At 59.6% G+C, this 57,097-nt stretch carries 53 protein-coding genes and 1 pseudogene (1 of these 54 cut by a window edge); 34 read left to right on the top strand and 20 right to left on the bottom strand.

The annotated features are described in order from the left end of the window. The first annotated feature begins 274 nt into the window (after positions 1-274). Together rhtA and ACIPY9_RS22230 are read left to right on the top strand one after the other, a co-directional pair. The gene (gene rhtA / locus ACIPY9_RS22225) at positions 275-1,159 is read left to right on the top strand and encodes a threonine/homoserine exporter RhtA (protein ID WP_400706599.1); all 885 of its coding nucleotides are present in this window, start codon (positions 275-277) and stop codon (positions 1,157-1,159) included. A gap of 194 nt (positions 1,160-1,353) precedes the next feature. Next, positions 1,354-1,668, top strand: coding sequence for a hypothetical protein (locus tag ACIPY9_RS22230; RefSeq protein ID WP_400706602.1), 315 nt, complete (start codon positions 1,354-1,356; stop codon positions 1,666-1,668). Between the two features lie 23 nt (positions 1,669-1,691). Here the strand turns inward: ACIPY9_RS22230 and ACIPY9_RS22235 are convergent, their stop codons facing one another. Then, entirely contained in the window at positions 1,692-3,500 is a 1,809-nt protein-coding gene (locus ACIPY9_RS22235; protein ID WP_400706605.1) for an aminopeptidase P family protein, read from the bottom strand. 59 nt (positions 3,501-3,559) lie between these two features. After that, positions 3,560-4,738 (bottom strand): cysteine desulfurase family protein, encoded by a 1,179-nt coding sequence (locus ACIPY9_RS22240; protein WP_400706608.1) that lies wholly within the window; start codon positions 4,736-4,738, stop codon positions 3,560-3,562. Positions 4,739-5,496: 758 nt separating this feature from the next. Between ACIPY9_RS22240 and ACIPY9_RS22245 the strand changes: the two genes are divergently transcribed. The 16 genes from ACIPY9_RS22245 (at position 5,497) to ssuE (ending at position 23,546) form a co-directional block, all read left to right on the top strand. Next, complete coding sequence (locus ACIPY9_RS22245; RefSeq protein ID WP_400706611.1) at positions 5,497-6,282, top strand: hypothetical protein; 786 nt, start codon at positions 5,497-5,499, stop codon at positions 6,280-6,282. A gap of 49 nt (positions 6,283-6,331) precedes the next feature. Further along, complete coding sequence (locus tag ACIPY9_RS22250) at positions 6,332-7,453, top strand: DegT/DnrJ/EryC1/StrS family aminotransferase (RefSeq protein WP_400706614.1); 1,122 nt, start codon at positions 6,332-6,334, stop codon at positions 7,451-7,453. 5 nt (positions 7,454-7,458) lie between these two features. Next, a complete protein-coding gene (locus ACIPY9_RS22255; protein WP_400706617.1) occupies positions 7,459-8,973 on the top strand; it encodes a lipopolysaccharide biosynthesis protein in 1,515 nt (504 codons plus the stop codon). A gap of 3 nt (positions 8,974-8,976) precedes the next feature. Further along, complete coding sequence (locus tag ACIPY9_RS22260; RefSeq protein ID WP_400706620.1) at positions 8,977-9,909, top strand: glycosyltransferase family 2 protein; 933 nt, start codon at positions 8,977-8,979, stop codon at positions 9,907-9,909. After that, entirely contained in the window at positions 9,899-10,351 is a 453-nt protein-coding gene (locus ACIPY9_RS22265) for a low molecular weight protein-tyrosine-phosphatase (protein WP_400706623.1), read from the top strand. The genes ACIPY9_RS22260 and ACIPY9_RS22265 overlap by 11 nt, the downstream gene beginning before the upstream one ends. Beyond that, on the top strand, positions 10,352-12,568 hold the full coding sequence (locus ACIPY9_RS22270) for a polysaccharide biosynthesis tyrosine autokinase (protein WP_400706626.1): 2,217 nt from the start codon (positions 10,352-10,354) through the stop codon (positions 12,566-12,568). 43 nt (positions 12,569-12,611) lie between these two features. Beyond that, positions 12,612-13,400, top strand: a complete 789-nt coding sequence (locus ACIPY9_RS22275) for a WbqC family protein (RefSeq protein ID WP_400706629.1) — start codon at positions 12,612-12,614, stop codon at positions 13,398-13,400. A 4-nt stretch (positions 13,401-13,404) separates the two neighbouring features. Continuing rightward, positions 13,405-13,905 (top strand): transcription/translation regulatory transformer protein RfaH, encoded by a 501-nt coding sequence (gene rfaH, locus ACIPY9_RS22280; RefSeq protein WP_400706632.1) that lies wholly within the window; start codon positions 13,405-13,407, stop codon positions 13,903-13,905. A 52-nt stretch (positions 13,906-13,957) separates the two neighbouring features. Further along, positions 13,958-14,959, top strand: a complete 1,002-nt coding sequence (locus tag ACIPY9_RS22285) for a glycosyltransferase (RefSeq protein WP_400706635.1) — start codon at positions 13,958-13,960, stop codon at positions 14,957-14,959. Next, on the top strand, positions 14,956-16,191 hold the full coding sequence (locus tag ACIPY9_RS22290; RefSeq protein WP_400706637.1) for a glycosyltransferase family 4 protein: 1,236 nt from the start codon (positions 14,956-14,958) through the stop codon (positions 16,189-16,191). Before ACIPY9_RS22285 ends, ACIPY9_RS22290 begins: the two co-directional genes overlap by 4 nt. A gap of 117 nt (positions 16,192-16,308) precedes the next feature. Then, complete coding sequence (locus ACIPY9_RS22295) at positions 16,309-17,595, top strand: hypothetical protein (RefSeq protein WP_400706640.1); 1,287 nt, start codon at positions 16,309-16,311, stop codon at positions 17,593-17,595. Between the two features lie 73 nt (positions 17,596-17,668). Continuing rightward, positions 17,669-18,781 (top strand): glycosyltransferase family 4 protein, encoded by a 1,113-nt coding sequence (locus ACIPY9_RS22300; protein WP_400706643.1) that lies wholly within the window; start codon positions 17,669-17,671, stop codon positions 18,779-18,781. 69 nt (positions 18,782-18,850) lie between these two features. Further along, positions 18,851-20,068: a glycosyltransferase family 4 protein gene (locus ACIPY9_RS22305; RefSeq protein ID WP_400706646.1), complete on the top strand. Its 1,218-nt coding sequence runs from the start codon at positions 18,851-18,853 to the stop codon at positions 20,066-20,068. 13 nt (positions 20,069-20,081) lie between these two features. After that, positions 20,082-21,485, top strand: coding sequence for an undecaprenyl-phosphate glucose phosphotransferase (locus tag ACIPY9_RS22310; RefSeq protein WP_400706649.1), 1,404 nt, complete (start codon positions 20,082-20,084; stop codon positions 21,483-21,485). Positions 21,486-21,644: 159 nt separating this feature from the next. Then, entirely contained in the window at positions 21,645-22,733 is a 1,089-nt protein-coding gene (locus ACIPY9_RS22315) for a polysaccharide biosynthesis/export family protein (protein ID WP_400706652.1), read from the top strand. Between the two features lie 231 nt (positions 22,734-22,964). After that, entirely contained in the window at positions 22,965-23,546 is a 582-nt protein-coding gene (gene ssuE / locus ACIPY9_RS22320; protein ID WP_400706655.1) for an NADPH-dependent FMN reductase, read from the top strand. Positions 23,547-23,550: 4 nt separating this feature from the next. Here the strand turns inward: ssuE and ACIPY9_RS22325 are convergent, their stop codons facing one another. The 3 genes from ACIPY9_RS22325 to ACIPY9_RS22335 form a co-directional block, all read right to left on the bottom strand. After that, complete coding sequence (locus ACIPY9_RS22325; protein WP_400706657.1) at positions 23,551-24,159, bottom strand: LysE family translocator; 609 nt, start codon at positions 24,157-24,159, stop codon at positions 23,551-23,553. 135 nt (positions 24,160-24,294) lie between these two features. Beyond that, on the bottom strand, positions 24,295-24,576 hold the full coding sequence (locus ACIPY9_RS22330) for a hypothetical protein (protein WP_400706659.1): 282 nt from the start codon (positions 24,574-24,576) through the stop codon (positions 24,295-24,297). Positions 24,577-24,644: 68 nt separating this feature from the next. Further along, the gene (locus tag ACIPY9_RS22335) at positions 24,645-25,553 is read right to left on the bottom strand and encodes a LysR family transcriptional regulator (RefSeq protein WP_400706661.1); all 909 of its coding nucleotides are present in this window, start codon (positions 25,551-25,553) and stop codon (positions 24,645-24,647) included. Between the two features lie 115 nt (positions 25,554-25,668). Between ACIPY9_RS22335 and ACIPY9_RS22340 the strand changes: the two genes are divergently transcribed. From ACIPY9_RS22340 to ACIPY9_RS22350, 3 genes are all read left to right on the top strand, one after another. Then, a complete protein-coding gene (locus ACIPY9_RS22340; RefSeq protein ID WP_400706663.1) occupies positions 25,669-26,370 on the top strand; it encodes a CoA transferase subunit A in 702 nt (233 codons plus the stop codon). Between the two features lie 67 nt (positions 26,371-26,437). After that, positions 26,438-27,094 (top strand): CoA transferase subunit B, encoded by a 657-nt coding sequence (locus ACIPY9_RS22345; protein ID WP_400706666.1) that lies wholly within the window; start codon positions 26,438-26,440, stop codon positions 27,092-27,094. Positions 27,095-27,303: 209 nt separating this feature from the next. Next, positions 27,304-28,722, top strand: coding sequence for a short-chain fatty acid transporter (locus ACIPY9_RS22350; RefSeq protein ID WP_400706669.1), 1,419 nt, complete (start codon positions 27,304-27,306; stop codon positions 28,720-28,722). 4 nt (positions 28,723-28,726) lie between these two features. Here the strand turns inward: ACIPY9_RS22350 and ACIPY9_RS22355 are convergent, their stop codons facing one another. From ACIPY9_RS22355 to ACIPY9_RS22375, 5 genes are all read right to left on the bottom strand, one after another. After that, positions 28,727-29,230, bottom strand: coding sequence for a MarR family winged helix-turn-helix transcriptional regulator (locus tag ACIPY9_RS22355; RefSeq protein ID WP_400706672.1), 504 nt, complete (start codon positions 29,228-29,230; stop codon positions 28,727-28,729). Between the two features lie 112 nt (positions 29,231-29,342). Beyond that, a complete protein-coding gene (locus ACIPY9_RS22360) occupies positions 29,343-29,666 on the bottom strand; it encodes an antibiotic biosynthesis monooxygenase family protein (protein WP_400706675.1) in 324 nt (107 codons plus the stop codon). Further along, positions 29,663-30,370, bottom strand: coding sequence for a CTP synthase (locus ACIPY9_RS22365; protein ID WP_400706678.1), 708 nt, complete (start codon positions 30,368-30,370; stop codon positions 29,663-29,665). The genes ACIPY9_RS22360 and ACIPY9_RS22365 overlap by 4 nt, the downstream gene beginning before the upstream one ends. A gap of 115 nt (positions 30,371-30,485) precedes the next feature. Further along, positions 30,486-31,418, bottom strand: a complete 933-nt coding sequence (locus tag ACIPY9_RS22370) for a 2-hydroxyacid dehydrogenase (RefSeq protein WP_400706680.1) — start codon at positions 31,416-31,418, stop codon at positions 30,486-30,488. A gap of 74 nt (positions 31,419-31,492) precedes the next feature. After that, positions 31,493-32,815, bottom strand: coding sequence for a diguanylate cyclase domain-containing protein (locus tag ACIPY9_RS22375; RefSeq protein WP_400706682.1), 1,323 nt, complete (start codon positions 32,813-32,815; stop codon positions 31,493-31,495). A 237-nt stretch (positions 32,816-33,052) separates the two neighbouring features. On the opposite strand from ACIPY9_RS22375, the gene ACIPY9_RS22380 reads away from it, so the two are divergent. Beyond that, the gene (locus ACIPY9_RS22380) at positions 33,053-34,192 is read left to right on the top strand and encodes a glycerophosphodiester phosphodiesterase (RefSeq protein ID WP_400706685.1); all 1,140 of its coding nucleotides are present in this window, start codon (positions 33,053-33,055) and stop codon (positions 34,190-34,192) included. Between the two features lie 45 nt (positions 34,193-34,237). Here the strand turns inward: ACIPY9_RS22380 and ACIPY9_RS22385 are convergent, their stop codons facing one another. Beyond that, a complete protein-coding gene (locus tag ACIPY9_RS22385) occupies positions 34,238-36,427 on the bottom strand; it encodes a TonB-dependent receptor (protein WP_400706688.1) in 2,190 nt (729 codons plus the stop codon). A gap of 291 nt (positions 36,428-36,718) precedes the next feature. Here ACIPY9_RS22385 and pssA point away from each other — a divergent pair, with 291 nt between their 5' ends. Next, on the top strand, positions 36,719-38,062 hold the full coding sequence (gene pssA, locus ACIPY9_RS22390; RefSeq protein WP_400706691.1) for a CDP-diacylglycerol--serine O-phosphatidyltransferase: 1,344 nt from the start codon (positions 36,719-36,721) through the stop codon (positions 38,060-38,062). 120 nt (positions 38,063-38,182) lie between these two features. On the opposite strand, the gene ACIPY9_RS22395 is transcribed toward pssA, so the two are convergent. Beyond that, positions 38,183-39,103 (bottom strand): aldo/keto reductase, encoded by a 921-nt coding sequence (locus ACIPY9_RS22395; RefSeq protein WP_400706770.1) that lies wholly within the window; start codon positions 39,101-39,103, stop codon positions 38,183-38,185. Here ACIPY9_RS22395 and ACIPY9_RS22400 point away from each other — a divergent pair. Further along, positions 39,000-39,239: a hypothetical protein gene (locus tag ACIPY9_RS22400; RefSeq protein ID WP_400706779.1), complete on the top strand. Its 240-nt coding sequence runs from the start codon at positions 39,000-39,002 to the stop codon at positions 39,237-39,239. The two genes, ACIPY9_RS22395 and ACIPY9_RS22400, sit on opposite strands and share 104 nt — an antisense overlap. 30 nt (positions 39,240-39,269) lie before the next feature. On the opposite strand, the pseudogene ACIPY9_RS22405 reads toward ACIPY9_RS22400, so the two are convergent. Beyond that, positions 39,270-39,728, bottom strand: a pseudogene (locus tag ACIPY9_RS22405) (DNA polymerase ligase N-terminal domain-containing protein); the annotation flags it as partial. Between the two features lie 265 nt (positions 39,729-39,993). Here ACIPY9_RS22405 and ssuD point away from each other — a divergent pair. Both ssuD and ACIPY9_RS22415 read left to right on the top strand, forming a co-directional pair. Continuing rightward, positions 39,994-41,133 carry an FMNH2-dependent alkanesulfonate monooxygenase gene (gene ssuD, locus ACIPY9_RS22410; RefSeq protein ID WP_400706694.1) on the top strand — a complete coding sequence of 380 codons (1,140 nt, stop codon included), beginning with the start codon at positions 39,994-39,996 and terminating at the stop codon, positions 41,131-41,133. Continuing rightward, a complete protein-coding gene (locus ACIPY9_RS22415; protein ID WP_400706697.1) occupies positions 41,133-42,239 on the top strand; it encodes a sigma-54 interaction domain-containing protein in 1,107 nt (368 codons plus the stop codon). The genes ssuD and ACIPY9_RS22415 overlap by 1 nt, the downstream gene beginning before the upstream one ends. A 4-nt stretch (positions 42,240-42,243) precedes the next feature. Here the strand turns inward: ACIPY9_RS22415 and ACIPY9_RS22420 are convergent, their stop codons facing one another. Then, a complete protein-coding gene (locus ACIPY9_RS22420; RefSeq protein WP_400706700.1) occupies positions 42,244-43,662 on the bottom strand; it encodes an FAD/NAD(P)-binding protein in 1,419 nt (472 codons plus the stop codon). Between the two features lie 39 nt (positions 43,663-43,701). Then, the gene (locus tag ACIPY9_RS22425) at positions 43,702-44,268 is read right to left on the bottom strand and encodes a helix-turn-helix domain-containing protein (protein ID WP_400706703.1); all 567 of its coding nucleotides are present in this window, start codon (positions 44,266-44,268) and stop codon (positions 43,702-43,704) included. A gap of 107 nt (positions 44,269-44,375) precedes the next feature. On the opposite strand from ACIPY9_RS22425, the gene ACIPY9_RS22430 reads away from it, so the two are divergent. From ACIPY9_RS22430 to ACIPY9_RS22460, 7 genes are all read left to right on the top strand, one after another. Next, positions 44,376-45,302: a DMT family transporter gene (locus tag ACIPY9_RS22430; protein ID WP_400706706.1), complete on the top strand. Its 927-nt coding sequence runs from the start codon at positions 44,376-44,378 to the stop codon at positions 45,300-45,302. A 109-nt stretch (positions 45,303-45,411) separates the two neighbouring features. Further along, on the top strand, positions 45,412-48,354 hold the full coding sequence (locus tag ACIPY9_RS22435; protein WP_400706709.1) for a monovalent cation/H+ antiporter subunit A: 2,943 nt from the start codon (positions 45,412-45,414) through the stop codon (positions 48,352-48,354). Next, positions 48,354-48,698: a Na+/H+ antiporter subunit C gene (locus ACIPY9_RS22440; protein ID WP_007251310.1), complete on the top strand. Its 345-nt coding sequence runs from the start codon at positions 48,354-48,356 to the stop codon at positions 48,696-48,698. Before ACIPY9_RS22435 ends, ACIPY9_RS22440 begins: the two co-directional genes overlap by 1 nt. Next, a complete protein-coding gene (locus ACIPY9_RS22445) occupies positions 48,695-50,380 on the top strand; it encodes a monovalent cation/H+ antiporter subunit D (RefSeq protein ID WP_400706713.1) in 1,686 nt (561 codons plus the stop codon). The genes ACIPY9_RS22440 and ACIPY9_RS22445 overlap by 4 nt, the downstream gene beginning before the upstream one ends. Further along, on the top strand, positions 50,380-50,868 hold the full coding sequence (locus ACIPY9_RS22450) for a Na+/H+ antiporter subunit E (RefSeq protein WP_400706773.1): 489 nt from the start codon (positions 50,380-50,382) through the stop codon (positions 50,866-50,868). The genes ACIPY9_RS22445 and ACIPY9_RS22450 overlap by 1 nt, the downstream gene beginning before the upstream one ends. Beyond that, positions 50,865-51,143: a K+/H+ antiporter subunit F gene (locus tag ACIPY9_RS22455; protein WP_400706715.1), complete on the top strand. Its 279-nt coding sequence runs from the start codon at positions 50,865-50,867 to the stop codon at positions 51,141-51,143. Before ACIPY9_RS22450 ends, ACIPY9_RS22455 begins: the two co-directional genes overlap by 4 nt. After that, on the top strand, positions 51,140-51,517 hold the full coding sequence (locus ACIPY9_RS22460; protein WP_400706718.1) for a Na+/H+ antiporter subunit G: 378 nt from the start codon (positions 51,140-51,142) through the stop codon (positions 51,515-51,517). Before ACIPY9_RS22455 ends, ACIPY9_RS22460 begins: the two co-directional genes overlap by 4 nt. Before the next feature lie 108 nt (positions 51,518-51,625). Here ACIPY9_RS22460 and ACIPY9_RS22465 read toward each other — a convergent pair whose 3' ends face one another. Continuing rightward, positions 51,626-52,093 (bottom strand): hypothetical protein, encoded by a 468-nt coding sequence (locus ACIPY9_RS22465; RefSeq protein WP_400706721.1) that lies wholly within the window; start codon positions 52,091-52,093, stop codon positions 51,626-51,628. Positions 52,094-52,669: 576 nt separating this feature from the next. On the opposite strand from ACIPY9_RS22465, the gene ACIPY9_RS22470 reads away from it, so the two are divergent. Continuing rightward, positions 52,670-52,906, top strand: coding sequence for a DUF2789 domain-containing protein (locus ACIPY9_RS22470; RefSeq protein ID WP_400706724.1), 237 nt, complete (start codon positions 52,670-52,672; stop codon positions 52,904-52,906). Between the two features lie 11 nt (positions 52,907-52,917). Here the strand turns inward: ACIPY9_RS22470 and ACIPY9_RS22475 are convergent, their stop codons facing one another. The 4 genes from ACIPY9_RS22475 to ACIPY9_RS22490 all read right to left on the bottom strand — a co-directional run. Then, complete coding sequence (locus ACIPY9_RS22475) at positions 52,918-54,393, bottom strand: T6SS phospholipase effector Tle1-like catalytic domain-containing protein (RefSeq protein ID WP_400706776.1); 1,476 nt, start codon at positions 54,391-54,393, stop codon at positions 52,918-52,920. Positions 54,394-54,814: 421 nt separating this feature from the next. After that, positions 54,815-55,219: a TraR/DksA family transcriptional regulator gene (locus ACIPY9_RS22480; RefSeq protein WP_400706727.1), complete on the bottom strand. Its 405-nt coding sequence runs from the start codon at positions 55,217-55,219 to the stop codon at positions 54,815-54,817. A gap of 292 nt (positions 55,220-55,511) precedes the next feature. Beyond that, positions 55,512-56,537 carry an ABC transporter permease gene (locus tag ACIPY9_RS22485; protein ID WP_400706730.1) on the bottom strand — a complete coding sequence of 342 codons (1,026 nt, stop codon included), beginning with the start codon at positions 56,535-56,537 and terminating at the stop codon, positions 55,512-55,514. Positions 56,538-56,585: 48 nt separating this feature from the next. Continuing rightward, a protein-coding gene (locus tag ACIPY9_RS22490) for a sugar ABC transporter ATP-binding protein (RefSeq protein ID WP_400706733.1) crosses the window boundary here: on the bottom strand, positions 56,586-57,097 show its 3' end. 1,060 nt of this gene lie beyond the right edge of the window; 512 of the gene's 1,572 nt are visible here — the last part of the coding sequence; its start codon lies beyond the right edge, outside the window; its stop codon occupies positions 56,586-56,588.

Genomic DNA, 57,097 nt, shown 5'->3' on the forward strand with positions numbered 1-57,097 from the left:
CGCGACCGAAGCTCTTCTGCGAAGCCTGTCGTCAAAAACACTTATAAATCATTGATTTACAAGGCTTTTTCAGATCCGTCTGCGCCAGAAGTGGGCGCGAATTATAGAGACATTAAATCGCCCGTCAACACTTAATTTACCTTAAGGCGAAAAGACACGCCGAATACCTCTTATCTATAAGAAAAAGGACTTGAATGCGCAATATATTGCTCAGACCATGTTTATTAAGCATGATATCGCACCCTGCCTTGATGATTCTGGACGCACAACGAAAATGACCGACAAACCTCGCCTCGCCTCCATCATCTTTCCTTTGGGACTGCTGATGATTGCGATGGCTTCCATTCAAAGCGGTGCTTCGCTGGCCAAGAGTCTTTTCCCTGCCGTGGGTGCTCAGGGCACGACAACGCTCAGGCTTGTATTCGCCAGCCTGATTCTTCTGGTGATTCTGCGGCCCTGGCGAGCACGCCTCACTGCCAGATCGTTACGGACAGTCGTCATTTATGGCATTGCCCTGGGCGGGATGAACTTTCTCTTCTATATGTCCCTGCAAAGCATTCCACTGGGCATTGCCGTGGCCCTGGAATTTACCGGCCCATTGGCCGTTGCCCTGCTCTCTTCTCGCAAACCCGTCGATTTTCTATGGGTAGTGCTGGCCGTCATCGGCCTGATCCTGCTCATACCGGCAGGCCAGTCGAATGCCAGCCTTGATGTGACCGGGGTCGCCTATGCATTGGGTGCCGGAGCCTGCTGGGCTCTTTATATTCTGTTCGGTCAGAAAGCCGGAGCAGACAATGGCATCCAGACCGCAGCACTGGGCGTCATCATTGCGGCCATATTCATCGCCCCGATCGGCGTGGTGCATGCCGGTTCGGCCCTGCTCGATGCCTCACTCATCCCCGCCGCTCTGGGTGTCGCCATTCTCTCGACAGCACTGCCTTATAGTCTGGAAATGGTCGCGCTGACCCGCATGCCTGCAAAAACGTTCGGCATGCTGGCAAGCCTTGAGCCGGTTTTCGCAGCGTTCTCGGGCATGCTCTTCCTTCACGAGCACCTGTCTCTGATGCAGTGGCTGGCCATTGCGGCCATCATTTCAGCATCCATCGGCGCAACACTGACATCAACGCCCGGCAATTCCCAACTGGTACCCGCCGATTGAGCCTATATAGAGGATGAACCCGCTTTTGTATGACGCAGCACTAGCATTTGTAACGCAGTTGAGCCATGTTACCTACCTGATTGATTCCCGTTCCGGAGATACAACGTCCCGGGCATCACTTTACGACGTCATTATGTAACTGCATCACTCAAGGCCAGCCACTGGCCTTGCATAATGGCCAGTTAAGGAAAGGCATGAAATACATCTGTATCGTACTGGCGCTACTCGCTGTAGCCGGGTGTGCGGCAACATCCAACCCCGTCAAGCAAGGAAAGCGTGGCATCCATATCAACTGCTCGGGGCTGTCTTCATCCTGGGAAAAATGCTACGAACTGGCGACCAACGCTTGTGAGTCCAGAACCTACAGGGTGATCGCCAAATCCGGAGATGCCGTGGAAGACCCGGGCGATTATCCCTTCGGACTCAATCCTGCCGGCTATACCAGTCGCAGCATGATCATTGTCTGCAAGAAAGGCTCCCCCATCAGCGAATCCGCGTCGAAGCCTTGAGGCTTCGACACTCGGAACAGCCATCAGACGGCTACCGTACGCTCCTGCAACCACTGAAGCGCCACACCGTCCAACAACGGACTCAGGCGCTTGTTGACCTGCGCATGGTAGTCATTAAGCCACTTGCGCTCATCTTCCCTCAGCAGTGAAACGTCCAGGCAGCGCGTGTCGATCGGGCACAAGGTGAGTGTCTCGAACCTGAGGAACTCACCAAACTCGGTCTTGCCCGCTTCCTGGTTGATGACCAGGTTCTCGATTCGCACACCCCAGCGGCCTGGCCGATACGTCCCCGGCTCGATGGAGGTGATCATCCCCGGCTGCATCGCCGTCTGCGGCGTCGCCGCCGCCTGATAGGCAATGACCTGCGGCCCTTCATGCACATTCAGGAAATAACCGACTCCATGGCCTGTGCCATGACCATAATTGACGCCCTCTTCCCATAAGGGAGCGCGGGCAATGGCATCCAGCAAGGGCGACAGGATGCCCTTTGGAAAGTGGGCACGCGACAAGGCAATCACACCCTTGAGCACGCGAGTACAGTCCTGCTTCTGTTCGGCACTCGGCGTTCCCACAGGAACCATGCGCGTAATGTCGGTCGTGCCTCCGAGGTATTGCCCGCCGGAATCGATCAGCAGCAGGCCATCGCCTTCGATCTGTGCATGCTCCGCTTCACTGGCGCGGTAATGCGGCATTGCACCGTTGCCATTGAAACCGGCAATGGTGGCGAAACTGGGGGAAATATAGCCAGGGCGTCGCTGACGAGCCTGAGTCAGTTTTTCATCAATGGTCAGCTCACTGACAGGGTAGCGACCCAGCGAGGCCTCCAGCCAGGCGAAAAACTCACACAACGCGGCGCCGTCCTGCTCCATGACATTCCGGATATGCCAGGCATCGGCGTCGGTTTTCTGGGATTTGAACAGGGTCGAGGGGTTCAACCCTTCGACCAGCGTCAGTTCGCTGTCCAGATAATCGAGCAAGCCGCAGGTAACACGCGCGGGATCGACCAGTAGCCGTGCATCCTTGGGTACTTCACGCAACGCAGCGCCGATCTGCGTGTACTCCAGCAGATTGATGGCATCGCGAGCCAGGCTGCGGCGCACCTCGTCCCCTACCTTGCCCGAATCCACGAAGAGCGTGACGCTCTGAGGCCCGATCAGCGCAAAAGAAATGAAGACCGGATTATAGGAAACATCGGTGCCACGCAAATTGAATAGCCAGGCGATGTCATCCAGGGTCGCGATGAAATGCCAGTCGGCCCCACGTTCCGCCATGGTCTGACGCACTCGGTTCAGCTTTTCGGAACGGGTAACCGTGGCGTGCGGCGGCAGATGCTCGAAGACCGGGTTGGCTGGCAAGGCAGGACGGTCATGCCAGAGTTCATTGAGCAGATCCATGTCCGTGCGCAGTCGCGCACCACGTGCATACAGTTTGCTTGCCAGGCTGCGCGAGGACGCCACGGCCAGTACGGCTCCATCCACTGCGACGACACTTTCCGCCTCGGCCTGATCAGCCAGCCACTCCAGAGGGCCTTGCTGGCCGGGAAGCAGTTTGACCAGTTCGATCCCCGTATCGGCCAGTTCCTTGGTGGCCTGCTCCCAGTAACGGCTATCGGCCCAGAGCCCCGCGAAATCCTGCGTAACGATCAGCGTGCCCACAGAGCCATGAAAGCCGGAAAGCCATTGACGCCCCTGCCAGTAGCCCGGGAGGTATTCAGAGAGGTGCGGATCCGCCGACGGCACCAGATAGGCATCGATCCGTTCCCGCTTCATCAAGGCGCGTGTCTGCGCCAAACGTTCTGCCACCTCGGCACTGGCTTTGGATTGCGTGCTCATTGACTCTCCCTGCTGACCCGAAAATTACAGTTATAGCGGGTCAGATAATGGAGCACCCATCAAGACTGAGCAACCGCCCAGAATGCAGGCTGTATCAATGAGGCCTGAATCAGCTCGGCAGCGCGGTCGATATCCTCTTCACGGGTGAAGCGTCCCAGGCTCAGGCGGATGGTCTGGCTCGCGGCCTGAGCGCTATGCCCCAGCGCCAGCAGTACGTGCGAAGGTGTGTTTTTGGCCGAGTTGCAGGCAGAGGTCGACGAGAACGCCAGGCCATGGCCCAGCGCCGCAATGTTCAGGTCGCCCTTGTCGAAGGTCAGGCTCAGGGTGTGTGCGATTCGCTGATCGGAGCTGCCATTGACCCGCAGTCCGGCGATACCGGCCAGACGCTCCCGCAATCGCCGATTCAGGCGTTCGATATGAGCGGTTTCCTCTTTGAAAGCCTCCCCCGCCAGCGCGAAGGCGGCCCCCATCCCGGCAATCTGATGAGTCGCCAGGGTTCCGGAGCGCAGACCGCATTCATGACCGCCCCCATGAATCTGGGCCAGTACACGCTGCTCGGCACGTGGGCCGACGTACAAGGCACCAATGCCTTTGGGACCATAGATCTTGTGGGCTGAAAACGACATCAGGTCCACGGCCAGATCGCCAAGGTCAATGGCGGCCTTGCCCGCACCCTGAGCCGCATCGACATGAAACAACGCTCCTTGCGCCCTGACTCGCCTGCCGATTTCGGCAATGTCGTTGACCGTTCCCAATTCGTTGTTGACCAGCATCAGCGACACCAGAAAGGTATCGTCGCGCAAGGCGGCACTGACCGCTTCAGGCGTGATCAGGCCATCGGCATCGGGCGCCAGAAAGGTCACCTCGAAACCGGCCGCTTGCAATTGCTGGGCAGTATCCAGAATGGCCTTGTGTTCGATCTGACTGGTGATGATATGCCCGCCGGTACGCCCCGACCGCAATGCGTGCTCCTGTGCGACACCCTTGAGGGCCAGATTGTTCGACTCGGTCGCACCGGACGTCCAGATAATCTGCCCGGCCTGAGCCCCTACAAGGTCTGCAACCTGCTTGCGAGCCTGCTCGACGGTCAGGCGCGCCTGCTGGCCATACGCATGGGAACTGGAAGCGGGATTACCAAAATTGCCCGATACCCCCAGACACTTGACCATCACCTGGATCACGCGCTCATCCACTGGCGTGGTCGCCGCATAATCGAAATACAGTACAGAATCTTGCATGAACAGCCCTCTGAATTGCCCAGCCCGGCCTGCCGAACTGCTGACATGATCAATACATCCGTGCGGCCCGATCCGCGCCAGATCACAGGAGCGATAATGCACGAAACCACATAGAACAAAAAGGAATCGATTATTATTTATTTATTCATTTAGGATATATACGGTTTTGCTGTACACCAGACTTCTGTCTAGCTACACCTCACGAGAGATGCAATCGGCAAGCCACATGCCACATGCCACATGCCCTTGATGCATGGATATCAAGCGTACCTCTCATACTTGCACGCCCCGGCATGAAAACAGGGCGTGTAAAACCGCCCAGAAAATGTCACCGCCCTCGCCTCTCGTTCATGCCGTTTTTTTGACTGCCTTTTAAATCAATCACTTGGTTTTTTCATGAAACAACTTATCAAAAACTTAACATAAACTTGACGAAATAATTTGACAGAATCGTGGACGCTACCAATATATAGAACTGTCAGACGCACCCTGAGCTGTCCGTAAATGCCACAGAGCAATACGCAGGGTGTGTTCACGTCCTGGCCGTTCCTGCTGTTGTCTTGTTGTCCACGATGTTAGTCGTTTCCATGGAGCCGTGTTCCCGCTCCAGTGGATGTCTGTTGACTCATGCGCCCTTTGAAATGACCGAATACGTTCGGTGTGGCGGTAGCATTGTCTGAAAAAATCAATCAACCCGGCAGTTTCACAAACAAGGCCAGCAGTCCGCTTTTGGTTCTTCTACCCAGAGGTGTCACTGAATGCCCACTCTTCCGGCGCTCGATGCACAGCACGTTAAAACCCTGGCCCACGATATGGACACCCAGGGTTTCACCCGACTCGATCATGTCTTGAGTGAAACCGAGCTGGAGCAATTACAGGCCTTTACGGACAGTCGGGCCTTGAAACACCCGGGCGAGTATTTCGCTTATCACGGTGAAAGCGCACTGAACGAAAGCCTGCTGGCCAGCCTGTGGTCAGACCCGGTCGTCAAGCAACTGCTGGAAAAGCTCTACCTTCACGCGGCCCGGCAACCCAGCCCCAGTCAGCAGATCTTCCCTGTATTGCGGTGCATACAAGGCTCTCGAGGCGTGCGCGAATCCAATTGTTTTCACTTCGACGCCAGTCTGGTCACGGCCTTGATCCCTATCTACATCCCGACCGAGGGTCAGGAATGCGGCGATCTGCTGCTTTTCCCCAACGCACGCAAACTGCGCAGCAATGTGGTGCGTAACGTCGTCGAGAAAGCACTGTTACAAAACCGCTTCAGCCGCTGGCTCACCTGTGTCGCGATCAATCAGGGCTGGCTCCATCCCAAGGTATTGAAGCTGGTACCGGGGCATATCTATCTGTTCTGGGGCTATCGCTCCCTGCACGCCAACCAGCCATGCAGCCCGGGTCTGAAGCGCGCCACAGCCATCCTCCATTTCGGCGACCCGCACAGCGGCAGCATGGCCACCCGCATGATTCTGGGCATCAATCAGCGACGGGCCGCCCGTGCCAGCGCCAAGAGCCGTATTGCACCTCCGGAAACCCCAGCACTTTGAATGCAATACCGGCCAGACCACCGACCCCGCGACAGACATGGAGGTTTCGATGATCAATGTAACCAAGACGTATCTGGGGAATATCGACAAGTTCAAGACGTATGTCGAAGGGATCTATGCACGAGGCTGGCTGACCAATCATGGCCCCCTGGCAGACGAACTGGAAAACCGGCTCAAGGACTACCTGGGTGTCAGGCATATCATCCTGACCAACAATGGCACCCTGGCCTTGCAGGTGGCCTATCGTGCCCTGGGCCTGAGCGGCAGCGCCGTGACCACCCCCTTCAGTTTTGTCGCGACCAGCAGCTCGCTGCAATGGGAAGGCATCCGGCCCATATTCGCCGACATCGATCCCCATACCTGGAACATCTCGGCACAGCACATCGAACGGTGCATTGCCGAAGATACGACAGCCATCGTGGGCACCCATGTCTTCGGTAACCCATGCGCCGTCGAGGCGATCGAGCAAATCGCACACAGGAACCGGCTCAAGGTGATCTATGACGGCGCCCATGCATTCGCCGTGCGTCATGCCGGCCAGTCAGTGCTCAACCGGGGCGATATCAGCACGTTGAGTTTCCATGCCACCAAGCTGTTTCACACCATCGAAGGCGGCGCAATCATTACCAACGATGACGAGCTGGCAAGGCGCGCATTCCTGCTGTGCAACTTCGGCATTGCCGACGTGGACAAGATCGACGGGATTGGCATCAATGCCAAACTCAATGAGTTTTCGGCCGCCATGGGGCTGTGCATTCTGGACAGCATCGAAGACATTCTCGAAGAGCGGGCCGAAATCGCCTTTCGCTACCGCTCACGCCTGGAAAGTTACCTGGACCTGCAACAACCCGAACCCGACAGCGTGCTGAACAACAGCTATTTCCCGGTGGGCCTGCAGGATGAACCGCAACTGCTCCGGGTCCGCAAGGCACTCAACGCGCGAGACATCAATCCGCGCCGGTATTTTTATCCATCGCTGGATACCCTTGAATACCTGCAGCCACAGCCAGGACAACCCGTATCACGAGCGTTGAGCGAGCGCGTCTTGTGCCTGCCGATCTATCCCGGTCTGTCGGCCGAGGATCAAGACAAAGTCATTGAGACCCTGATCGAAGAGTGCAGCCCGAGCCACATGAGCATGCCGGGCCCGGCCATCGCCCAGGCGTTGTAATGAGCATGTCCAGCAAGCGTTCCGTCATCCGCAATACGGCCTGGAATTACGCCGGGCAGGCTTATGTGCTGCTGGTGGGCATTCTGATCATGCCCTTCTACCTCGGCCACCTTGGCGCGGAAGCCTACGGGTTGATCGGCTTCTTTACCGTCATGCAAGCCTGGCTGCAATTGCTGGATGCCGGGTTGTCCCCGAGCCTGGTACGGGCCGTGGCTCATCAACGGGGAATCCCCGGCGGACAGAACGTTCAGGGAAGGACGCTGCGGGCGTTCGAGATCATGTTTCTGCCCCTGGCGCTCCTCAGTTGTATCGCAGTCCATGCCGCCAGCCCCTGGATTGCGGTGAAGTGGCTCAATGCACAAGCCTTGCCTGTCGAGACACTGATCAACTGCATCGGACTGATGGGGGTGATCATCGCCTTGCGCCTGTATTCGACCCTGTACAAAAGCGGTATCCAGGGACTCGAGCAGCACGCCTGGCTCAACGCGGCCAACATCATCATCGCCACGCTGCGCTATTTCGGCGGGTTGCTGCTGGTCAACAGCCTTTCTCAGGACCCACAGGTGTTCTTTGAATTCCAGGCCATTGTCGCCGCCATCGAGACCCTGCTGTTCGCCACCCGGGCGTGGCGTCAGATGCCCGTGACGCCCTGGTTCACAGGGATCGACTGGCAACTGGTCAAGCCGATCATCCCGTTCGCGGCCAGCATGTCGCTGAGCAACCTGCTGTGGATTGCACTGACACAACTGGACAAGGTATTGCTCTCGGAAAGACTGCCGCTGGATCAGTACGGCTATTTCTCGCTGGTGGCCTTGATCACCACCGGCATCATGATGCTGACCAACCCGCTGGTGCAGACACTATTGCCCCGGTTGACCGTTCTGATTGCCGAAGGCCGCCCTCAGGACATGCATGCCTTGTTTCTGGCGGCCAATCGTTTTGTCTGCACCTTCCTGTTTCCTCTGGCGGCCATTATCGCCCTGCATGCCGAGTCGTTGCTGTATGCCTGGACCGGTGACCACGCTGCCGCCCAGTGGGGGCGCACGATTCTGTGCTGGTATGCCCTGGGCAGCGCAATCATGGCGGCCAGCGCCTTTCAGTTCTACCTGCAATACGCCTACGGGCAGATGCGCCTGCATCTCTGGTACAGCGTCATTTCAGCCATCGTGACGGTACCGACCCTGTACCTGGCCATTCACTATCAGGGAGGCTACGGCGCCGCACTGGCCTGGTTCTTTCTTCGTGCCGTGTCCTTCGCCGTCTGGCCGATGTTCGTTCATCAGCGCCTGGCACCGGGCATTCACGGGCAATGGCTGCGTGACGTCGTGCGCATCAGTGCCATGACCGCCATCGGGCTGGCCTGCAGTGAGCCCGTGTTTCGCCTGATTGCCAGCCAAAGCCGTACAAGCCTGTTTCTCGCCCTGGCCGCCAGTGGCCTCATCACGCTGACACTGGTGGCGGCAAGCGACAAACCCTTGGCCACGAAGCTCTACATCTTGTTCAGCAAACCGAGTACATGAGCCATGGATGCCACTGCAAAAAAGACGAACACTGCCGACGCCCAACCGTTGCTGAGCATCGTCTGCCCTGCCTATAACCAGGAAGGCTTCATCACCCAGACGCTGGACGGTTTTCTGTCCCAGCAGACGAATTTCAGTTATGAAATCCTGATCCATGACGACGCCTCTACCGACGGCACCGCCCGCATCATTGCGCAATACACCGAACGCCACCCGACGATCATTCGCCCTTTCTATCAGGAAGAGAATCAGTACCGTCAGGGAAAGCCCTGCGTCCCCGAACTGTTCGCCAAGGCCCGTGGCCGCTATATCGCGTATTGCGAAGCCGACGATTACTGGACCGATCCTCGCAAGCTGCAATTGCAGGTGGATTTTCTCGAAAGCCATCCCGATTACGTCATCACTTATCACGATGCAATCGCATTCGATGAACACGGTCAGTACGGCGTCCAGCTCCAGGGCAAGCTGCGCGCCGACGCGACGGCCCTCGAACTGCAGAAAGCGCGCCGGATCTCCACCCTGACGGTCTGCTTTCGCAATGTGTTCTCCAGCATGCCACCCGAACTCAAGCCGCCGATTGCCCCCCTGAACGACCTGTGCTGGTGGTCCTTGCTGGGCGCATTCGGCAAGGGCAAGTTCATCGCCGAGATCAAGCCTGCCGCTTACCGGCTGCATCCCGGCGGGATCTTTTCCATGCGCAGCAACAAGCGAAAGATTCACATGAGCCTGCTGACCTGTTCGAGCCTGGCCAACTACTACAACCGGCTGGGCAACCAGCCGTTGTACGAGCACTTCCTGATGCAGGTGGTCAGCCTGTCGATCTCGGCTCTCGTGCCACGCAACAAGCTTCAGGCGCTGCTGATGGTGGCACGCAACGTCATCGTCAATCTGGGCAAGCGGCTGATGCCTGCAACCGGCAGGCACCATGTTCAGTAACGTGCTGGTGATCTGCGTCGGCAACATCTGCCGCAGCCCCATGGCCGAAGCCCTGTTGCGTCATCGGCTGGGCACTCCTGGGATGCTGATCCATTCGGCGGGCATCAATACGGTGCCGGGCTCCGCCATCGATCCCCTGGCCAAGAGCGTGTTGCAGGCCCATGAAGTTCCTGTGCGTCGACATGAGGCACGCCAGGTGAACCGGCAACTGCTGCGCCAGGCGCAGCTGATTCTGCTGATGGAGCGGGCACACCTGCTCAACATCCTGAAACTGGCCCCCGAAGTACGAGGCAAGACGTTTCTGATCGGCCGGTGGCAACACAAGCAGGAAGTGGCCGACCCCTATCGGAGTTCCAGGTCCGCCTTCGAGCAGGCCTATGAACACCTGTCACGGTGTGTCGACGACTGGCTTCCTTATCTTCAGTCAGGAGAAACAAGATAAATGACCGTCATGAACCGTTCTTCCCTGGATTACTACCAGGACACCCGGATCGATCTGGCAACTATCTTGCGCATGCTGTTCGATCACAAGGCCTTGATCTTCTGGATCGTGGGCCTTTTCTTCATGGTCGGGCTGGCCTACGCCATTCTGGCCACACCGGCCTATCAGGCCAATGCCATGATCCAGATCGAGCCCAGGAAAGTCGGCATCGAGGGCACACCCGAAGTCAACAACAAGCCCATGTCGGTTTCCCAGGCCATGACGGAAATCGAGTTGATCAAATCGAGGGCCTTGCTGGGCAAGGTCGTCGACGACCTGAAACTCAACCTGATCCAGAAACCCGATGTGCTTCCGGTCATCGGCCCTTACCTGTATCGCACGTTCAAACCCGAATACGAAGGTGCTCTGGCCGAGCCCATGTTCGGACTGGATCAGTACGCCTGGGGTGGCGAGAAGATCGAGGTCTTCCAGCTGGAAGTCCCCGAAGACCTGCTGGGCGAGAAACTGACCCTGGTGGCTGGCAAGTCCAACGCGTTTTCCCTCTATGACAAGGATCACAACCTGCTGCTCAGTGGCACCACCAACCGGATCGTCGAAGGTCATGGGGTCAAGATTCAGGTCGCGAATCTGCTGGCCCGCCCCGGCACCGAGTTCACGGTGTCCCGACTGCGGACCCTGAGCGCCGCCCTGATCTACCAGAAGCGCCTGAAGATCACCGAAGCCGGCAAGGACTCCGGGATCATTTACCTCTCCCTCGAGGACGAGGACCCGGAGCAGGCCAACCAGATCCTCAATGAAGTCAGCCGCCTCTATGTCAGACAGAATGTCGAGCGCAGCTCGGCCGAGGCCGCACAACGGCTGGAGTTCCTGCGCTCGCAGCTACCGATGGTGCGCAAACAGCTGGAAGAGTCGGAAGTGGCGCTGAACAACTTCCAGACCAGCGCCAAGTCGGTGGACCTGAGCATCGAAACCAAAGGTGTGCTCGACCAGGTCGTCAAACTCGACTCGATGCTGTCGGAACTCAAGCTCAAGCGTGTGGAACTCGAGCGCCTCTACACCCGTGAACACCCGACCTATCGCAGCCTGATGAACCAGATGGCCCAACTGGAGCAACAGAAACAGGGCCTGCTGAAGAAAATCGAAGCCTTGCCCCTCACTCAACAGGAATTGCTGCGGCTGAACCGGGACATGCAGGTCACCAGCCAGACCTACACCCTGATGCTCAACAAGAGTCAGGAGCAGGACATTCTGCGGGCCGGCAGCATCGGTAACGTGCGGGTGATCGACAACGCCGACACCAACGTTGAAAAACCCGTCAAGCCGATGAAAAAGCTGATCGTGCTCGTTGCCACACTGATGGGCGCACTGGTGGCCGTCATCATCATCTTCGTCCGCCAGGCCTTCTATCGAGGCGTGGAAAGTGCCGAACTCATCGAAAACATCGGCATGCCGGTCTATGCCTCGCTCCCCTACTCCCGGCAGCAGGAGCGCCTGGACAAGCACCTGCAAAGCCGCTCCGCCAGCAAGGACTCCAGGCTGCTGAGCGTCGCGGAGCCGACCGAACTGGCCATCGAGTCTCTGCGCAGCCTGCGCACCAGCCTGCATTTCGCCATGCTTGAAGCGCGCAATAACGTGCTGATGATCTCCAGCCCGTCTCCGGGTGCTGGCAAATCGTTTGTCTCCAGCAACCTGGCGGCCATCATTGCCCAGACCGGCAAGCGAGTGCTGTTGATCGATGCCGACATGCGCAAGGGCTATCTGCACAAGGTCCTGGGCCTGCACCCCAAGCACGGGCTGTCCGACACTCTGGCTGCACGCCTGCCCTGCACCGAAGTCATCAACCACACCCGGATTCGCCATCTGGACTTCATTTCATGCGGTTTCGCAGCCCCCAACCCCTCGGAGCTGCTGATGCATGACAACTTCAACAAGGTACTCACCGAGCTTTCGCCACTCTACGACCTGATCCTGATCGATACGCCCCCCATCCTGGCCGTGACCGACGCCACCCTGGTAGGACGTCAGGCAGGCACCTGCCTGCTGGTCGCCCGCTTCGGCCTGACCACGATCAAGGAAGTGGAAGCCTGCAAGCGCCGGCTTGGCCAGAACGGAATCCTGATCAAGGGCGCCATCTTCAATGCGGTGGTGCGCAAGGCCTCAAGCTCCGATTACGACTGCGTCGCCTATGGGTACAACTACAACCCGGTTCACAAATGAAGGGGCAAGCCACCCCACGTCTTCACACCAAAAGGAGCTAATCATGGCCAGGACCATAGCAATGATGCAGCCGTACCTGTTTCCCTACCTGGGTTACTTCCAACTCATCGCCGCCGCCGATGTCTTCGTCCTGGGCGACGATCTGCAATATATCCGGGCAGGCTGGATCAACCGGAACAGGATCCTGAGCAACGGCGAAGCCAGATTGCTGACCTTCCCGCTGAAAAAGGCCCACTTTGAACTGCCGATCATGCAGCGTCAGCTGGTCGACAACTTCAATGAAGAGGCCAGCCGCCTCGTCAACCTGATTGCACAGAGTTACCGCAAGGCACCGTTCTTCTCTCAGGTGATGCCCTTGATCGAACGCCTGATCCGTTTTCCGCAACAGAACCTTGCCCTGTATACCGAACATTCCATACGCGAGTTGTGCGCCTACCTGCAGATCATCACGCCGATCCTGCGCGGCTCCGACCTGAAACTGGTGTCCTGCGTGGACAAACAGGACCGGGTCATCAATATCTCGCACCTGTTCTCGGCCACGACCTTTCTGAACCCGATCGGCGGCATGGAGCTGTACGACCGTGATCATTTCGCCCGCAACGGCTTGCTGATCCGTTTTTTCAGGATGAATCAGGTGACCTACAAACAGGGGGCCCACCCCTTCGTGGCCAACCTGTCGATCATCGACGTGCTGATGTTCAACAGCCTGGAACGTATCCAGGAACTGCTGACGCACTACAACGCCGATGAAGGTCTGGCGGCGAACGATCCTTATATCCAGATGGGGGCCGAAACGGTATCGACCCTGTCCCCACAACTGGCCGTGGAGTGACATCATGCCCACTTCCCATAGTCCGACCCGCTGGTACCTGATACAGACCAAACCCCGACAGGAAGCGCGAGCCCAGGAACACCTGCAACGCCAGCACTTCGAGTGCTATCGGCCACTGGCCACCGAAAAGCGCACGAACAAGGGCGAAGAAGAGCTGTTCCCCGGCTACCTGTTCATCCGCATGAATCAGGTGCATGACAACTGGTACCCGATCCGCTCGACACGCGGTGTCGCACGCATCGTCACGTTCGGCGGGCACCCGATCCCTGTGCAGGACCATCTGATCGAACAGATCCGCCAGCGTCTGCTGGCCCCCAGACCCAAGGCGGTCTTCACGCAGGGCGAACATGTCCGGGTCACGGCTGGTGGTTTCTGCGACGTCGAGGCGATTTTCCTGACTGTCGACGGCAACGAGCGTGCGGTGATTCTGCTCAACCTGCTGCAACGCCAGCAGAAAGTCGTCCTGCCCCTCAGCAGCCTGTCGCCGATGCAGGCCAGAGCCTGAGCCGGATTGCTGCCCCACTTCATCGCTTCCACGGTCTGCCCGGAACTTCATCATGATCAACCGAACCACGCTGGTGACGCTCACCTACGGTGACCGTTTCAACTACCTGCACACGCTGGTCAGTCGTTCTCTGGAAAGCCCTCAGATAGAGCGTGTCATCATCGTCAGCAATGCTTCCGTGTCGCCGCTTCACCTGCTGGAGAAAAAATGGCCCGGCCAGGTACAGGTCATCTCTCTGGCGCACAACACCGGGTCGGCCAATGGTTATTCGGTCGGTATCAAGGCCGCGCTGGATGCCGGTGCCGAGTACATCTGGCTGATGGACGACGACAACGCCCCGACCATCAATGCCATTGCCGTCCTGCACAAATACCTGCACCAGCGGGAAAACATCGATGGCCGGGACAGGACGGCGGTATTGGGGTTTCGTCCGACGCACCAGGCAGACATTGCGTCGGGTGTGCCCAATCGTTTCGCCATCCAGCGTCGCTCGAGCTTTTTCGGCTTTCATATCGCACAACTGCCCTACAAGATCTGGCGACGCCTGCCGTGGGGGCGACCTCAAGCCTTGCAGGGCAAGCCGCCGATGGTGCAGTTGCCGTTTGCGACCTATGGCGGTCTGCTGGCCCATCGCAGCCTGTATATGAAGATCGGCCTGCCTCTGGATGCGCTGAAACTCTATGCCGACGACAGCGAGTACACTTGGCGCATCACGGCCGGTGGCGGGCGAATCTTTCTGGTCCCCGAAGCCCTGCTCGATGACCTGGAGGACTCCTGGAACATCAAGGCACGCAGCAACAATGTCTATGAAAACTACCTGCTGGGCGGCTCCGACCTGCGGGCGTATTACGGTGCCCGCAACCAGGCCTGGTTCGACAAGAATGTCTGGGCGTCCTCTTCACTGCTCTACCGGCTCAATCGCTGGATATTCTTCTGCCTGCTCAGGGTGATTGCCCGGCGCTGCGATGCCGAACAACGCCTGAGCCTGATCGAGAAAGCCATACGCGACGGGGAAGCCGGCGTATTGGGCCTGAACAGGTTGTACCCGCTATGAAAATCCTGTTCATCAGCAGCCTTTATGCACCGGATATCGGCGGCGGTGCAGAAATCATCCTGCAACGCATGGTCGAAGGCCTGCAACAGCGGGGCTATAAAGTGACCGTCCTGAGCACAACCGCCAAGGCCGGGCTGCACATGGATGCGGTCAATCAGGTCAAGGTCTATCGCGCAGGCCTGCATAACACGTACTGGCACTTCACGGCACAACGCCCGGGTCGTCTGGCCCGGCTGGGCTGGCACCTGCGCGACCGCTACAACCCCGGCATGCGGGACTATGTAAAGCGCGTCATCGAACTGGAACAGCCGGACCTGGTGATGTGCCATAACCTCACCGGCTGGTCGGTATCGGCCTGGGACGAAATCACCCAGGCCGGTCTTCCGATCGTTCAGGTCCTGCACGACATGTACCTGCTCTGCCCGAGCAGCACCATGTTCAAGAAAGGCCATAGCTGCCAGCGTCAGTGTGGGCTTTGCCTGCGTTTTCGCACCGGCCATGAGCAGCGTTCCGCGCAAGTGGACACGGTCGTCGGTGTCAGTCGCTTTCTGCTCGACAGCGTGCAGGCGCAAGGCTATTTCAGGAACGCCAGAAGCCAGGTCGTGTACAACGCCAGCCCGTTTGCGGCCATGGAAACGACAGCCGTACCGCCGCTGCCCGATGCGCCCCTGCGCTTCGGTTATATCGGCACCCTGTCGGAGACCAAGGGGGTCGGCTGGCTGATCGAGCAGTTCCAGCACTTGCCGTTCAACGCCACCCTGCAGATTGCCGGGCGCGGACAGCTCAACGACGAGCAAAGGTTCAAGGCCATGGTCACCTCGAAGAACATCAGCTTTGTCGGTTACCAGAACCCCGGCACCTTCTATGAACAGATCGATGTCGCCATCGTGCCCTCTCTGTGGAATGAGCCCTTCGGCATGGTCGCCGTGGAAGCCTGCGCCCATTCGCGTCCGGTCATTGCCAGTCGCATGGGCGGTTTGACGGAAATCATCGAGGATCAGGTCAATGGCTTGCTGTGCAGCCCCGACGACCCGGACTCACTGGGAGTGGCCATGCTCAAGCTGCATCAGCAGCCCGGCTTGCTGGCCCGTCTCGGAGCGCAGGCACGGGGCAGTGTCCGCGACTTTCTGAGCCTGGACCGGATGCTGGACCAGTATGAAAGCCTTCTGATTCAAACCCTGCAGGACAGGACGGCATCGCCCCGGCCACAGGCCTTGCCCGATACCGCGTAACGACACCGAGCAGTGACCTCCATCGGCCCGTGCCCCCACTGAGCAAGCGCTCCGGACCGTGCCTCTTCATTGAGACAACCCATGTCAAAAACCCCTGCATCCTGTTGGAGAACACTGTTGCTGGTTTTTCTGCCGTGGCTGCTTCTGATCCGCATCGCACAAAGCGAAGAGACCTTCATCATCGGTGTCGACACTCACTTGATGAATGAAAACAGCGCATCGGCCCGGGTCTTGAGACTGCTGGAGGACGCCGGAGTCAATTCGGTCAGGGACGACGCCTACTGGACCACGGTAGAACCCAGACGCGGCCTGATGCGTATCGACCCCGCCTGGCGGGAATACCTGAGCAAGGCTCAGGAACACAACCTGCGGCCCCTGCTGGTATTGGGTTATGGAAGCCCGCTCTACGAAAACTATGCAAAACCCCGTCAGCCGCCGGTCAGTCAGGCTTTTGGCAACTACACCGAGTTTGTCACCCGGGAATTGGCCGGCAGTGTCGACTTCTATGAAATCTGGAATGAGTGGGACCGGGAAAACCCGATCGATGCCTGGGCCACCAAGGACTACAGCAATCTGATCGAGGAAACCGCTGGCCGCATTCGTCGACAGAACCAGCCCGTCACGATACTGGCCGGGGCCGTGACCAGTCTGGGCATCGACCTTGGCTTCGCCGACAGGTTGATCCAGAACGGCCTCCTGAATCAGGTCGACGGGCTGTCATTGCATCCTTATGTGCATTGCCGTCATGAGGAGCGGCACACGCCCGAGCGCTGGATCGCCTGGCTGCGCTGGATCAATGCGGACCTCCGGACCCTTGCCGCCCGCCCCGTCCCGATGTACCTGACCGAAATGGGCTGGCCGACCAATACCGGCCAGTGCGGTGTCAGCGAACAGACCCAGGCCGCCTTTCTGGCCCGCAGCTTTTTCCTGGCCCGGACCCTGCCGGACATCAAGGGCCTGTGGTGGTACGGGCTGATCGACAGCGGCAAGGACAAGAGCGATCCCCGGCAGAACTTCGGCCTGCTCAATCAGGACATGACCTTGAAACCGTCCTACCGGACGCTCAAGGCCATCAGCAATACCTTGCGGGAATACCGCTATGACGCTGAAAAAAGCCGTGAGCTCGATAGCACCTACCTGCTCAGGTTCACCAGAGGCGCAGAGCAGATCCTGGTGGCCTGGACGACAGGCATTCCCAGGCTTAGCCATGTAGAAGCCAGCAGCATGCAGCACGGAAACGTGCAAATGATCGACAGTGGACAACCCGAGAAGGGGTTGTTCGAAACAGACATTGCCTGGAGTTGCAATGACGCCCGTTGCTCGGCCCAGGTGCCGATCGACGAATTCCCCAAAATCATCAATCTGGGCACGCGGCCCGCGCTATTCGCGCATGAGGCCCGCTGACTCATGGCCTTTGACAGTTCGCAGCGCATGGAAAGCGAACTCGAATAACCCACTCTCTTGCAGGATGCTCGTAATGATTTTTATCAATGCCCGGTTTCTGACCCAGGACATAGGCGGGGTTCAGCGCTTTGCAGAACAGTTATGCCTTGCGCTCAAGAAAATACGCAGCGACCTGATCTTTGTCGCCCCTCACGGAATCAAGATGCATGAAAGCGCCCAGGCACTCGACGTACGCTGCATCGGCCGCAACACCGGTCATCTCTGGGAACAGATCGACTTGCCACTCTACCTGCGTCGCCAGGGTTCTCCCCTGCTGATGTCCACCTGCAACACCGGTCCGATGCTGTACAGCAACCAGATTGCGACCCATCACGACATTACCTATGCACGCTTCCCGCAAAGCTACACATGGCTGTTCAGAACGGTGTACCGGATCATCACGCCGATCATGCTGTCGCGCATCAAGACCCTGGTGACCAGCAGCCGTTTCTCCAGAGGCGAAATTGCCCGTTTCTATGGCTTTCCCGAAAAGAAAATCCTGATACTGCCCGCTGCGGTCAGTGAGTCGTTCACACCGGACCCGCCCGCGGAAGATCCCGGAAAATACCTGCTGGCCGTGTCTTCGCCCAGTGCCCACAAGAACTTCAACCGGATGATCCAGGCGTTCATGAGCCTGCGCGGTCACGAGGATGTTCAACTGCATATCGTCGGGGGAGCGCACAGCATATTCTCGGACCCCGACCTGCAACGTCTGGCGTGCCGGGATCCGCGTATCCGCTTTCTGGGACGGCTCAGCGATGCCGAACTGATCAGGCAGTATCAGGGAGCCACGGCGTTCGTCTTTCCGTCGATGTATGAAGGCTTCGGTATTCCGCCGCTGGAAGCCCAGGCCTGTGGTTGTCCGGTCCTGGCCGCCAATGCGGCTTCGATTCCGGAAGTTCTGCAAGCCAGCGCCCTGTATTTCGACCCGCAGGATACAAGCCACATCGCCGCCGCCATGCATCGGATGCTGATCGATGCGCCCTTGCGCCAGACCCTGCGCCAGCAAGGTCTGGCCAACGTGGCCCGTTTTTCGTGGGACAGCTCGGCACAGCGTCTTTCACAACGGCTCGATGCCCTGCTGGGGATGTGCAATCAGCGGGCAGGCACCGCCGATGCGCTCACCGAGTCGTCAGGCAAACATTAAACAACTGCCACGCCAAGACGCGACAGGAGTGCGCCTGAAGTAGAGCGAGCGTATACGCAAGGAATCTCCATGAGAATTGCTATTGTTCATGACTGGCTGGTGACCTATGCCGGTGCCGAACGCGTGCTGGCTTCACTGATCAATGTCTGGCCCGAGGCCGACCTGTTTGCCGTCATCGATTTTCTGAGCGATCAGGATCGCGCTCATCTGGGCGGCAAGAAAGCCAGCACCACCTTTATCCAGAACCTGCCGGGGGCCAGGACCCGATACCAGCGCTACCTGCCCTTGATGCCGCTGGCCATCGAGCAACTGGACCTGTCGGGCTACGACCTGATCATCAGCAGCAGTCATGCCGTGGCCAAGGGCGTACTCAGCGGGCCGGATCAGTTACACATCAGTTATATCCATTCGCCGATTCGCTACGCCTGGGACTTGCAACACCAATACCTTCAGGAGTCGGGCCTGGACAAGGGCCTCAAGGGCAAGCTGGCCCGTCTGGTGCTGCACTACATACGCCTGTGGGATCAACGCACGTCAACGGGCGTCGATGAGTTCATCGCCAACTCCCGCTTCATCGGTGCCCGGATCCGCAAGGCCTATCGCCGGGAGTCCACCGTGATCTACCCGCCGGTGGACACACAGCACTTCACGGTCCGGGAAGGCCCCCGCCAGAATTACTACTTCACCGCCTCACGCATGGTGCCCTACAAACGCTTGCCCATGATTATCGAAGCCTTTGCGGCCATGCCGGACAAGCCGCTGATCGTGGTCGGCGACGGCCCGGACATGGCCAAGGCGCAAGCCATCGCCCGACAGGCCCCCAATGTGCGGCTACTGGGGTTTCAGCCTGCCGCTGTCCTGCTTGAGCACATGCGTGCAGCCAGGGCTTTCGTGTTCGCCGCCGAAGAGGATTTCGGCATCAGCCCGGTAGAGGCCCAGGCCTGTGGTACGCCGGTGATCGCCTTCGGCAAGGGCGGCGTGCTGGAAACCGTTCGCGGGCTGGACCATCCGCAACCGACCGGCGTGTTCTATCGACAGCAGAATGCCCCATCACTGATCGCGGCGATCACCGAGTTCGAGGCCGCCCAATCGAGGATCAGCGACCTGGCTTGCCGCAGCAACGCCGAACGCTTTTCGACGCGCCGCTTCGAGCAGGAAATCATGGCCTTCGTCGAGAGCCGTCTGGGCGACACGAACCTGATACAGCGCCCCACGCACTACTGGCGCAATCAGAGCCTGGTCAACAGCGAACTGCCGTCCCGAGTCGTTCCCATCGAATCCGCTTGAACGAGCACCCGACATGCGCATCCCGGCTCGCGGCATCCTGCATGCCCATCAATCGGCATTATCCGTGTTACATCGCCTGCTGGACCTGACTGTCATTGTGCTGGTCGGCTATTGGCAAAGCCTGCAACAACCGGCAGCCAGTACCGCGGAAACCTGGCTTCAGATCATTCTGGCGGTCCTGGTTTTTCACTGGATCAGCGAATTCCATCAACTCTATGGTTCATGGCGCGGCGAGCGCATCCTGCGCGAGCTGACCAAGGTCTTCAATTACTGGGCCCTGACGTTCGTCATTCTCCTGTCCGTGGATTACCTGCTGTTCAGCCGGGCCCGGATGCCCGATAACGCCCACATGACCTGGTTTGCCCTGGTGCTGGCCATCTTGTGCAGCTACCGGCTGTTGATCCGCAGGCTCCTGCACGGCTTGCGCCGTCACGGTTTCAATACCCGGCGGGTGGCGATTGTCGGGACCGGCCAGGTCGGCGCACGGCTGGCCCAGTCGATTTCCAGTGCTCCCTGGATGGGCCTGAACCTGCTGGGCTTCTATGACTCACAGCCGCAACAGATGGACCTTGGGCAGCGGGTGCCGGTCCTGGGCAATCTGGAACAGTTGATCGACGATGCCCGCGCCGGCCGGGTCGACAAGGTCTACATCACGCTGGCGTTCAGCGCCGAACCTCATCTGCGTGAACTCATCACCGGCTTGAGCGACACCACGGTGTCGGTGTACCTGATCCCGGATGTGTTCATGTTCGAGTTGCTGCATGCCCGCAGCGAAAGCATCAATGGTCTGGCCAGCATCAGCATTTTCGACTCGCCCATGGACGGCGCCTGGAGCCTGGTCAAGCGGGCCGAGGATATTCTGTTATCGAGCGTCATTCTGGTGGTGATCGCGCTGCCCATGCTGCTGATCGCCATTGCCATCAAGCTGACCTCCCGGGGGCCGATCCTGTTTCGTCAGCGTCGCTACGGCCTGGACGGACGCCCGATCATGGTCTGGAAGTTTCGCAGCATGAATGTCCAGGAAAACGGCTCCATCGTGCTACAGGCCAGCCGCAACGATAGCCGGGTCACGCCTCTGGGAGCCTTTCTGCGGCGAACATCCCTCGATGAGCTGCCGCAGTTCTTCAATGTGCTGCGCGGCGACATGTCCATCGTCGGCCCGCGTCCTCATGCCGTGGCGCACAACGAGCAATACCGCAAGCAAGTCAGTGGTTACATGCTGCGCCACAAGGTCAAGCCGGGCATTACCGGCTGGGCACAGATCAATGGCTGGCGCGGCGAAACCGACACGCTGGACAAGATGCAGAAACGGGTCGAGTTCGACCTTGAATACATCGAACACTGGTCTGTCTGGCTGGACCTCAAGATCATCCTGCTGACGTTGTTCAAAGGTTTCCTGAACAAGAACGCCTTCTGAACGATTCAACAAACCCTGCCCAAGACATCAAGGTTCCGGAACACCGCGTCCGGAGGGAGGTGCGTGCGCGCGAATACAGAGAACTCACGGATAAAGGTTGGAAAGGGATGCAATGAAATCATCGTGGTGCCAGACGCACCTTCAGTAAGGAACACTCATATGAATCGAAACCTGGTTGTTGTGCTGCTCTCCAGTCTGATATTGCATGGCTGTGCGTTTGCCCCCGGCCAACACATGACGCCCGACGATATCACCACGGACGACCCGAATGGCCCCAAGGCCCAACTGGTCGATATCACCCCCCAGAGCCTGCTGAAACAGCAGCAACGCATCGCCTCCGATACGCTGCCGCTGCCCGCCGAACTGCTGAACTACAAGACCCCGGAATACAAGGTCGGCCCGGGCGACACCTTGCTGGTGACCGTCTTCGAGCACCCGGAACTGACGGCTCCGGGCTCACAGGACCAGCTCGACGCCAACACGCGGGAAGTGCTGAGCGACGGTACGCTGTTCTTCCCTTATGTCGGCCGGATCAGGGCCGGTGGCAGAACGGTCAGCCAGATTCGCGAGCAACTGCGCATGGGGCTGGCTCCGCAATACACCGAGGTCAAGGTTGATGTGAAAGTGCTGCGCTACAACAGCCAGCGCGTGCTGCTCTCGGGCTCGTTCAAGACCCCGGGCCCACAATCGATCACCAACATCCCCCTGAGCCTGGTGCAGGCGGTCAGCACGGCCGGTATCGATCTGACCGACGCCAACCTGGCCGGCCTGACCCTCAGGCGCGATGGCCAGGACTATCTGATCGATATCGACTCGCTCAACCGCAAGGGTTCGCAACTGAGCAGGATCTACCTCAAGGACGGCGATTACCTGCACTTGAACAGCAACTCCAAGAACAAGATCTATGTGCTGGGCGAAGTGCGTAACCCGCAGGTCATTTCCTTCGGCACCACCAGCGTGACGCTGCTTGAAGCCCTGGGCAACTCCGGCGGATTGAGCCCGGAAAGCGCCGATGGCGACGCGGTGTACGTGATTCGCGGTGTCGAGAACCAGGCCAGTGCCGTCTCCACGGTCTATCACCTCAATGCCGAAAAACCCACGGCCTACCTGCTCGCCCGGCAGTTTGAACTGCAGGCTCAGGATGTGGTGTTCGTCGGCCCTGCCAATATCACCCGCTGGAGCCGCTTCATCAGTCAACTGCTGGGCTCGGCCAGCGTGGTCCAGACAGGCGCCGCCTTCAGGAATTGAAGCGCACGCCCGAAAACATCCCTGCATCGTTCCCGTGCGGGGATTTTTTTGGCCGGCAACTGTTGCCACAGCAACACCGGATCAACACCTGACTGTCGATCCAGCACCAACGATGCCTGAACAGTACAGCCACCAGAAAATAAATCCTTTAATTTCAAACAGTTAAAAAATATAAAGACTGGCATGCATGCTGCTTTGCAAGCATACGCTTATCGCTAGGAATCCCCCCGCATGCAGGTCGTTTCGCTTTCAGGCAGTCCCTCACCCACATCCCGCTCCGGTGTCGTCCTGGCACACGCCAGCCGCTGGCTTGAGCATCAGGGCGTCGAAGTCACGACGCTGCGCATCCGCGACTTCAAGGCTGAAGAGCTTCTTTTCGCCCAATTCGACAGCCCGCAGGTACAGGCCTTCATCGAAGCCGTCAGACAGGCCGACGGCCTCCTGATCGGTACACCGGTCTACAAGGCCTCGTTTTCCGGTGCCCTCAAGACCCTGCTGGATCTGCTTCCCGAGCGTGCGCTGCACGGCAAGGTGGTCCTGCCTCTGGCAACCGGTGGCAGCATCGCCCATATGCTGGCCGTGGATTACGCCCTCAAACCGGTTCTTTCGGCCTTGAAATCCCAGGAAGTCCTGCACGGTATCTTTGCCATCGACAGCCAGATCAGCTACAGCGATAACGCGCTGGGAGGCGATCTGGATGACGTGCTCACCGAACGGTTGCGTGAAGGGCTGGAGCATTTCCTGCTCGGCCTGCAACACCGGTTGCAGGCACGTAACAGACAGAACGGCGGGCATTTGCAACTGGCGCTGTAAAACCTCAGCGTTCCAGGATCAGCGGATACAGCGAGGCCACCAGCAAGATCGCCATCAGCCCGTTGAACAGCCGCAGGCGCAACGGGTCACGCAGAACGTTGCGCAGCAAACTGCCAAACCCGGCCCAGATACCGACGCTGGGCAGATTGATCAGGGCGAACACGGAAGAAATGATCAGCACATTGGTGAAATAGCCTTCCATGGGCGTATAGGTGCTGATTGCCCCGATGGCCATGACCCAGGCCTTGGGATTGACCCACTGGAACAAGGCCGCGCCGAGAAAACCCAGCGGCTCACTCCTGTTTTCATCGGTGTCGGACGCAGGTCCCGACGTCGCGATTTTCCAGGCCAGGTACAGCAGGTAGGCAGCCCCCACATAACGCAGCACGGTATAGAGCAGCGGCCAGGCCTTGAACAGACCGCCCAGACCCAGACCGACTGCCACCACCAACACGAAAAAGCCGATACTGATCCCCGCCATGTGCGGGAGGCTGCGTCTGAAACCGAAGTTCACGCCTGAAGCCAGCAGCATCATGTTGTTCGGGCCAGGGGTTACGGAGGTGACGAACGCAAACAAGGCGAACGCCAGCAGCAGGTCAAAAGAGAGGGGCATCAAGCTGTCCAGGGAAGAGTAAAATCAGGCGCTCACCCTATCGGAGCACGGCCTGTAAACACATGGACAGTGACTGAAACTTTTACCAGTACAGTTCTACAAAAAATCAACTTCAAGAATACTGTTACGTTTCATTCAACCGCGACGATCTTCCTGAAAAGAACCGCGATCCACGCTGATTTCACCGGCTTTATCGAACTCACGGACCTGTTGAATCTGCGGGTCGGCCATCAATTGCGCCTTGCGGACCTGATACTCATCGAACGACAGACCACGGCGGTTCAAGTCTTCCAGAGCCAACTGATGAGTCTCTTCAGCCGTGTAAGGGCGCAACTCGACCGCATGATGGGTGGAGCAGCCAGCCATCAGCACGACACTGAAAAACACGACAAGACCCAGCGCAAAGACATGATTCATGGGAGCCTCCAGACTGGCTCGTTTTCGGGAATGAACAAAGGTTAATCCCCGGCTCCCTCTGGCAAAAATCATCCGTCTTGATAGTGGCTATCGACTGTTCTGGAGTATTCGATCAATACATCTCGAAGCGCATGGGCCGCCGCCGACAGTTTGTGATCGGCGAGCATCATCAGACCGATGCGGCGCTCGATACGAGGCTCGACCAGAGCGATGCAGCGTGCGCCCAGCTCCTGCATCTGCTCGATACACAGCGCAGGCACCGCACTGACACCCAGGCCATTGGCGACCATACGCCCGATAGTCGCCAGTTGATGGCTCTCAAAGGCCACCGACAGCTTGCCGTGTTGCGCATGAACCGCCTGTTCCAGCAACAGACGCACGGCCGAAGGGCGTTGCAGGGCGATAAAGTCTTCCTGCAACAGCTCGCGCCAGGTCACCTGGGTGCGATCCGCCAGCGGAGAATCCACCGCAACCACAGCGACGAAACGGTCCATATAGAACGGTGTGAACAGCAGAGAACTGCTCGACTCAGGCTCGAACCCGATGCCCAGTTCGACACGACGATGGCGCACCATTTCCACAACCTGCTCGTTGATCACGTCATGCACGGCCACGTTGACCCGAGGATAGCGCCCGCGAAACACCTTCAACGCCCCCGGCAACAGATTGCCCGCGAACGAAGGCATGGCCGCCACCGAGACCTTGCCCATCTGCAGGGTGAAACGTTGCCGCAGCAGCTCTTCGGTATTGTCCCAGTCGGCCAGCAACTGACGCGCCAGGGGCAGCAGGGTTTCCCCTTCCGGCGTCAGGCTGACCGAGCGTGTGGTGCGCGTGAGCAACGGGCCACCCAGGTCTTCTTCGAGGCTCTTGATCGTCAGGCTCAAGGCCGGTTGCGAAAGATGCAGCCGCTCCCCGGCCTGGGCAAAGCTCAGGTAGTGGGCCACCGCCAGAAACGCCCGAAGCTGCTTGACGTTCATATATTTACTTTTCTTATCAATTGATCAGAAAAACAAAATTAACAAATCACTGATGCAGAGAGAAGATGCAGGCACAACGGTCCTTGTCGATCAACAATAAAAAAGGCGGTTCATCATGGCTGGACTCGACAAACGTGTCGCGACCTATGAAGAGGCCCTTGCCGGGCTGACCGATGACATGACAGTGCTGTGCGGCGGCTTTGGTCTGTGCGGCATTCCGGAAAACCTCATTGCGCAGATCAGGCGCATGGGCATCAAAGGCCTGACGGTCGTTTCCAACAACTGCGGCGTCGATGGTTTTGGTCTGGGCATCCTGCTCGAAGACCGCCAGATCCGCAAAATGATCTCCTCCTATGTCGGTGAAAACGCGCTCTTCGAGCGCCAGTTGCTCAGCGGCGAACTGGAAGTCGAACTCACCCCGCAAGGCACCCTGGCGGAAAAGCTCCGGGCAGGCGGCGCGGGCATTCCCGCGTTCTACACCGCCACCGGCTATGGCACCCCCGTGGCCGAAGGCAAGGAAACCCGCCAGTTCAACGGTCGCCATGTGATTCTGGAAGAAGCCATCACCGGCGACTTCGCCCTCGTCAAAGGCTGGAAAGCCGATCACTTCGGTAACGTGATCTATCGCCACACTGCGCAGAACTTCAATCCGGTGGTTGCCACGGCCGGGAAGATCACCGTGGTCGAAGTCGAGGAAATCGTCGAGCCCGGCGTACTGCTGCCCTCCCAGATTCACACCCCCGGCATTTATGTCGACCGGGTGATCGTGGGCACCTTCGAGAAGCGCATCGAAAAGCGCACCCTCAAGCAGTCCTGAACCGACCCTGTTTCCGGGCGCCTTCCGAAACGGACAGCGGCCTACAACAACAAAGAGATTTCAGACCATGGCACTTTCCCGCGAACAAATGGCCCAGCGTGTCGCCCGTGAACTGAAGGACGGCTACTACGTCAACCTGGGCATCGGCATTCCGACACTGGTCGCCAACTATGTCCCGGACAATATCGACGTGATGCTGCAATCGGAAAACGGCCTGTTGGGCATGGGGGAATTTCCCACCGAGGAAACCCTTGATGCCGACATGATCAATGCCGGTAAACAGACCGTGACCGCACGCATCGGCGCGTCGATCTTCGACTCGGCCGCCTCCTTCGCCATGATCCGTGGCGGTCATGTGGACCTGACCGTACTGGGGGCCTTTGAGGTGGATGTGGAAGGCAACATCGCTTCGTGGATGATCCCCGGCAAGCTGGTCAAGGGCATGGGCGGTGCGATGGATCTGGTGGCCGGAGCCGACAACATCATCGTCACCATGACCCATGCCTCCAAGGAGGGCGAGTCCAAGCTGTTGCCTCAGTGCAGCCTGCCACTGACCGGAGCGGGCTGTATCCGCCGCGTACTGACCGACCTTGCGTACCTGGAAATCGAAAACGGTGCATTCATCCTGCGTGAGCGTGCGCCGGGGGTGAGCGTGGAAGAGATCGTCGCCAAGACAGCAGGCAAGCTGATCGTGCCGGATGACGTGATCGAAATGACGTTCTGAGTATTGAGTTCGCTCTCGCGCAACAGACAAAAACAAGTGGAACCGGATCGGGCGGCGATCCGCTTATCCGGGAAGGCATTTTTCTGACAACACAGAATCTGTGACTGTGCAGCCCCTTCCCGGATAAACCCGGTCCCACAGTGCTCGCGAAAACCCGTCAATAAATCCACACCTGCCTTTCTATAAAAATAATCAGAGGTAATCCCCACGTGGCCACTCACATCGAAGAAAGCCGCTCCGCCCGCTTTGCCCTGCGCTGCGCCGCCTGGGCCGAACGCTGGTTCCCTGACTCATGGGTATTCGCCGCCCTGGCGGTGGTCATCGTCACCCTAGCGACACTGGCCATGGGCGCCAGACCGGCTGAAACCGCCAAGGCCTTTGGCGACGGTTTCTGGAGCCTGATTCCCTTCACCATGCAAATGGCGTTCGTGGTCATCGGCGGTTATGTGGTGGCCAGCTCCCCCCCTGCCGTACGCCTGATCGACAGGCTGGCCCGCATCCCTCGCAACGGTCGCTCCGCAGTGGCCTGGGTCGCCCTGATCTCCATGCTGGCGTCGCTGCTGAACTGGGGGTTGTCGTTGGTGTTCGGCGGGTTGCTGGTACGTGCCCTCGCCCGCCGCACCGATCTGCACATGGACTATCGCGCCGCGGGTGCTGCGGCCTATCTGGGTCTGGGTGCGGTCTGGGCGCTGGGGCTGTCCTCTTCCGCCGCACAGCTGCAAGCCAACCCCGGCAGCCTGCCGCCTTCGATCCTGGCAATCACCGGCGTGATCCCCTTCACTGAAACCATCTTCCTCTGGCAGTCAGGCGTCATGCTGGCGGCACTGGTGGTCATTTCCCTGATCGTCGCCTACGCCACAGCCCCCGGCCCCAACACCGCCAGGGATGCCAAGGCGTGCGGCGTGGACCCGGCGTTCAACCTGCCGCCCTTGCCGCAACGTTCCCGCCCCGGCGAATGGCTGGAATACAGCCCGCTGCTGATCATTCTGATGGTCCTGCTGGGAGCCGGCTGGCTGTTCAACGAGTTTTCGACCAAACCGGCGATCACCGCGATTTCCGGGCTGAACACCTACAACTTCCTGTTCATCATGCTCGGTGCGCTCCTGCACTGGCGTCCGCGCAGCTTTCTGGATGCCGTGGCCCGTGCCGTGCCCACCACGACCGGCGTGCTGATCCAGTTTCCGCTCTATGGCTCGATCGCCGCCTTGCTGACCACCGTCAAGGGCGGCGATGCCCAGACACTGGCCCACCATATCTCGACCTTCTTCACCAGCATCGCCACCCATGACACCTATGCCGTGCTGATGGGCATCTACTCGGCGGTGCTGGGGTTCTTCATTCCCTCGGGTGGCGGCAAATGGATCATCGAAGCCCCTTATGTGATGCAGGTGGCCAATGAACTGCAATATCACCTTGGCTGGGCCGTGCAGATCTACAACGCCGCCGAGGCCCTGCCCAATCTGATCAACCCGTTCTACATGCTGCCGCTGCTGGGCGTGCTGGGGTTGAAGGCCCGGGACCTGATCGGCTTCTCGTTCGTGCAATTGCTGGTGCATACGCCGCTGGTGCTGATTCTGCTCTGGGCGCTCGGCACGACGCTGGCCTATACCCCGCCGATGATGCCGTGACCGGTCAAACGGTGGAGGCAGGCAGACAGTCCCCGTAGTCGGCCCCTGCCACCAGGCTCAGCAACTGACGCAACTCATGAGCCCGCTCTGTCCCCAGAGCGGTTTCATAGCAGCGCTGGGCCTGTTCCCACAGCGCCTGGGACTGAAGCAGTTTATCGACACCACTCTGGGTCAGGCGTACCCGGCGACTGCGTCTGTCGTCGGGGTCCACCTCGACCGCGACAAAGCCTTCACGCTCCAGCGGCTTGAGGTTCTGGGCAAGGGCCGAACGGTCCAGCACCAGTAAAAAGGCCAGCTCGGTCATGCTCAGGGCCTGGTTACGGGCAACCTGCATGAGGATCGAACGCTGGGTCGAGCGTAAACCGCACGGCGCCATCATTGCGTCGTACAACTGACAGATACGTCGACTCGCCCGACGCAGGCTGGTCGCGTGGCACATCACCTGGGCGGGGATCTGCAAACCTTCCGGGATACGCAGCACGGCGGGCTGGGCCGTTCTTTCGTTCATAAGAGCTCCGGTGCAGGTGCACATACGCTGTGTGGCTTGAAAAAGCGTAATGCTGGCATATCCCCGCAGGTTCAGACAGGGTCAGAGCACGGAAAGTGGCGTTTTCCTGCGTTCAATCAAATGAATAGTCCCTTTCGACCTTGCAGACTCGCGTCGTAAAGGCCCGATACCAGCTGGCCCGCCCCTGTTGACGCACGTCAGCATGCTCGGCATGGTGTTTCCATGCCTGGATGGCCTGCTCATCCGACCAGTAGGAAACGGTAATCCCCAGACCGTCTTCTCCTCGGGTCGACTCCATTCCCAGAAACCCTCGCTGCTCCCTGGCCAGCTCAACCATTCTGTGCGCGGCCTGCTCGTAATCACCGGCACCTTGTGCCGTCCGCAGGGAGGTAAAGATCACGGCGTAATAAGGCGTTGCAAAGCGAGCAGCGATCATGAGCCGCAGGCCTGGACAAAGGCTGCAACCAGCGCTGGTACTCGCCCTTCCAGGGCTGCCCGCTCAGGCTGGAACAGCGTGGCGACAAAAAAGGGATGGTCTTGTAACTCGATACACCGGACATCCCCTTCCGGCCCTCGCCCACTGGCCCTCAACGTATCGCCGAATATCGCAGCTTCCAGCTCGGGCCGCAGGCCATACCGGCATCGGTAGCGCTCTGCGATTTCATGCATTCCGTAGGCTTGCGCAATCACGGAGCCTGGGACCAGATGGATGCTGTCAGTGGTTTCGACCAGCGAACAACTCAAGGGCGTAATGATGGCGTTGAGCGCATCCGGTGATGTTTCGACATGCTCGGCATCCACCCATCCCAGGCCGTTGCGCGCATATTCGATCAAGGCATGCTGGAACCCGCCACAAGTGCCCAGAAAAGGAGTCTGCTGCTCCCGGGCCCGGCGGATGGCGGTCAATGCACCCTGCATGTCCCGATAGGGGCTGGCCGGAACACACCATATGCCGTCGAAACCGGCGAGCACGCTCCCGTCCCCGATATCCGGTGTCGGCAGCCATTGAAACCGCACCTCACAGTTTGCCGTATCGGCGGCCATGTCCAGCGCCAGCGGGATCGCTCGATGCGCCGGTACATCCGCATCGAAATCCCCCACCAGAGCGATTTGCAGTGTTTTACCCTTCCCCTCGGACATTCCCGTGCACTCCCCTCAATCCCGTGTTGGCGGGACTATAGTCGTGCACGGGCACCATCAGAATTGGCACTCAGGCAAGCATTCAATGCCAATCTGCAATATTGAAAACGACCCGTCAGGCATGGACAGGCGTCAGCACCGGCTGCCCGGAGAAGAAGGCCAGCAGGTTCTTGTTGACCATCAGCACCATGTCTTCCGAGGCTTCGGGCGACAGGCCGCCGACATGAGGGGTCAGCACCACATTGTCGAGAGTCTTGAAGACGTCCGGGACTTGCGGCTCATCGTCAAAAACGTCCAGAGCCGCGCCCGCAATCTGGTTGTGTTGCAGGGCCGCGACCAGTGCTTCGGTGTCGACGACACTGGCACGGGCGATGTTCACCAGATAGCCTTGCGGCCCCAGTGCCTCTAGAACCCGGGCATCGACCAGATGGCGGGTGCCATTGCCGCCCGGTGTCGCAATGATCAGAAAGTCCGAAGATGCCGCCAGCTCGAGCGCCGTCGCGTACCACAGGTAATCCACATCATTGCGTGCCCTGCGGTTGTGATACTGGATGGACATGCCGAATGCCTCGGCACGCCTGGCGATGGCCAGACCGACCGCTCCCAGACCGATGATCCCCAGACGCTTGCCGCCAAATGACGGGCAGGTGCGCTTGCGCCATTCGCTGCGTCGCACCGAGGCATCGGCCTGGGGAATATCCCGGACGATGGCCAGCAACAAGGCCATGGTGTGATCCGCCACGGTCGGCGCATTGACCCCGGCGCCATTGGTCACGGTAATTCCACGGGCTTCGGCGGCCGGCAGGTCGACGTTTTCATAACCGGCGCCCGAGACACAGATGATTTTCAGATTCGGCAGTGCGTCCATTTCTTCGGCAAAGAAGCCCAGGGGGCCGCGAGTCAGGATCGCGTTGATTTCCTGGCCATGAGCAGCAATGGCTTCGGCACGCAAAGCAGGCGTGGGCGCACGGATCAGGCGAAAGCCGCTGCTTTCCAGAATCGGCAAATACTCGTTAACGCTCTCGACCAGCACCAGTACCGTCGTCATGCAGCCTCCCCCACCGTCATCAAAAGACCGACAATAACGCGATTGGGCCGGCTTGTGCAGCGCCTCTTGAAGGCTCAAGCCGAGACACGCTCCTTCTTGGCCTTGTACATCGCCTCGTCCGCGTATCTGAACAGCTGCGCCAGATCAGTGGCATGATCCGGGTAGTGGGCAATGCCGATGCTGGATGAGACCGGCCAGAAATCCCCCTCCAGCACCACCGGCTCGCTGAGGGCATGGCGAATCTTGTCCGCCACAAGCGTCGCGTCGTCCAGTGAAACGATACGGTCCAGCAACACGACAAATTCGTCGCCACCGATACGGGCCACCGTGTCGGAATCGCGCACGCAGGACTTGAGTCGTCGTGCCACCTCCTGCAGAAGCACATCGCCTGCGGCATGCCCCAGGGTGTCGTTGACCTGCTTGAACTTGTCCAGATCGAGGTACAGCACCGCCAGACATTCACTGTGCCGATAAGCCCGGTCAATGGCACTTTGCAGACGGTCCTGCAAGAGCATGCGATTGGGAAGGCGCGTCAGGGGATCGTACTGCGCCATGACCTGCAAACGCTCATGAAGTTGCTTGCGCTCGATGGCCGCCGCCACCTGACTGGAGACGAATTGCAACAATTCCTGATCCTGTACCGAGTAGGCCAGACTCTGTATATCGCCCTTGACCATCAGCGCTCCGATGGTGCCGCTGGGTGAGTTGAGCGGAACGCCCAGCCAGGGCAAGCCATCGGGCGTTGTCAGGCGGGCCAGTGACTCGGGCAACGCACTCCGGTTGTGGAATCCGAACAGAAGGCCCTGCCCGGTGCGGGCAATTTCCTGAGCAACCGCCTCAACGGCGGCATCATTCTGCTCATCGACATGGTAGGCAAAGGACAGCCGTTCGTGGCTCGGGTCATACAACGACACCGAAAAGTTCCGGGCCGGCAGCAGGTCGCCAATGATGTGGTGAATGTCCCGGAACAGGCAGTGCAAGTCCTCGGTGTTGTTGGCCGCTTCGGAAATCTCGAACAGCGCCAGACGCAGCGAGTCCGCCCGCTTGAGTTCGGTAATGTCACGGGCGACAGCGATACGCAACCGGTCCACTTCCGACCAGCGTGCTGACCACATGATGTGCACCACACGCCCGCTCTTGTGCAGGTAACGATTCTCGAAATGCAGTTTGGGGTTGCCGTCCATGATGTCCCGGGCAGCCGCCAGAGTGCGGGCGCGATCTTCGGGGTGGACCAGGCAAAGCATTTGCGTGCCGATCAACTCTTGGGCGGTATAACCGAAGATCCGCTCACAGGCTGCGCTGACATAGACATAGCGTCCCTCTGTGTCTACGACGCAAATAGCGTCCATGAGCATATCGACGAAACCCACCAGAGCCCTGTACGTGTTGGTTTCCATATAAAACGCCTGGAAAGAGGGACATTCACACAGTGGACTCATTTACCGGACAGACTGGGCGGTATCTGAGGCTTCATAGTGCCTAAATACATGGCTTTCAGCCATCTTTCTGTGCTGAATACGACACTTATGTGCGACATGACCGGTCACAGGGCGACAGACGGTTTGCGGCGCCTCACGAATGCTTCATGCTGTGCCTTGTCGCAACTCATCCTGCAAACAAGGAATAAGCAGATCATGCAAGGATTTTCCAAGAAGCCCCTGGCCAGCCTGCTGGCCGCTGCAATCATGGCCGGCGCGTTACTGGCGCCGGGCCTGGCACCGGCGGCCGAAGCGCCGGGCAAGGTGATCAGTGAAAAGAACGGCCTGCCCTGGCCGGCCGTCATTGCGCATCGCGGGGCGTCGTACGATGCGCCGGAAGAAACCATCCCGGCCTACACTCTGGCACGGGACCTGGGCGCGGACTATCTGGAAATGGACATTCAGCGCACCAAGGACGGGGTACTGATTGCCCTGCATGACGACACGCTCGAACGCACGACCAATATCGCGAAGGTCTATCCCAAGCGCAGCAAGGACCCGGTCAGCAGCTTCACGCTGGCCGAGCTCAAGGAGCTGGACGCCGGCACCTGGTTCAACAAGGCCTACCCTTCACGTGCCCGTGACAGCTATGTCGGCCTGCAGATTCTGACCCTGGATGAAGTGATCGACATCGCCGAAGGCGGCACGAACAAGCCGGGGCTGTATATCGAGACCAAGGTCCCCAGCCAGTTTCCGGGCATCGAAGGCGATCTCAGGAGGGCACTGGCCAAACGTGGCTGGCTCAACCCGCGCCCGGCGGCTGCGCCTGGCAATGTGAACGTCGCCCACATGCCGGGCCGTGTGGTGTTGCAGACCTTCGACAAGTCCAGCCTGATGCTGCTGCAGAAGGAAATGCCCAAGGTTCCAAAGGTGCTGTTGCTATGGATCGGTGAAGGCTCGATAGAGCCGAAATCCAGTGTTCCCTTCAAGGATTCCGGGTTCAAGGACAAGGCCAGCTATTACGCTGCACAGGAAATCAAATCCCAGGAAGAGTTCGTGGCCTGGATCGACTGGGCCAAGGCCCATGGTGCCATCGGCACCGGCCCGTCCTCGCAGCTCACCGATGGTGGCGACCAGAGCTACATGGACCTGGTCAAACCCTGGATGAACAACCTGACCCACGATAAAGGCATGCTGGTTCACCCCTACACCGTGGATGAAGCCGTGGACTTCAAGAAAATCAGCACCGACGGTGCCGATGGCTTCTTCACCAACCGGACTCCGGAACTGCTCAAGTTCTACGGTCGGCCAGCCAGGGACAGCATCGATACGATCCTGAAACGCAGCGGGTATTGATCGATACACGGGCCGCGTCAATGAACGCGGCCCGTGCCAACACCATCAGAAATCGATGGTGCCCGACAACTTGAGGGTTCGAGGCTCGCCCTGGGTCAGGTAGCCCCCGTTGGCAGACGCCCAATAGTCCTTGTTCGCCAGGTTCTCGACATTGGCACGCAAAGTGACGTCTTTCTGTGCCACGTTGAAGGTGTAACGTGCGCCCAGGTCGAAACGGTTCCAGGTCGGAATGCTCAAGGTGTTGGCCGCATCGACATATTGACCGCCCGTACGCAACATCCGGGCGTTGAGTGCCGCCCCCTGAATACCCGGGATATCCCAGTCGACACCCGCGTTGAACTGGAAAGTCGGCACGCCGATGGCTTCGTTACCGTCATTGGTCCCCCCCTGGGTTCCGCGCAGTTCGGAGTCCATCAGGGTCAGGCCAGCCAGCAGACGCAATCCGCTGACGGGTTCACCGAACACGTTCATCTCCACACCACGGTTGCGCTGTTCGCCATCACGCACATAGCGGCTGGTCGTACCGTCCGTTACCTGATAGCCATCGGCAGGTCGCTCGATCCGGTAAACACCCAGGCTGGCGCCGAAAGTGCCCATGTCCAGTTTCACACCCGCTTCGATCTGCTTGGAGCGTGCCGGCGGAAAAACCTCGCCCGGGTTGACTGTCACCGTGCTCGGCGCAGTTGGACCTTGTGCCAGACCTTCGATGCGGTTGGCATAGAAGGACACATAGCGCCAAGGCTTGAAGACCAGACCATAAACCGGCGTAGTGATCGACTCATCGTAGACCGAGGTACGGGTCCCGGTGCCGTAGGCGTAGCCCTGCACACGCAGTTCCTGACGACGCAGGCCAGCCGTCAGCAACAGACGATCGTCGAAGAAGCCCAGCGTGTCGGAGAAGGCCGCGCTGCGTATCCGGTTCTTGCCAGTGATGCCCGGATCACTCAGGTCGCCACCGGGAGTACCGTCCAGCGCAGGGCGGGTCGAGGAAGCCTGATTGTAGAGATTGCCGCTGACACTGCCGCTGCTAAACACATAGGCGCTGCGTTGTTCTGCCCAGATGCCGGCCAGGCCGAAATTGAGCTTGTGACTGACCGGACCGGTCTGAAGCTTGCCATTGATCCCGGCCATGACCGTTGTGTTGTCTTCATCATGAGGAATGAAAGAAGGCGACACCGTAGTGGTACCCGCTGCATCCGTGATCGTGGGCGAGCCATAGACGCCCACTTCGCGGGTGTGTTTGGCACCGGCCGCGGCATAGAGCGTCCAGTCTTCATTGAGGTCATATTCGGCACGGGTCATGCCGAAAGTGTCCTCGGTTTCGGTGTAGGTCCAGCTTGGCGCGTAGTTGGTATCGGCATCCGGAGCATGGGGAACGCTGGTCAGACCGCTGCCGACAAATACGGTGTTGCGACTGCGGTTGACCCGTTGTTTCTGGTAGGCGAAGTCACCCGAAATACGGAAATCGTCACCCCGGTAATCCAGCCCGAGGGAGAACAGCTTGCTGCGATGTTCTTCGTCCTCAACACCGGTTTCGCCTTCGCGCTGAGCCAGATTCAGACGCGCACCAAAGCGGTTGTCTTCCCCGAAACGCTGACCGATATCCAGATGCTGACCGATTCGGCCATCGGAACTGATATCCGTGGTAAAGCGCCGGGTCGGAGTATCCTGTGCCCGCTTGGGTTGCAGGTTGACCCCTCCTCCGATGCCCGAGCCTGAAGGCGTCACGCCATTGATAAAGGCATTAGGGCCCTTGAACACTTCCACCCGCTCCAGTGCATCCGTGGAAATGATCTGCCTGGGCAGGACGCCATACAGGCCATTGTAGGAAATGTCATCACTGTTCAACGGCAAGCCACGGATCACAAAAATCTGCGAGGCATTGGCATACCCTGACGACTGACGTACCGACGCATCATTAAGCAATACGTCGCCGATATCTTCCGCCTGCTGGTCTTCAATCAACTGTTCGGTGTAGCTGGTCATGCTGAACGGCACATCCATGATGTCCGCATTGCCCAGCACGCCAAGCTGACCGCCCCTGGCGACCTGGCCGCCGGCATAAGCGGGAGGCAGAGCATCGGGATCGGCCTTCTCCGCATTGATGGCGGTTTCGCCCAGCACGACGGTGTCATCCTGCGTTGAGGTGGCCGTATCGGCAGCCCATACGGGAATGCTCAAGGAGCAAGCCAGTGCCAGCAAAGTAAGGCGATAGGGAAACGGAGTCGCGTTCATTGAAGTGTCCTGCAGACAAGAGAAATGAAGTCAGTGCCTCCCTCATGGATGTGACCGACCATAATATGCCGAATGAAATACTATCAGACGCATTTAGCAATGATTATCAATTAATTGTACAAAACCCGACAAAGTTCCATCTTTACGACGAAATGCCATCACGGAGGAGAGTGTCGCGAACAGCAAGCAGCGAAATGACAGGGCTGGACAGACACTGAAAGACTTCACCGGCGACCTTGTGTCGACTCTCGTGTAAGCTCGTGCGCTGTTGGTTACCCCATCGAGAGGCTTATGCAGTCCAACTTCCGACGCTCGACTCTGGCAACACTGCGTGGTTTCGCTCTTTCGGGCGATGCGCTGACCATTGTTCCTTCTGCCGCTGACTATCGGCGTTGTCTGCTGGAAATGATCGCTTCTGCCACCCGGCGCATCTACATCATCGCCCTGTACCTGCAACAGGACGAAGCCGGTCAGGAAATTCTCGACGCCCTGTATGCCGCCAAGGCTGCGCGTCCCGAGCTGGACGTCGTGGTGCTGGTGGACTGGTTTCGCGCCCAGAGAGGGCTGATCGGAGCCGGTCGCCAGGCGGGAAACTCGGCCTGGTATCAGGCGCAGAATCTGGAATACGAGCACGAAGTGCCGATCCATGGCGTGCCGGTACAGACTCGCGAGCTGTTCGGCGTGCTGCACCTCAAGGGCAGCGTGATCGACGACTGTGTGATCTACAGCGGCGCCAGCATCAATAACGTCTATCTGCACAAGCTCGACAAGTACCGTCTGGACCGTTATCACCTGATCCGGAACGCGCCGCTGGCGGATGCGTTCACAGGCATGGTGCAACGTGAAATCCTGCCCTCTGCGGCCGTACACCGCCTGGACCTGCAATCACCGCCCTCCTCCCGCAGCCTGCGCGGCGAGATCCGGGCCTTTCGCAGCCACCTCAAACGTTCAGCCTATGACACCTCGTCCGGTGACAGGGAAAACGGCGAGCTGCGTATTGTCCCGTTGCTGGGCGTCGGCCCGCGCAACCCGCTCAACCGCACCATTTGCGAGTTGATCGCCGCCAGCAAGACGCAACTGACGATCTGCACCCCCTATTTCAACCTGCCGATGGCTGTGAAACGGGAAATCAATCGCGCCCTCAAGCGCGGTGTGACCGTCGACATCATCATCGGCGACAAGACCGCCAACGACTTCTTCATTCCTCCCGAAGAGCCGTTCAAGGTCATCTCGGCACTGCCCTACCTGTATGAAATCAGCCTGCGTCGCTTCGCCCAGAAGCACAGGAAGGCCATCGCCCAGCAGCGCCTGAACCTTCACCTGTGGAAGCACGGCGACAACACCTTCCACCTCAAGGGGGTCTGGGTCGATGAGCGCTATACCTTGCTGACCGGCAATAACCTGAACCCGCGCGCCTTCAACCTGGACCTGGAAAACGGCCTGCTGATCGATGACCCCAAGGCTCAATGGAGTGCACCGCGACAGGCCGAAATCGAGCAGTTGATGCGCAATACCCGAAGGGTCGGCCAGTACGATGAACTGGACACCCTGGCCGACTACCCCGAAGGCGTCAGCAAGTTTCTGCGCCGGGTCAGCCGGGTCAAGGTCGAACGGTTGCTGTATCGGATATTGTGAGACGGGTACGACTGTAGGAGCCAATTCATTCGCGAGACGTCATTGAAGCCTATAGGGTTTCTTCAGCTTCACGGGCCTTTCGCGAATGAATTCGCTCCTACAGTTTGTTGCGCGACAGGCTTACCCTGCCAAGGCAATCAACTGCTGACGCTGTGCATCGGTCAGCATCGGGCCGAATCCCGCGCCGGCGTTTTCCGCCATGTAGCGTGGGTTGCCAGTCCCCGGAATCACACAGGTCACTGCCGGGTTGGCCAGCAGAAACTTGAGCGCCAGCTGCGGCCAGCTGTTCACTTCTACCTGCGAGGTCCAGGCGGGCAAAGGTTTGTCCTTGAGCCGTGAAAGCAGGCCGCCACCGCCGAAGGGCCGGTTGCAGATCACCGCCACACCACGCTCCCGGCACAGCGGCAGCAGTCGCTTCTCGGCGTCCCGATCATCCAACGCATAATTGATCTGCAGAAAATCCAGCGGCTCGGCCTTGAGCACCGCCTCGACATCGTCATAAGCGGATGACGTGTAATGGCTGATGCCGATGTAACGAATGCGGCCCTGCTCCTTCCACTCCCGCAGGGTCGGCAGGTGCGCTTTCCAGTCCACCAGATTATGGATCTGCATCAGGTCGATGCGCTCGGTCTGCAACAGTCTGAAGGACTCCTCCATCTGTGCAATGCCCTCCTTGCGCCCGCGGGTCCAGACCTTGGTCGCCAGAAAGGCAGGCGAACGCGGCTCATGAATGGACAGCAACTCACCGGTGGTCTGCTCGGCCCGCCCATACATGGGGGAACTGTCGATGACACTGCCACCCGCCTCGAACAAGGCATCGAGCACCGCCCGCAACTGTTTGTATGCCGGGCTTGAGGTCGCCACATCAAAACCGCGATAGGTGCCCAACCCGACCACGGGCAAGGGTTCATTGCTGGAAGGAATGGCTCGGGTCAGCATGGTCCTGCCTCCGTGCGTCAGTTTCGGGGGGAGTGCCGAGGGCGATGTGGGTGAAAGAATCGTCGGCGGCCTTTCGTTCCCCGCCGCGCTGTCGAAGGCCAGGGCCGCCGTGACCCCGGCCGCCAGGGTGAGCAGTTTTCGACGTGTCAAACCGATGGATGAGGTCATGAAGTTCTCCTCGTCATCCGGCAAGCCCGGGCCATGGTCCGGCATGCTGGCCCGTGTCCTTGCCGGTTAAACCCCAAAGCCTAGTCGATGCTCGTCAGCCCGCATGACTGATGACACTGTGCGGCTGCTCCCGAAGGATGTCGTACTCGGCAGCAGGGCGGGCATGGGCATCCCGGCTCTTGATCAACAGCCATTGTTGCTGATCGCCACGGCCCTTGAGACGGGTACGCAACAAGGTCCAGCCGCCCGTCAGTTTCTCCCCCTGCAATGAGAATTCGAGCCTGCCCTGCCGAAACGCTTCATGGGGATCGCTGTGAGGTAGCCAGACGCCACGGTCCCAGACGATCACATCTCCGGCCCCATACTGCCCCTCGGGAATACGACCTTCAAACCCGGCGTAGTCCAGCGAGTGATCCGCCACTTCAATAGCCAGCCGTTTTTGCGCAGGGTCCAGGCTTGGCCCCCTGGGCACCGCCCAGCTCTTGAGCACACCGTCGAGTTCCAGCCGGAAATCGTAATGCAGGGTGCGGGCAGCGTGTTTCTGGATGACGAAGTTCAAGGTCTGATTCTCTTGGCATACGCCATGGTCTCCGTAAAAAACGACAGGCCCGGGAAAGCAAAGTTTCGACATCGGGACAAACGCACTCAGACGGCTTCAGCCCTTATATTCAATTCAGATATAAAAATATGGATTTACGTTCTTTTACGGAATAAATCAGAGTCTTTATAAAGTCCTGCACCCGAGCACTGTTCGTCAGCTGTCTGCAAGGCAACAGTTGGCGCTGTCAGTTTTCAACACTGCCTGATCTTTCCAAGGACTTGTCATGAACGTTTTCTGGTTTCTTCCGACCCACGGCGATGGTCATTTTCTGGGTACGACCAAGGGTGCCCGTCCAGTCACGCTCAATTACCTGAAGCAAGTGGCGCAGGCAGCCGACGATCTGGGTTATCACGGTGTGTTGATCCCGACCGGTCGCTCCTGCGAAGACTCCTGGGTCATCGCATCGGCACTGGTGCCGCTGACCGAACGCCTGAAGTTTCTGGTGGCCATTCGTCCGGGCATCATTTCTCCGACCGTGTCGGCGCGTATGGCCGCCACGCTGGACCGTCTCTCCGGCGGCCGTCTGCTGATCAACGTGGTCACCGGTGGCGACCCGGACGAGAACCGTGGCGATGGCAGCTTCCTGGACCACAGCGAGCGTTATGAAGTCAGCGACGAGTTCCTGCAGATCTGGCGTCGTGTGCTGCAAGGCGAGGCCGTGGATTTCGAGGGCAAGCATCTGCGTGTGCAGAACGCCAAGGCGCTGTATCCGCCGATCCAGAAACCCTACCCGCCGCTGTATTTTGGTGGTTCTTCCGACGCCGCCCACGATCTGGCCGCCGAGCAGGTGGATGTCTACCTGACCTGGGGCGAACCACCGGCCGCCGTGGCCCAGAAGCTGGCCGATGTCCGCGAGCGTGCAGCGCGCAAGGGTCGTACCGTGAAGTTCGGGATTCGCCTGCATGTGATCGTACGCGAAACCAGCGAAGAAGCCTGGCAGGCCGCCAACACCTTGATCGAGCATATCAGCGACGAAACCATCGCCACAGCCCAGAAGTCCTTCGCCCGCTTCGACTCCGAAGGCCAGCGTCGCATGGCAGCCCTGCATGACGGGCGTCGCGACAACCTGGAAATCGCGCCCAACCTGTGGGCCGGTGTCGGTCTGGTGCGTGGCGGTGCCGGTACTGCACTGGTGGGCAATCCGCAGGAAGTGGCGGCCCGCATCAAGGAGTACGCAGACCTGGGCATCGAGAGCTTCATTTTCTCCGGCTACCCCCACCTGGAAGAAGCCTATCGCTTCGCCGAACTGGTCTTCCCGTTGCTGCCCGAACCTTATGCCAGCCTGGCCGGTCGCGGCATTACCAACCTCACTGGCCCGTTTGGCGAAATGATTGCCAACGATCTGCCACCGCAGGCCAAGTGATGGCCGTGCAACTGCTGACCTTGCCGCCATCACCGGCACTGGCGACCTCGATCCGGGCGACCGCCCAGGTGTTCGAGGACCCGAAATCCAGGGATCTGCTCGCCCATGTGCAGCAGGTCGCCCCCAGCGATGCCAGTGTGCTGGTCGTTGGGGAAACCGGCACTGGCAAGGAACTGGTTGCACGTCACATCCACGCACTCAGTACCCGCCGCGACAAACCCTTCGTGGCGGTCAACTGCGGGGCTCTCTCCGAATCCCTGATCGAGGCCGAACTGTTCGGCCACGAGAAAGGTGCCTTTACCGGTGCCCTCACAGCCAGGGCCGGATGGTTCGAGGAAGCCAATGGCGGCACGCTGTTTCTGGATGAAATCGGCGACCTGTCCATGCCGTTGCAGGTCAAGCTGCTGCGGGTACTGCAAGAGCGGGAGATTGTGCGGCTCGGATCACGCAAGAGCACGCCCGTCGACGTGCGGGTACTGGCCGCCACCAATGTCCATCTGGAAAAGGCCATCAATGCCGGGTATTTCCGTGAGGATCTGTATTACCGGCTGAATGTGGTCACGCTGGACTTGAGCCCGCTGCGAGAACGAACGGGCGATATCCTGCCTCTGGCGCGGCATTTCATCGAGGTCTACAGCCAGCGTTTGCAGCATGGTCCGATCCAGATCAGCCCCGAGGCCGAACTCAAGCTCAAGAGCTACACCTGGCCGGGCAATATTCGCGAGCTGGAAAACGTCATCCACCACACCTTGCTGGTTTGCCGTAACGGCATCATTCAGCACGAAGACCTGCGCCTGTCGAACCTGAAGATCGAGCGTCAGGTGGAAGCGCCGAAAGGTGGCGAGTCGGCCGAAGAGCTGCTGGAGCATGCCTTTCAAAAGCTGTTCGAGGAGCAGGCCGGAGCCCTGCATGAAAAGGTCGAGGATGCACTGTTCAGGGCGGCCTATCGCTTCTGCCACCACAATCAGGTGCACACTGCCAACCTGCTCGGGCTGACCCGCAATGTCACCCGCGCCCACTTGATCAGGATAGGCGCGCTGGCCGTCAACAAGCGTCGGCCTGGCGAAAGCCTGCAAGGCGACAGGATGCTGCACCTGTCGGTCTAGGCATTCAAAACAAGGTCGACAATCGCAGGGCCAGAGCCTTGGCCTGACTCGCCACGTCCGTGACTGACGTACTTTCCCACCACAAGCCTCGCAATGGCGGCCCCATGGCAAACAGACGCGACGAGCAGTGCCCGTGAGCATCCTGCACGGCACCGCCGGTGTCGGCGGCAATCCCCAGCGCCAATGGCCCCGGCCGGATCAGGCCCCGTGCCAGCAATTGCCTTGGCAAGGCCCGGTCGACCCGGCGCCAGTCATATTCGATGCCCGTGGAATTGATCAAGGCATCGCCCGGCACCAGCGATGAGTGACTCTGGCCCCGGTGCCGGATCTGAATCTGGACCTGCCCCGAAGCCAGGGGTTGTACACCTTGCAGGGACGCTGCCTGGATGGTCAGACGCCCTTCCTGCACCAGATCAGCCAGCAACGCGGCACTCGGCGGTGGCGAGCGGTGATGATGGCTTTCCCACCAGGGCCGCACATGCCTGACGAACTGCCGCCGCTGACGGTCGGATGCCTGACTCCACAGCCGACCGATATTGGCCCGCACCGTGTCCAGCGGTGCCTGCCAGTCAATACCGCTCTCGATCGCCAGCTCACACTGCTCGCGCACTTTGCGAACCAGCTGGCGGGTGCTGCGAATACTGTGATCCTGCTCGAGAAAATCCGCCCACTCCGGCGGCTGGCGACGCACATGAGGCAGCAGACCATGGCGGGAAAACACCCGGATCGGCCCTCGGTGCCCGGCTTGCTGCAAGGACACCACCGCATCGACCATGGTCAGGCCTGAACCGATGATCAACACCGTGGAGCGAGGATCGAGACGACGCATGACCTCGACATCCCACGGGTCGAGCGCCGCTGCATTGAGGCCGTTGGAATGATGCTGCGGGGTGCGGGAAGCCGCGAACATGCCTGTGGCCAGGACTGCCAGACGGCTCTGCAACTCACGCCCGTCGGACAGGGTGGCCGTTACGCCTGAATCGCCGGTCGACAGATCGACCACTTCGGCCCGGACATGCTCGACGCTGGAGCCGTGAACCTCTCCGACAGCCTGAGCCTCCCGCAACCGTTGTTGCACATAGAGCCCGAAAATACCGCGCGGCGGAAACAGTCCGGACACCGGGGCCGATTGTTCCTGCGACTCGGGCCAGCCACCCTCGGCCAGATAATCGGTCAGCCACTGGGTCAAGTCATCGGTGTTGTCCGGATCGACACTCATGCGCGCAGCGTTGCCATTGAGGGTATGCCCCGGCTCGGTCGCGCTGTAGGCCTCTCCCCTGCCCAGTTCGGACCGGGGCTCAACGATCAGGATCCGCCGCATGCCGGGCAGACGCAGCAACTGGACGGCCAGCATGCTGCCACTCAGGCCACCGCCGATAATCAGCACATCGGCTGCGTCAGGCCGGATCTTGTCGTCGAACATCGCATATCGCCTCGGGCTGGTGGTTATGAAAATCCTTGTCTACAGCACCACATTGCGTACAAAACGCAAGGTAACGTCACCTTCATTACGATAACTGTGCGGCTGGTTGCTGGGGAACATGAAAAATTCACCCGGACCGACCAGACGCGGCGGCTCATCTCCGGCAAAGGCGACGGTCAGTTCCCCCTCCACAACGTAGACCTGCTCGCTCCAGCCTTCGGGATCGGCCTCGGACGCGTAGACATCACCCGGCTCAAGGCTGAACTCCCACAGTTCGACTTCACGTCTGGCAAGCGCCTTGGCCAGCAGCACCGCCTTGCTGCCGGGCATGCCAGCCCAGGCCAGTTCGTTGATGCGGCTGTGATCGGCCAGTTCAGGGGCCTGGATCAGGTCACTGAAAGCGACCTCCAGTGCCTCGGCCACCCGGTCCAGGGTCGCGAGGCTGACATTCTTCTCGCCAGCCTCGATCGCCACCAGCATGCGGCGGCTGACGCCGGACTTTTCCGCTAGCGCCGTCTGGCTCAGGCCTGCCGAGTTGCGCAAGCGCCGGACGTTTTGGCTGACATGTTGCAGCACTGGCGCACGCTGGGCATTTTCTTTGTGCATGATATTGCTCACTCGAACCCTTTGCGCATTATACTGCCCACCTTTGGCGACGCATTGTGTGGCGTGCGCCCCTTGCATGCAAGGCTTTAAACAGCCCGGAAACCCTCATGACTTCCATTCGCCGGATGCCCCGCGTCAGTAAAGCAGAAGCGATCCTGATCCTGATCACTGTCCTGTGGGGCGGCACATTCCTGCTGGTCCAGCACGCACTGACCGTCAGCGGCCCGATGTTCTTCGTAGGGCTGCGCTTTGCGGCGGCGGCCGCCATCGTCACGCTGTTCTCCATGAACATCATGCGCGACCTGACCCTGCTCGAATTCAAGGCCGGTGTGTTCATCGGCACCTCGATCATGCTCGGCTACGGCTTGCAGACCATCGGCCTGCAAACCATTCCCAGCAGCCAGTCGGCGTTCATCACCGCCTTGTATGTCCCCTGCGTGCCATTGCTGCAATGGCTGGTGCTGGGCCGTCGTCCCGGCCTGATGCCCAGCCTGGGCATTGCCCTGGCCTTCACCGGACTCATCTTGCTGTCCGGTCCCGAAGGTGCATCGTTGCAGTTCAGTCCGGGCGAGATCGCGACCATCATCAGCGCCGTGGCGATTTCGGCCGAAATCATTCTGATCAGTGCCTACGCCGGCAAGGTCAACGTGCGCCGGGTCACGGTGGTCCAGCTGGCAACGGCCTCGTTCCTGGCTTTCCTGATGATCGTCCCCACCGGCGAAAGCCTGCCGGGCTTCTCCTGGCTGTTGGTGGGCAGCGCCGTGGGACTGGGCGCAATGAGCGCCGTGATCCAGGTCGCCATGAACTGGGCACAGAAAAGCGTCTCACCCACTCGTGCAACCGTGATCTATGCCGGTGAACCGGTGTGGGCCGGGATTGCCGGACGGCTGGCGGGCGAACGCTTGCCGGGCATTGCCCTGTTGGGAGCGGCGCTGATTGTGGTCGGCGTGATCGTCAGCGAGATCAAGACACGCACCCGATCAGAGATCAAAGCTCAGGATTCGGAAGAGGACGTCCTGCAAAAAATGGACTGAGCCAGAGGCTTCGCGGACATTTTTTGTAGGAAATTTCAGCGACCATGCGTTTGGTAATGCGACGTCTGGCACGTATGATGCTTGACATTTCCCCGCAGATTAGAAGCCTATGTCCCTGATAGTTCTACTGCTTCTGCCTTTCATCGGCAGCTGTCTGGCGGCATTGTTGCCCCACAATGCACGTAACGCTGAATCCCTGCTCGCAGGCATGATCGCCCTGATCGGTGCCGTGCAGGTTGCGTTGTGGTTCCCGCAGATCGCCCACGGCGGCGTGATTCGCGAAGAGTATTCCTGGCTGCCCAGCCTGGGGCTGAACTTCGTCCTGCGCATGGACGGCTTTGCCTGGATGTTTTCGATGATGGTCCTGGGCATCGGCACGCTGGTGTCGCTGTACGCCCGCTATTACATGTCGCCGGACGATCCGGTCCCGCGTTTTTTTGCATTCTTCCTGGCCTTCATGGGGGCCATGCTCGGGCTGGTGATCTCCGGCAACCTGATTCAGATCGTCTTTTTCTGGGAACTGACCAGCCTGTTCTCATTCTTACTGATCGGCTACTGGCACCACCGCTCCGATGCCCGCCGGGGTGCCTATATGGCGCTGATGGTCACGGGCGCAGGCGGACTGGCGTTGCTGGTCGGCGTCCTGCTGCTGGGCCATGTGGTGGGCAGCTATGACCTGGACCGTGTACTGGCCTCGGGCGAAGCCATCCGCTCACACGCCCTGTATCCCGTGCTGCTGACCCTGATCCTGATCGGCGCGCTGAGCAAAAGCGCACAGTTTCCGTTTCAGTTCTGGCTGCCCCATGCCATGGCAGCGCCCACACCGGTTTCGGCCTATCTGCACTCGGCCACCATGGTCAAGGCCGGGGTCTTTCTGTTGGCCCGCCTGTGGCCGGCCCTGTCCGGCACCGAGCAATGGTTCTGGATCGTCAGCGGTGCCGGGGCCTGCACCCTGATACTCGGTGCCTATTCCGCCATTTTCCAGAATGACCTCAAGGGCCTGCTGGCGTACTCGACCATCAGTCACCTGGGGCTGATTACCCTGCTGCTGGGCCTGAACAGCCCGCTGGCGGCTGTCGCGGCGGTGTTCCATATCCTCAACCACGCCACGTTCAAGGCCTCATTGTTCATGGCCGCCGGGATCATCGACCATGAAAGCGGCACCCGCGACATCCGGCGCCTGAGCGGGCTGGTCAGGCTGATCCCTTACACCGCGACCCTGGCGATGGTGGCCAGTGCGTCCATGGCCGGGGTGCCGTTGCTCAACGGCTTCCTGTCCAAGGAAATGTTCTTCGCCGAGACGGTGTTCATTTCTGCCACGGCCTGGGTGGAGCTGGCACTGCCCATCATCGCCACACTCGCCGGTGCCTTCAGCGTGGCCTATTCGCTGCGTTTTACCGTGGATGTCTTTTTCGGCCCGACGGCCAAGGACCTGCCCCTGCTGCCCCATGAACCGCCGCGCTGGATGCGGGCACCGGTGGAACTGCTGGTCATGACCTGCCTGGTGGTCGGCGTGTTCCCCGCGCAATCGGTCGCGCCCCTGCTGGCCGCCGCGGCCCAGCCGGTGGTGGGGGGCACCTTGCCCGAATACAGCCTTGCGATCTGGCATGGCTGGAACACCCCGATGGTCATGAGCCTGGTTGCACTGGCCGGGGGTACGCTCTTGTACCTGCTGCTGCGCAAGTCGTTACGGCAGGAGCGTTTTGTCGGTCCACCGCTGGTGTCGCGACTGAACGGCAAGCACCTGTTCGATCGCTGTCTGGTGGTGCTCATGCACTGGGCTCGCCGCTTTGAACGGCAGGTCAGCACCCGTCGCTTGCAACCGCAGTTATTCCTGCTGGTCCTGGCAGCCGCCCTGCTGGGTTTCATTCCGATGTATTTCAGCGGCCTGACCTGGGGCGACCGGCCGAAGATTCCAGGTTCGGGCGTGTTCGTCACCCTGTGGCTGATTGCGATTGCCTGCGCCCTTGGGGCCGCCTGGCAAGGCAAGTATCACCGCCTGGCCGCGCTGATCATGGTCAGCGTGTGCGGCCTGATGACCTGTATCACCTTTGTCTGGTTCTCGGCTCCGGATCTGGCGCTGACCCAGCTGGTGGTGGAAGTGGTGACCACCGTGCTGATCCTGCTGGGGCTGCGCTGGCTGCCGCGACGCAACGAGGATGTCGCCCCGCTGGAAAGCACCCGTTTCAGTGCCCGCACCCGCCGCATTCGTGACTTGTCGCTGTCCGTCCTGGTCGGCGCGGGCATGGCCTTGCTGTCCTATGCCATGCTGACCCGCCAGACACCCAACGCGATTTCCTCGTTCTACCTGAGCCGGGCCTTGCCCGAGGGCGGCGGAACCAACGTGGTCAACGTGATGCTGGTGGACTTCCGGGGCTTCGATACGTTCGGCGAGATCACGGTCCTGGCCGCGGTGGCCCTGACGGTATTCGCCCTGCTGCGACGCTTCCGTCCGCCCAAGGAAAGTATCGCCCTGCCCGCCCAGCAGCGCCTGCTGGCAAGCGATGTGGTCACCGACCTGATCAACCCGCGCAGCGCGAGCGACACTGCCCTGGGCTTCATGATGGTGCCTGCAGTGCTGGTGCGCCTGCTGTTGCCTGTCGCCTTCGTGGTGTCGATGTACCTGTTCATGCGCGGCCACAACCAGCCGGGAGGCGGATTCGTCGCCGGGCTGGTGATGTCGGTGGCGTTCATCCTGCAATACATGGTGGCCGGCACTCAGTGGGTCGAAGCCCAGATGAGCCTGCGCCCCTTGCGCTGGATGGGCACGGGCCTGCTGTGTGCAATCGCCACGGGCCTGGGGTCCATCGCCCTGGGCTACCCGTTCATGACCACCCATACCGCCCATCTGCAATTGCCGATACTGGGGGACATTCATATCGCCAGCGCCCTGTTCTTTGATGTAGGTGTCTATGCCGTGGTCGTGGGCTCGACCCTGTTGATCCTCACCGCACTGGCTCACCAGGCGGTACGTAGCCATCGCCCGACGTCGTTGCCCAAACCGATTGCCACTCCGGCTGCCGACCCCGCGATCCCACAAGGAGCCGTCTGATGGAAGAAGTCATTGCCGTTGCCATCGGTGTACTCGCCGCCTCCGGTGTCTGGTTGATCCTGCGCCCCCGGACCTTTCAGGTCGTGATGGGGCTGTGCCTGCTGTCTTATGGCGTGAACCTGTTCATCTTCAGCATGGGCAGCCTGTTCATCGGCAAGGAGCCCATCATCAAGGACGGCATCCCTCAGGACCTGCTCAATTACACCGACCCCCTGCCCCAGGCCCTGGTGCTGACTGCCATCGTGATCAGCTTCGCCATGACCGCGTTGTTCCTGGTCGTCCTGCTGGCATCCCGAGGGCTGACCGGCACGGACCATGTCGATGGCCGGGAGCCCAAGGCATGAGCTGGATGAACCAACTGATCGTCGCGCCGATCCTGCTGCCTCTCGTGACCGCCGGGCTGATGCTCTGGCTGGGCGAGAGACACCGGCCACTCAAGGGGCGTATCAACCTGCTGTCCAGCATGCTGGGGCTCGGAATTTCCATCACCCTGCTCATGTGGGTGCAGCAGAACGGCCACTCAGGCTCCATCGGTGTCTACTTGCCGGGCAACTGGGAAGTGCCGTTCGGCATCGTGTTGGTGGTGGATCACCTGTCGGCGTTGATGCTGGTGCTGACCGGCATCATTGCCGTGTGTGCGCTGCTGTTCGCCCTGGCGCGCTGGGATCGGGCCGGAGCCAGCTTCCATGCCCTGTTCCAGATTCAGTTGATGGGACTGTACGGCGCCTTTCTGACGGCCGACCTGTTCAACCTGTTCGTGTTCTTCGAGGTTCTGCTGGCAGCTTCCTATGGCTTGATGCTGCATGGCTCCGGACGCGCCCGGGTCACGGCAGGCCTGCATTACATCTCGATCAACCTCCTGGCCTCCTCGCTGTTCCTGATTGGGGCCGCGCTGATCTATGGCGTAACAGGCACCCTGAACCTGGCCGATCTGGCGATCAAGATTCCGCAGGTCTCGGAGGCCGACCTGGGCCTGCTGCATGCCGGCGCTGCGATTCTGGCCACAGCGTTCCTGACCAAAGCCGGCATGTGGCCGCTGAACTTCTGGCTGGTGCCAGCCTATTCCGCCGCCAGCGCCCCGGTTGCCGCCATGTTCGCCATCATGACCAAGGTCGGCATCTACACCCTGCTGCGCCTCTGGACCCTGCTGTTTTCCGAACAGGCCGGACCCTCAGCCTTCTTCGGCGGCGACTGGCTGATCTATGGCGGCATGGCAACCATCGTTACCGCTGCCGTCGCCATCATCGCGGCCCAGCGACTGGAGCGCATGGCCAGCCTGAGTATCCTGGTGTCCGCTGGCATCCTGCTGTCGGCCATCGGTTTCGCCCAGCCGAGCCTGACGGCTGGCGCTCTGTTCTATCTGGTCAGCTCGACCCTGGCCTTGAGTGCCCTGTTCCTGCTGGGCGAGCTGATCGAGCGCTCACGCTCGGCCAACGAGATCCCTCTGGAAGAAGATGCGGATCAGTTGCCACGCAATATGGAATCGCTCAATCCGCCACCGGGCACCAACCTGGACGATGAACAGAAAGCCGTGGTCGGTCAGGTCATCCCCATGACCATGGCCTTTCTGGGCCTGAGTTTCATTGCCTGTGCGCTGCTGGTGATCGGCATGCCTCCGCTTTCGGGGTTCATTGGCAAACTGACCCTGCTCAGCGCCCTGCTCAATCCACTGGGACTGGATGTGGCCAATGACGCCACGATTTCTACCCAGGGCTGGATATTGATCGCCCTGCTGATCTTCTCCGGCGTGGCTTCGCTGATCGGCTTTTCCCGTCTCGGCACACAACGCTTCTGGACGCCGCTGGAAAGCCCTTCACCCTTGCTGCGTCGCAATGAATGCCTGCCCATCATCATTCTGCTGGGCCTGTGCATTGCCCTGACGATCAAGGCCGAGCCGCTGCTGCGTTACACCCAGGACACCGCAGCGGCCTTGCATCACCCCACGCAATACGTGCAATCGGTCATGGCGACACGCCCGGTACCGGGACCGACCAGCACACATGCCGTCTCGCAGGTGGAGCCATGATGAAATACTTCTTGCCCGCCCCGTGGCTTTCCCTGGCACTCTGGGCGTTGTGGCTGATGCTGAACCTCTCGGTAAGCCCGGGCACTGTGTTGCTGGGTGCCCTGTTCGGCTTTCTGGCTCCTCTGCTCATGGCACCCTTGCGGCCAATGCCCGTGCGCATCCGCAAACCGGGCACCATTCTCCGGTACGTTCTGCTGGTGGGCCGGGATACGCTGGTTTCCAATCTTCAGGTGTTCTGGTCGATCTGGAACCTCAAGCGTCGCCCGCCCCGCTCGGCGTTCGTCAAGGTACCGCTGGACCTGCGCGATCCCAACGGGCTGGCGGCACTGGCCATCGTCACGACGGTCGTGCCCGGCACCGTCTGGTCGGAGCTGGCGCTGGATCGCAGCCTGTTGCTGATGCATGTGTTCGACCTGGAAGACGAAGCGCAATTCATCGAGCATTTCAAGACCACCTATGAGCGCCCCTTGATGGAGATTTTCCAATGAGTGCCCTGCTCGACAATGCCATCCTGCTCAGCCTGTTCATCTTTTCTTTGGCGATGGTGTTCACGCTGATACGCCTGTTCAAGGGACCATCAGCCCAGGATCGCGTACTGGCGCTGGATTACCTGTACACCATCGGCATGCTGATGATGCTGGTGCTGGGCATTCGCTACATCAGCGACACCTATTTCGAGGCCGCCCTGCTGATCGCCCTGTTCGGCTTCGTCGGCTCCTTTGCCCTGGCCAAATTCCTGCTGCGCGGTGAGGTGATCGAATGACTGCATTGCAAGCCATCCCCTTCTGGGTTCAGGTCCTCACTTCGCTACTGCTGGTTGCCAGCAGCCTGCTCGCCTTGACGGGGGCTCTGGGCATTCTGTGCCTGAAGGACTTCTTTCAACGCATGCATCCACCGGCCCTGGCTTCCACCCTGGGGACCTGGTGCGTCGCACTGGCGTCGATCATCTACTTCTCGGCCCTGAAATCCGGGCCTGTGGCCCATGCCTGGCTGATTCCCATTCTGCTGGCCATCACCGTACCGGTCACCACCCTGCTGCTGGCCCGTACCGGACTGTTCCGCAAGCGCATGGCGGGTGAAGATGTGCCGCCGGAAGTCAGCAGCAGACGGCGGGAAGGCGAGTCAGCGGGGAGCTGACGGTCGCGGGTATCTTCGCGGGCGGCCCTGCTCGCGAAGACAAGGGTTCAGAGACTCGTTCCCTTCAGGCAAGAGACGAGCATGAAAACAGCCATCCCTCGGCTTCGATCACTCACTGGCCTTGAAGGTCAGCTCACCCTTGCGCCATTTGGCAGCCTTGCCGATCGCCGCCTTCAGAGGCTTGCTCAAACCACCCTGCAACTGTTCATGGGCCGCAAACACCATGAAGACGCCGTGGCCTTCCTTGAAGACAATACCGTGCCCTTCGGGAATATCGACATAGGCGTAATCGCCCAGTCCATAGACGGTGAACCTGATCTCGCGAAACTTCAGTTCAAACTTTCCACCTTCGCGGCTGGGCAGAACCGATGCACGAAAGTGATCACCGACCTTGAGCTCCAGGCGTGGCTTGTCATCCACCACCATCGCCGTTTCGGTATCGATTTCGGACATGTAGATGCCCTCCGGCGACTGCTCGGTGATGTAGACAAAACGTGACTGGAACTGCTTGACCAGCTGCGCCCGAAGATCACCGAGCACAAACAGAGAATGGGTATCCAGATTACTTACAGCCAAAGTACAAACCCCCGAACATGAAAATCAGGCTGCCTGACAGAACCAGGACAGTCAAAAAAGTAAAGCATCCTTACTTGCCGCTGAAACGGCTGAAATAGCGTGCGATGCGCTGCCACGACAGACGATGCGCCCTTGATCGTCCGCCCTTAGGGCAGGCGGGGGCGAATTCTACCGACACAGCCCATCCACGGGATATATACCTTTTGTACGGATAAATATCCGGGCAGGAAAAGGGGTAACGCCCGACGCTTCCGGGAAACCGGATCAAGGCCCTCGGGTCAGAACATTATCACTTGCCATCGGTTCAATAAAAGATCGAGCCACTGTCGACAGACAAGCATAGGCTCTGTACGAAAAGTCGGTGAGCGAAGGTCAGACAAGGCAAAAACAGGTGAGGAACGGTCGGAGTCGCGCTCGACTTGACTAGTTGTCAATGAGCATTCCGATCGGACTCGCGCACGAGCCTGTTTTTAACGCAGCATCACCGAGCGCAGCCACTTTTCGTACAGAGCCTAGAACTCTTGCCGCTTCCCGACACTCCGATACAAGACAGAGGCCACCCATAGAGGAAATGACATGGAACTGCCCACTCACTCATTACCCAACCTGTTCGCGCAGTTGGGGCTGGACACGGACGAAAATAGCATCCAGACATTCATTGCCAACCATTCACTGCCGGCCGATGTGAAACTGGTCGATGCCGAATTCTGGACGCCACAACAGGCACGCTTTCTGAAAGAGGAGCTTCGCGAAGATGCCGACTGGGCACCCGTCGTCGATGAGCTCAACGTGTTACTGCACAAGCGCCCCTGACTCAACCCCGTTCAATGCCGGTATCCGGGCTGCCCAACGTTCGGATACCGGACCCGGCCACCCGGCTCGGGGGCATGGACGAATACGGCATCGCTGATACTGCCGACGCGGCCGATAACCGCATTCCAGTGCGCAGAGCGATGGATGTAGCGCCAGCGCAGCAGACGCTCTTCATGCGCATCCAGGGTGTACTCACCGCCACGTGCATAACCGATCAGCTTGCAGGCGATCCCTTCGAGTTCCGGCACAAGCCGCAGGTCCGCCGTATCGGGAATCGGCTCGAACGGCACGCCCTCGTCACAGGCCAGCGCATGCATGATCCGCAGATGCACCCTCGACAGATGCCCGAACACCTGGCGGCGCAGGCAGACAGACGCCATCACGGACTTGACCCCGAAAGCACTGCTGCGCGCATGGCTGTATGATTCGCAGCACTCCACCCGCAACGATGCCTGACGGTCTTCGGGGTCGATCCACTGCCCCGCATCCAGGGACTGCAGATCTGCCTGCGCCTGCAACCAGGCCGAGCTGGATTCACAGGGCGTGTCACGGTAGACAATGCTCATGCGGGGCCGGGTCAGCAGGAGCTTTTCGTTCATTTGAGGGTGATACCCTCCGCCGATATCCGCATGTGCCCCTGGCAGCACGATCTCCCTGCCCCACTCCGGGGCAATGCTGTTGAGAGCAAAGTTTCGCCGTGACTCGTCGCCAGCCACCAGATGCAGGACCTGCTGGGCGCACCCGGGAGGCAGGTAGAGATTGACCCGCTTGCTGGTCGAGTCGCGGCCATTGCACAGATCCTTGAGACTGCCGATGGCGGCCACCGTATCGAACAGCCCGACCACCTTGATGTGTACGCTGCTCCAGTCGAAATCCGGGCCCAGGGGCACTTTTCTGCTTGCAAGGGCCGGCTCCAGAGCCCCCTGATCCCGCTTCAGGACCTCATTGATGAAATGCCGGGCCGAAGCCGCGCCCCGACTGAAACCGAAGACATCCAGCTCAAGCGTCTCGATGACACAGCCTGGATTGTCGAGCGCAAATGCCCTGAGGCGCGACCCCAGCTTCTTGATGGCCTGCTCCACCTTGGCGACGACACCGGTCGTGCCTCGCCCAAAACTTTGCCCCGGCCAGAGCGAATCCCCCGCTCCGGAAGTTGTTCCGGCCCCACTGATATAAAGGGGCCAGTAAACTTTCAACCCTTCCCCGTCATTTCGGGCAACATATTGATGACGATAAAGCCCGACCAGCCGGGCAATATTACTCAAGTCGTTACTGTAACTGCTACCGGGGTCCGAATGACGCCCGGCACACTCACAGATATGTTGACCGTTATTGATTTCCATCATGGCCTGGCAATCGGCCCCTATCTGACTATTGACGCGATTATTGCCCGTACCGTCGAAGAACAGGCCTGCGCGTACCGTAACGTGGAGCATGGCGGTCGCGGACACTGCTGATGCTTGCCTGGTCATCCCTGTGCTCTTCATCATTTTTCCATCCTTAGAAGTCCTTGGAAGCCATTACATGATGTAACCGCTCCTGGAACTAACATTCAAATACAATTGATAAAGATAGATTGTCCAGCAAACCTCCACAGTCAAGTCGTCACTCACTTTACAGAGTAATCCTACAACCAGAGTCAAAGACACCCATAAAAAACAATAAATATTTACCGCAACAGTTAAAGAAAACACTATCCATATAAAGAAAAGTGCCTATTACTGTTTGCCCGAAATAAAAGAAATCATGAGTGGTATAAATGGATTGCCCATCGACGATAACGGGAGCATTGCCCTTGCGTCGGACAACAGTTGCAAAACGGCCCGTTCCGGTAAATCGCAGGCACAACGAAACCGGGAGGCGATTCATCGCCTCCCGGTCAGGTCACACCCTTGTCCTGCGCCTGGATCAGGCCTGGCGCTGGTGCTTGTCGATCTGCTCGTGGCGCTCTTGCGCCTCGATGCAATATTTGGTCGTCGGGCTGATCAGCAGGCGTTTGAGGCCGATAGGCTCGCCGCTGTCGTCACACCAGCCAAAGGTATCGTCGGCAATGCGGGCCAGGGCCATTTCCAGCTGTGGCAGCATGCGCTGATCGCGGTCGATCACATTGACCAGCCAGTGACGCTCTTCTTCTACAGAAGCAGCATCGGCAGGGTCTGCCGGTGTGTCCAGGCTCTCGATCGCAATGCGGCTCTGCTCGATACGCTCGTGGATTTCGACCTTCATGGCCTGCAACAGCTCGACGAAGAAAGCATGCTGTTCAGCATTCATGTAGTCATCGGCCGGCATGGCCAGCAACTTTTCCTTTGTCATTGATTTCTCTATAAAAAAACGTGCATTGAGGAGCGGCTCAACGTTGCCGTAAAAGCGCCATGATCTCCAAGCGCCACCAGGCACTCAATTTACGAGGGGCGGCAGTCTAAGGCCGGCTTGGCCCGTCGGCAATACAATTGAAGGGTTTTTGTACAACAACTGCATGACTTGCCTGAAAATCGGGCCTTGAAAGCTGTTTGAAGAGCCTCTGACTCTGTGTTCGAAGATCAGTTCCAGTCAGCAGAAAGCACAAAAGGGCCTCGACAGGCCCCTTGCGCTACATCATTCCTTATCAGCGCTTGGCTTTGCGCTTGTTGCGATATTGATCGATAACAACGGCAACTACAATGATCAGTCCCTTGATGATGTCCTGCACATAGGCGTCCACACCGACAAAGGTAAAACCGCTGGCCATCACCCCCAGGATCAGTGCGCCGATCACCGTGCCGGTAATGCGCCCGACACCGCCGGCCAGGCTGGTGCCTCCGATCACCGCGGCGGCAATCGCATCCAGCTCGTAGGACATGCCCATCCCCGCCTGCCCGGTCGCAGCCCGTGCAGACGCCACGACGCCCGCCAGCCCGGCCAGCAGGCCGGCAATGCTGTAGACGATCACCAGATGTCGCTTGACGTTGATGCCCGAGGTCCGCGCCGCCTGCATGTTGCCACCAATGGCATAGGTGTACTTGCCGTACTTGGTGTAGCGCAAGGCGATATGGAAGATCACGGCCACGATCAGGAAGATGATGACCGGCATCGCCCCCTGCCCGATGGCCGTGTAGGAATCCGACAACATGCTTACCGGCTGCCCTTCGGTGTAGAAGCGCGCCAGACCACGGGCGGACACCATCATGCCCAGGGTCGCAATGAACGGCGGAATGCCCGTGATCGCGATGATGCTGCCGTTGATCGCTCCGGCCAGCAGCCCCACTCCCAGCCCCACGACCACCGGTATCCAGACCGGCAGGTCAGTGAGCGAGGGAAACACGGCCCGGGAAAAGTCCGATGTCTGCGCCAGACTCGCCGCGATCATCGCCGACAGGGCCAGCACCGAGCCGGACGACAGGTCGATGCCCGTGGTGATGATGACCTGCGTCACCCCGATGGCCAGCAGACCGATGATCGAGACCTGAAGGATCATCAGGACCAGACGCTGGGAGTTGAGCAGGAAGCTTTGATCGCGAACGATCCAGCCGAACAGCTCGAAGACCAGCCCGATACCGATCAGCACCAGGAAAATACTCAGCTCGGTCGGCAGCCGGCGTTTGCTTTTGGTCGGCGCCAGGGCCGGTTTGTTTTGCAAGATCGCGTTACTCATTTCCATTACCCTCTTGTTCTTCTTCTGCCCGAGCCCGACCCTGCGAACTCAGTGAACCAAATGGCCGGAAGCCAGGTGCATGACCTTTTCCTGGGTCGCCTCACTGCGGTCGAGGATGCCCATCATTTCGCCTTCGTGCATGACCATGACCCGGTCACTCATGCCCAGCACTTCGGGCAACTCAGAGGAAATCATGATGACGGCCATGCCTTCGCTGGCCAGGAAGGAAATCAGGCGATAGATCTCCGCCTTGGCCCCCACATCGATGCCCCGGGTCGGCTCATCGAGAATCAGAATCCTGGGGTTGGTCATCAGCCAGCGGGCCAGCAATGCCTTCTGCTGATTGCCGCCCGACAGCGTATCGATGCACTGCTCCAGAGAAGGCGTCTTGACGCGCAGTTTCTTGCACATCTCTTCGCACAACTCCCTCAGCGCTTTCTGCTGGACGAAACCATTGCCGGCATAGTTGGCCAGTACGGCCATTTCCATGTTTTCCATCACGGACAGGCACGGAAACAGCCCCGTGAGCTTGCGGTCCTCGGTCAGCAGCGCGAAGCCTT

Source organism: Pseudomonas sp. NPDC089734, assembly GCF_044748865.1.
GTDB lineage: Bacteria > Pseudomonadota > Gammaproteobacteria > Pseudomonadales > Pseudomonadaceae > Aquipseudomonas.

Coding starts and splice junctions, on each gene's coding strand:
- ACIPY9_RS22345 (WP_400706666.1), top strand. CDS start 26,438: ATGGCACTTTCCCGCGAACAAATGGCCCAGCGTGTCGCCCGTGAACTG.
- ACIPY9_RS22315 (WP_400706652.1), top strand. CDS start 21,645: ATGAATCGAAACCTGGTTGTTGTGCTGCTCTCCAGTCTGATATTGCAT.
- pssA (WP_400706691.1), top strand. CDS start 36,719: ATGCAGTCCAACTTCCGACGCTCGACTCTGGCAACACTGCGTGGTTTC.
- ACIPY9_RS22285 (WP_400706635.1), top strand. CDS start 13,958: ATGATCAACCGAACCACGCTGGTGACGCTCACCTACGGTGACCGTTTC.
- ACIPY9_RS22435 (WP_400706709.1), top strand. CDS start 45,412: ATGTCCCTGATAGTTCTACTGCTTCTGCCTTTCATCGGCAGCTGTCTG.
- ACIPY9_RS22260 (WP_400706620.1), top strand. CDS start 8,977: ATGGATGCCACTGCAAAAAAGACGAACACTGCCGACGCCCAACCGTTG.
- ssuE (WP_400706655.1), top strand. CDS start 22,965: ATGCAGGTCGTTTCGCTTTCAGGCAGTCCCTCACCCACATCCCGCTCC.
- ACIPY9_RS22235 (WP_400706605.1), bottom strand. CDS start 3,500: ATGAGCACGCAATCCAAAGCCAGTGCCGAGGTGGCAGAACGTTTGGCG.
- ACIPY9_RS22305 (WP_400706646.1), top strand. CDS start 18,851: ATGAGAATTGCTATTGTTCATGACTGGCTGGTGACCTATGCCGGTGCC.
- ACIPY9_RS22375 (WP_400706682.1), bottom strand. CDS start 32,815: ATGGAAACCAACACGTACAGGGCTCTGGTGGGTTTCGTCGATATGCTC.
- ACIPY9_RS22480 (WP_400706727.1), bottom strand. CDS start 55,219: ATGACAAAGGAAAAGTTGCTGGCCATGCCGGCCGATGACTACATGAAT.
- ACIPY9_RS22270 (WP_400706626.1), top strand. CDS start 10,352: ATGACCGTCATGAACCGTTCTTCCCTGGATTACTACCAGGACACCCGG.
- ACIPY9_RS22450 (WP_400706773.1), top strand. CDS start 50,380: ATGAAATACTTCTTGCCCGCCCCGTGGCTTTCCCTGGCACTCTGGGCG.
- ACIPY9_RS22485 (WP_400706730.1), bottom strand. CDS start 56,537: ATGAGTAACGCGATCTTGCAAAACAAACCGGCCCTGGCGCCGACCAAA.
- ACIPY9_RS22290 (WP_400706637.1), top strand. CDS start 14,956: ATGAAAATCCTGTTCATCAGCAGCCTTTATGCACCGGATATCGGCGGC.
- ACIPY9_RS22310 (WP_400706649.1), top strand. CDS start 20,082: ATGCGCATCCCGGCTCGCGGCATCCTGCATGCCCATCAATCGGCATTA.
- ACIPY9_RS22355 (WP_400706672.1), bottom strand. CDS start 29,230: ATGAACGAAAGAACGGCCCAGCCCGCCGTGCTGCGTATCCCGGAAGGT.
- ACIPY9_RS22415 (WP_400706697.1), top strand. CDS start 41,133: ATGGCCGTGCAACTGCTGACCTTGCCGCCATCACCGGCACTGGCGACC.
- rhtA (WP_400706599.1), top strand. CDS start 275: ATGACCGACAAACCTCGCCTCGCCTCCATCATCTTTCCTTTGGGACTG.
- ACIPY9_RS22335 (WP_400706661.1), bottom strand. CDS start 25,553: ATGAACGTCAAGCAGCTTCGGGCGTTTCTGGCGGTGGCCCACTACCTG.
- ACIPY9_RS22325 (WP_400706657.1), bottom strand. CDS start 24,159: ATGCCCCTCTCTTTTGACCTGCTGCTGGCGTTCGCCTTGTTTGCGTTC.
- ACIPY9_RS22380 (WP_400706685.1), top strand. CDS start 33,053: ATGCAAGGATTTTCCAAGAAGCCCCTGGCCAGCCTGCTGGCCGCTGCA.
- ACIPY9_RS22425 (WP_400706703.1), bottom strand. CDS start 44,268: ATGCACAAAGAAAATGCCCAGCGTGCGCCAGTGCTGCAACATGTCAGC.
- ACIPY9_RS22400 (WP_400706779.1), top strand. CDS start 39,000: ATGGTCCTGCCTCCGTGCGTCAGTTTCGGGGGGAGTGCCGAGGGCGAT.
- ACIPY9_RS22250 (WP_400706614.1), top strand. CDS start 6,332: ATGATCAATGTAACCAAGACGTATCTGGGGAATATCGACAAGTTCAAG.
- ACIPY9_RS22455 (WP_400706715.1), top strand. CDS start 50,865: ATGAGTGCCCTGCTCGACAATGCCATCCTGCTCAGCCTGTTCATCTTT.
- ACIPY9_RS22445 (WP_400706713.1), top strand. CDS start 48,695: ATGAGCTGGATGAACCAACTGATCGTCGCGCCGATCCTGCTGCCTCTC.
- ACIPY9_RS22255 (WP_400706617.1), top strand. CDS start 7,459: ATGTCCAGCAAGCGTTCCGTCATCCGCAATACGGCCTGGAATTACGCC.
- ACIPY9_RS22460 (WP_400706718.1), top strand. CDS start 51,140: ATGACTGCATTGCAAGCCATCCCCTTCTGGGTTCAGGTCCTCACTTCG.
- ACIPY9_RS22330 (WP_400706659.1), bottom strand. CDS start 24,576: ATGAATCATGTCTTTGCGCTGGGTCTTGTCGTGTTTTTCAGTGTCGTG.
- ACIPY9_RS22245 (WP_400706611.1), top strand. CDS start 5,497: ATGCCCACTCTTCCGGCGCTCGATGCACAGCACGTTAAAACCCTGGCC.
- ACIPY9_RS22265 (WP_400706623.1), top strand. CDS start 9,899: ATGTTCAGTAACGTGCTGGTGATCTGCGTCGGCAACATCTGCCGCAGC.
- ACIPY9_RS22360 (WP_400706675.1), bottom strand. CDS start 29,666: ATGATCGCTGCTCGCTTTGCAACGCCTTATTACGCCGTGATCTTTACC.
- ACIPY9_RS22475 (WP_400706776.1), bottom strand. CDS start 54,393: ATGAAGAGCACAGGGATGACCAGGCAAGCATCAGCAGTGTCCGCGACC.
- ACIPY9_RS22470 (WP_400706724.1), top strand. CDS start 52,670: ATGGAACTGCCCACTCACTCATTACCCAACCTGTTCGCGCAGTTGGGG.
- ACIPY9_RS22240 (WP_400706608.1), bottom strand. CDS start 4,738: ATGCAAGATTCTGTACTGTATTTCGATTATGCGGCGACCACGCCAGTG.
- ACIPY9_RS22230 (WP_400706602.1), top strand. CDS start 1,354: ATGAAATACATCTGTATCGTACTGGCGCTACTCGCTGTAGCCGGGTGT.
- ACIPY9_RS22385 (WP_400706688.1), bottom strand. CDS start 36,427: ATGAACGCGACTCCGTTTCCCTATCGCCTTACTTTGCTGGCACTGGCT.
- ssuD (WP_400706694.1), top strand. CDS start 39,994: ATGAACGTTTTCTGGTTTCTTCCGACCCACGGCGATGGTCATTTTCTG.
- ACIPY9_RS22300 (WP_400706643.1), top strand. CDS start 17,669: ATGATTTTTATCAATGCCCGGTTTCTGACCCAGGACATAGGCGGGGTT.
- ACIPY9_RS22420 (WP_400706700.1), bottom strand. CDS start 43,662: ATGTTCGACGACAAGATCCGGCCTGACGCAGCCGATGTGCTGATTATC.
- ACIPY9_RS22430 (WP_400706706.1), top strand. CDS start 44,376: ATGACTTCCATTCGCCGGATGCCCCGCGTCAGTAAAGCAGAAGCGATC.
- ACIPY9_RS22370 (WP_400706680.1), bottom strand. CDS start 31,418: ATGACGACGGTACTGGTGCTGGTCGAGAGCGTTAACGAGTATTTGCCG.
- ACIPY9_RS22275 (WP_400706629.1), top strand. CDS start 12,612: ATGGCCAGGACCATAGCAATGATGCAGCCGTACCTGTTTCCCTACCTG.
- ACIPY9_RS22440 (WP_007251310.1), top strand. CDS start 48,354: ATGGAAGAAGTCATTGCCGTTGCCATCGGTGTACTCGCCGCCTCCGGT.
- ACIPY9_RS22365 (WP_400706678.1), bottom strand. CDS start 30,370: ATGTCCGAGGGGAAGGGTAAAACACTGCAAATCGCTCTGGTGGGGGAT.
- rfaH (WP_400706632.1), top strand. CDS start 13,405: ATGCCCACTTCCCATAGTCCGACCCGCTGGTACCTGATACAGACCAAA.
- ACIPY9_RS22340 (WP_400706663.1), top strand. CDS start 25,669: ATGGCTGGACTCGACAAACGTGTCGCGACCTATGAAGAGGCCCTTGCC.